This is a genomic window from Micromonospora inyonensis (genome assembly GCF_900091415.1).
In the GTDB taxonomy this organism is placed as follows: domain Bacteria; phylum Actinomycetota; class Actinomycetes; order Mycobacteriales; family Micromonosporaceae; genus Micromonospora; species Micromonospora inyonensis.
Genome location: NZ_FMHU01000002.1, coordinates 2981377 through 3038545, shown reverse-complemented (window position 1 = coordinate 3038545; position 57169 = coordinate 2981377). Strand labels below are relative to the sequence as shown.

Here is a 57169-nt window from a genome sequence, read left to right as displayed (position 1 = left end):
CGGCCGAGGAGCACGTCGAGGCGGTACGCGGGGTGCTGGCGGCGACCGCCAACCCGGAACAGGCCAACGAGATCCAGGTGTCCCGGCCCTCGGACGCGCTCGCCGCCCGGCAGGCCACCGACGAGGCGTTCACTGGTCTGCTGCTGGGCCTGGGGGCGGTGGCCCTGCTGGTGGGCGGCGTCGGGGTGGCCAACACCATGGTCATCTCGGTGCTCGAGCGGCGAGCGGAGATCGGGTTGCGCCGCGCGCTCGGAGCCACCCGGGGGCAGGTCCGCACCCAGTTCCTCGCCGAGTCCCTGCTGCTGTCCGCCCTCGGCGGGCTGGGCGGGGTGCTGCTGGGGGTCCTCGTCACCGCCGGTTACGCCCTCTCGCAGGGCTGGCCGACGGTGGTGCCGCTGTGGGTGATGGCCGGTGGCATCGGCGCGACGATCGTCATCGGTGCGGTGGCCGGGCTCTACCCGGCGATCCGGGCCAGCCGGCTCTCGCCCACCGAGGCCCTGGCGGCGCCCTGACGGTGTACCCCGCGCTGCCGGCCCGCGCTGCCGGCCCGCGCTGCCGGCCCGCGCTGCCGGCCCGCGCTGCCGGTGGTGGTTGCAGGGGCCCCTTCCTACCGCTTTCTGTCGAGGAAGGGTCCCCTGCAACCACCCAGGCCCGACGCCCACCGTCGGATCCACGGGACGCGGGCGGCGCCCGACGGCCGGTGTCCCCACCGGTCGTCGGGCGCCGCGTGGCGTCGGGTCAGCGTCGGGTCAGCTTGTGCAGTTCCCAACCGCCCAGGTGGGTGCTCGGGTCGGTGCGCAGGTTCATCGGGTTCGCCATGCCGATGTACAGCGTGGACCCGTCCGCGACCATGGTCCGTACGCCCTGGTTGAGCGGGTTGCCGAAGCCGGTCTTGTCGACCGCGCGGGCCGGCCGACCCGGCGCGTCGAACGACCACAGGTCCGAGCCGAAGGTGGGCGCGTCGTATCCGGGCTCCGGCTCCGCCGGCATCTCGCCCTCCAGGGCGATGTAGGCGAAGTCCATGGTGCCGATGTACAGCCGCCCGCCGGCCACCATCATCTTCCAGGCGTACAGGTTGTACGGATCACCGAAACCGGATGCGCCGTGCACCGGGGTCACGCCGGTCGGGACGGTCGACCAGGCGCCGACCCCGTTGTTCGCCTTCGGGTCGAACTTGGGGAGCTCGGACTCACCGTAGAGCGTCTCCACCTTCTCGTCGGCACCGCCGAAGTCCTTGCCCCGGAGGACGACGAACGCCCGCTGGGTGTTCTTGATGGTGGCCTGGAGCTGCTCCTGGCTCTTCGGCGGGTAGACCTTGATGTGCAGCGTGGTGGCCTGGAGCGGGACGTGCATGCTGCCCCAGTAGAGGTACCCGCCGTAGGAGGCGAGACCCCCGAGCGCGTACGCCCGCCGGACCACCGGGTCCGGCTCGTATTCGGCCGGCGACCAGACCTGCGTCCAGCCGGCGGCGTCGGCCGGGGTGAGACCCGGCTCCCCGTCGGCCAGCGGCGGGCTCATCCAGATGCTGGCCAGGTCGGCGGTGTTGTTGGTGGCCTCTGGGCCGGTGGCGGAACCTTCCACGACCGCCTTCGGCCAGGTGGAGACATAGAGCCGACCCTTGTGCGCAGCGATGTCGGCGGCCTGGGTCGGCAGGTCGCCCACGACGGCGAAGGCGAACGGGTCGGTCCGGTCACCCGTCCAGCGCAGGACCCGACCGGCGTCACCGCCGTTGGTGCCCATCCCGACACCCGCGTAGAGCGCCCCGTCGGCGACGGTGAAGTGCCGGATGTTCTCGTAGTCGGAGAGGTTGGTCGAGCCGAGGTAGTGGCCGGTGAGGGCGTCGAAGGCGAACAGGTTGATGCCTCCGACGATGCTGGGGCCGCCGAGCATCACCACACCCTGGTGGGCGGCGCCGCTGCGCAGCCCAGCCGTCGAGCGCAGCAGGGCCGCGTCCGCCGCCGACGCGCCGGTGATGTCGGCGGTCCGCTCGCTGAGCCGTTCGTTCGCCAGGTCGTAGGTGTAGACCTCCGGCGGCCGGTGGTCACCGATGTTGGGCGGCAGGTCGGGGTTCTGCCGGGCCGGCTGGCTGCTGGCGTACTCGCAGGTGAAGTCGTCGTTCAGGACCGGATCGCCGGCCTGGTAGCCCTCCGGCTTGAGGCAGAGGACGTTTGCCCCGGTGCCGAACCAGAGCTTGCGTCCGGCCTTGGCCAGACCCCAGACGTACGACTGGTTGACCTTCTCCTGGCCCACCGCGCAGGGCGGTCCGGCCGGGTAGTCGACGCCGATCCCGGCGAAGCACTCGTCGGCGGTGGCCTTGGCCAGCAGCCGTACGCTCTCCGGGGGCCGCGTGCCCCCGGCGTCGACCTCGGCGGCGGCCGGGACGGCCGAGGTGGTCACGAGACCCAGGGCGACGAGGACGGTCAGTAGTCGACCTGGTGGTTGGAGCCGACGCATCTGTCTTCCTTCCGACACGTTCGCAAGCGGCGCGGAAACCGGAACGGGGTCACCGGGATCGCCGCCGGGTGGAGGGGTTGCCGCACGACTCACCGGGTGTGCCCGAAGCGTCGGGTCACCGCCTTCCGGGAGAGGTGCGGGACAGACGTTAACACGCACAGGAATGGCGTCCTATCGATTCTCGCCATTAAATATTTTAGAACGAGGGGTGCTCCGTTGATCGATCGTGGCGCCCGGTCGGAACGGGTGTCGGAAGGGAGGACGCACGCATTGTCGATCAACCGCAAAGCTGGCCAAAGGTGCACAAGGTGCCGGCTGCCCGAGGGCGGCGGCAACCAGGGTGGTCGGGACGTCCAATTGGATCTGCGGGGGCGGCGGGCCGGGTCGGATGCGATGCCGCCGGGGATTCTGGTGTGGCTATTTCCGGCCCTGCGTGAAAATTACCGTTGTTTACTCCGCATAAACCCGCGACATGACCGTTGCCCGAGTTCACCACAAGTTCTCGATCGCCCCTGGAATTTCCAAGGCTCCGCTCTCCTGCTGGGGCTCATCCGATCCCGCGGGGCGACCCGGGGGCGGGAGGCGCACGACCCTGAGTCGTCTCCGGAGCCGGGGGAACCGTCAGCGACCACCGTGCCGGGGACGGCCACTCCGGCTGTCGTCCCGGAGACCGGAAGCGGGACCAGCGACCCCTCGCACCAGGTGGTCTGGGCAGCCAGGTCCGGGGCCGTGTCATCCAGCTCCGCGACGTCGTCATCGGTCTGCCGGTCGGCCGGGGCCTGCTGCGCGTGGCAGGGTGCCACGCCCTCCGTCCCGGGCGAGCTCTCGGGTCAGGAGCCCCGGGTGTCGCCGCGCTTGGCGGTCGCCTTCAGGTAGTCGCGGTTGAGCCGGCCGATGGTGTTCAGCGGGATGCCCTTCGGGCAGACCACCGTGCACTCGCCGGCATTGGTGCAGCCGCCGAAGCCGGCCTCGTCGTGCGCGTCGACCATGCCGACCACCCGGGTGTACCGCTCGGGCTGGCCCTGCGGCAGCAGCGAGAGCTGGGTGACCTTGGCGGCGGTGAAGAGCATCCCCGAGCCGTTCGGGCAGGCGGCCACGCACGCGCCGCAGCCGATGCAGGCCGCCGCCTCGAACGCGGCGTCCGCGTCGGCCTTCGGCACCGGGGTGGCGTGCGCCTCGGGGGCGCTGCCGGTCGGCGCGGTCACGTACCCGCCGGCCGCGATGATCGTGTCGAAGGCGCTCCGGTCGACCACCAGGTCCTTGACCACGGGGAAGGCGCGGGCCCGCCACGGCTCGATGTCGATGGTGTCCCCGTCGGAGAACTGCCGCATGTGCAGCTGGCAGGCGGTGGTGCCGCGCTGCGGCCCGTGTGCGTCGCCGTTGATCATCAGACCGCACATGCCGCAGATGCCCTCGCGGCAGTCGTGGTCGAAGGCGACCGGCTCCTCACCGGCGAGGGTCAGCCGCTCGTTGAGCACGTCGAGCATCTCCAGGAACGACATGTCCGGGGAGACGTCCTCGACCTGGTAGGTCACCATCCGACCCCTGTCCCTCGGGCCGGACTGCCGCCAGATGCGCAGGGTCAGGTTCACTTGTAGCTCCGCTGCGCGGGGTGGACGTATTCGAAGGTCAGGTCTTCCCGGTGCAGCACCGGCGGCTGGTCGCCGCCGGTGAACTCCCAGGCCGCCACGTACGCGAAGCGCTCGTCGTCGCGCTGCGCCTCGCCGTCCGGCGTCTGGTGCTCGGCCCGGAAGTGGCCGCCGCAGGACTCCTCCCGGTGCAGGGCGTCGACGCACATCAGCTCGGCCAGCTCGAAGAAGTCGGCCACCCGGCCGGCCTTCTCCAGCGACTGGTTGAGCCCCTCGCCGTCGCCCGGCACCCGGACCCGCTGCCAGAACTGCTCGCGCAGCGCCCGGATCTCGTCGATCGCCTTGCGCAGCCCGGCCTCGGAGCGCTCCATGCCGCAGTGCTCCCACATGATCTGGCCCAGCTCGCGATGGAACGAGTCGACGGTCCGGTCGCCGTTCACCGCCAGCAGCCGCTGGAGGCGGTCCTCGACGCCCCGCCGCGCCTCGACCGCCGCCGGGTGGCTCGCCGTCACCGGCGCGAACGGGCCGGCGGCGAGGTAGTTGGCGATGGTGTTGGGCAGTACGAAGTACCCGTCGGCGAGGCCCTGCATCAGGGCGGACGCGCCGAGCCGGTTCGCACCGTGGTCGGAGAAGTTCGCCTCACCGATCACGAACAGCCCGGGGATGGTCGACTGGAGGTCGTAGTCGACCCAGAGCCCGCCCATCGTGTAGTGCACCGCCGGGTAGATCCGCATCGGCACCTGGTACGGGTCCTCGCCGGTGATCCGCTCGTACATCTCGAAGAGGTTGCCGTACTTCGCCTCGATGGCCTTGCGGCCGAGCCGGGCGATGGCGTCGGCGAAGTCGAGGTAGACCCCGAGTCCGCCGGGGCCGACCCCCCGCCCCTCGTCACAGACCTTCTTCGCGGCCCGGGAGGCGATGTCCCGGGGGACCAGGTTGCCGAAGGACGGGTAGATCCGCTCGAGGTAGTAGTCCCGCTCGTCCTCGGGGATGTCCCTCGGACTGCGCTGGTCGCCCTCGGCCTTCGGCACCCAGACCCGGCCGTCGTTGCGCAGCGACTCGCTCATCAGGGTCAGCTTCGACTGGTGGTCGCCGGAGACCGGGATGCAGGTCGGGTGGATCTGCGTGTAGCAGGGGTTGGCGAAGTACGCGCCCCTGCGGTGCGCCCGCCAGGTGGCGGTGACGTTGCAGCCCTTGGCGTTGGTCGAGAGGTAGAAGACGTTGCCGTACCCGCCGGAGGCGAGCACCACCGCGTCGGCGAACTCGCACGTGATCTCGCCGGTGACCAGGTCCCGGACCACGATGCCCCGGGCCCGGCCGTCGACGACGATCAGCTCCAGCATCTCGTGCCGGGCGTTCATCTCCACGGTGCCCAGCCCGATCTGCCGCTCCAGGGCCTGGTACGCCCCGAGCAGCAGCTGCTGGCCGGTCTGCCCCCGGGCGTAGAAGGTGCGCTGCACCTGCGCGCCGCCGAAGGACCGGGTGTCGAGCAGACCGCCGTACTCGCGGGCGAAGGGCACGCCCTGGGCGACGCACTGGTCGATGATGTTCACCGACACCTCGGCCAGCCGGTGCACGTTCGACTCGCGGGAGCGGAAGTCGCCGCCCTTGACCGTGTCGTAGAAGAGCCGGTGCACCGAGTCGCCGTCGTTGCGGTAGTTCTTCGCGGCGTTGATGCCGCCCTGGGCGGCGATCGAGTGCGCCCGGCGCGGGCTGTCCTGGTAGCAGTAGCTCTTCACCCGGTAGCCCTGCTCGGCGAGGGTGGCGGCGGCGGACCCGCCGGCCAGCCCGGTGCCGACCACGATCACCGTCATCTTCCGCCGGTTGGCCGGGTTGACCAGCTTGGCTTCGAACCGCCGCCGTTCCCAGCGGCTCTCGACCGGCCCGTCGGGAGCGGTGGTGTCGGCGATCGGGTCACCCGTACGGTACAGATCCATGATCAGTCCACCAATCCGGTGAGCACGGCGAACGGGACCACCAGGTAGCCGGCGCAGAGGGCGACGGAGAAGAGCAGGGCGACCATCCGGGCCCGACGCTCGCCGTGCGGGGTCTGCTGACCGAGGCTGCGCAGCGCGCTGAACAGGCCGTGCCGCAGGTGGAACCCGACGGAGACGACCGCCAGGGTGTAGAAGAGCGTGACGTACCAGCGGGACGGGGCGAAGTCGGCGACCACGTTGGCGTACGGGCGGCTCGGGTCGCCGACCGGGTTCAGCGTCCCGGTGGTCAGGTCGAGCAGGTGGTAGATCACGAAGAGCAGGATGATCACGCCGCCCCAGCGCATCGTCCGGGCAGCGTAGCTGCCCCGCACCTTCTTGCGGTGGGCGTAGCGGACCGGGCGGGCGGCGCGGGCGCGGCGGGCGAGCGTGGTGGCTGCCGCGATGTGCGCCAGCACCGCCACGAGCAGACCGACGCGCAGGATCCAGAGGAACCAGACGCCGGGCAGGACCGGCGTGCCGATCTCGCGGAGCCAGTGGGCGTAGTGGTCGAACGAGGTCTGCCCGGCGAAGACCTTCAGGTTGCCGAGCATGTGCGCGACCAGGAACAGCACCAGGACGATGCCCGTCACCGCCATGACGGCCTTCAGGCCGACGTTGGAGCGGACGGGTGACCGGGTTGACGTGACTACCACCCGATCGACGCTAGGAGGAACTGCGATCAGTCGTCCAATGCATCGAACCCGCACCCTGTATAGCTTTAGGCTATGCAGATGCAGTTCCATCAGCTCCGGTACTTCGTGGCAGTGGCTGAACTACGACATTTCACCCAAGCTGCCGACCTCGTCGGGATCACCCAGCCATCGTTGAGTAAGCAAATTCACGCCCTGGAGACATCGCTCGGAACCCGCCTCTTCGAGCGGATCCGGGGCAACATCGCCCTCACCGCCGCCGGGGAGGTGCTGCTCCCGTCCGCCAAGCGGATCCTCGCCGACGTGGAGACCGCGCAGCGTGAGGTGCAGGAGCTGGTCGGCCTGCGCCGGGGCCGGGTCCGTCTCGGGGCCACGCCCAGCCTGGTCACCTCGCTCGCCCCGCCGGTGCTGCGTCGGTTCCGCGACGCGCATCCCACCGTCGACCTGCGGGTGGAGGAGGGCGGCTCACAGGATCTGGTCCGGGACCTGCTCCGCGGCGACCTCGACCTGGCGCTGATCATCATGCCGGGCCAGGGCCACGAGCCCGGGCTGCGCGCCGAGCCGATCCTGCGGGAGAGCCTGGTGGTCGCCTCGCTGGAACCGCTCCCGGCCGCCACCGGCGGCGAGTTGCGCATCGCCGACCTGCGCGACCAGCCGCTGGTCATGTTCCGGCAGGGCTACGACATCCGCGACGCCACCCTGGACGCCTGCCGGACCGCCGGCTTCGAGCCCTCCTTCGCCGTGGAGGGGGGCGAGATGGACGCGGTGCTCAGCTTCGTCGAGGCCGGCCTCGGGGTGGCCCTGGTGCCGGGCATCGTGGTCGCCCGCCGGCCCCGCATCCGGGTCACCCCGCTCGCCCCGCCCGGCGTGCGCCGGACCATCGTGGTGGCCCGCCGGCGGGACGCGGTGCCCACCCACGCCGGCCGGGAGCTGCGCCGGATCCTGCTCGACCACATCCGGGCCGCCACCGCCCAGGGGAACCTGCCGCCCGGTGTCGAACCGCTGTAGGGCCGCCTCAGCGTCCCTCGGCCGCGTCCATCGCCCGGTAGATCCGTTGCTCCGAGACCGGGTACGGGGTTCCCAGCGCCTGCGCGAAGACGTTCACCCGCAGCTCCTCGATCATCCAGCGGATCTGCCGGACCGACTCCTCGTTCCGCCGGGTCGGGGGCAGGGCGGCGAGCATGTCCTGGTACTCCTTCTGCACCACCGCGATCCGGTCCTGCTGCTGGCGGTCCCGTTGCGGGTTGCCGGGCAACCGGTCCAGCCGCCGCTCGATCGCGGTGAGGTAGCGCAGCAGGTCCGGTAGGCGGGCGTACCCGGCCTCGGTGACGAACCCGGCGTGCACCAGCCCGGCGAGCTGGGCCTTGATGTCGGCCAGCGCGGCCACCAGGGTCAGGTCGGTGGTGCGGGTCAGCCGCTGCTGCACCGCGTGGGCGGCGGCGAGCACCTTCCGGACCCGGTCCATCACCTCGACGACGGTGTCCACCAGGTCGGCGCGGACCTTCTCGCGCAGCGCGGCGAAGCCGTCGGCGTCCCAGGCCGGGCCGCCCGCGTCGGCGACCAGCCGGTCGATCGCCGCCCCGGTCGCGTCGGCGATGAGCGCCTGCACACCGCCGTGCGGGTTGCGGCTCAGCGCCAGCTTCGCCTCGTTGGTCAGCCGTCCCTGGAGGAACTTCGCCGGGTTGGCCACGGTCAGCCGCAGCAGCCGCCGGGTCCCGGCCCACATCGCCGCCACCTGCTCGGCCTCGGAGTCGAAGACCCGCACCCCGACCGTCTCGCCCTCGTCGACCAGTGCCGGGTACGCGGTGACCCGGTACCCGGCCCGGACCTGCTCGATGGTGCGTGGCAGCGTCCCGATGCTCCACTCGCGCAGCCCGGAACGGGCCACGTCCGGCGCGGCGGCGGCGACCACCTGGCGTACCTCGGCCTTGAGCTGGCGTTGCAGGGCCGGCAGGTCCTTGCCCTCGGCGACCGGTTTGTTCTCCTCGTCGAGCACCCGGAAGGTGACCCGCAGGTGCGCCGGCAGCTTGTCCAGGTCCCACGCGTCGCGGGGCACGGTCACCCCGGTCATCCGGCGCAGCACCCGGGTCAGCGCGTCCAGCAACGGCTCCTCGCCCGGGGTGATCGCCGCCAGGGCGGCGCGCGCGAAGTCCGGCACCGGTACGAAGTTGCGCCGGATCACCTTGGGCAGCGAGCGGATCAGCGCGACCACCAGTTCCTCGCGCAGCCCCGGCACCTGCCAGTCGAAGGTCTCCGCTGGCACCTGGTTGAGCAGCGGCAGCGGGATGTCCACGGTCACCCCGTCGGTCGGGGTGCCCGGCTCGAACCGGTAGGTCAGCGGCAGCGTGACCCCGTCGGAGTGCCACTCGTCGGGGTAGTCCGCCTCGTCCACCCCGCCCCGGCCGGCGTTGACCAGCAGCTCGCGGGTGAAGGTGAGCAGGTCGGGCTGCTCCCGTCGAACCTTCTTCCACCACGCGTCGAAGTGCCGCCCGGAGACCACGTCGGCGGGGATCCGCTGGTCGTAGAAGGCGAAGATGGTCTCGTCGTCGACCAGGATGTCCCGGCGCCGGGCCCGGTGCTCCAGCTCCTCGATGTCGGTGAGCAGCCGCTGGTTCTCCGCGTAGAACCGGTGGTGGGTGGACCAGTCGCCCTCGACCAGCGCGTGCCGGATGAACAGCTCCCGGCTCAGCGCCGGATCGATCCGGCCGAAGTTGACCTTCCGGCCGGTGACCAGGGGGATGCCGTACAGGGTCACCTTTTCGTAGGCGAGCACCGCCGCCTGCTTCTTCTCCCAGTGCGGCTCGCTGTAGCTGCGCTTGACCAGGTGCTGGGCGAGGGGCTCGACCCACTCCGGCTCGACCCGGCCGGCGACCCGGCCCCAGAGCCGGGAGGTCTCCACCAACTCGGCGGCCATCACCCAGCGCGGCGGCTTACGGAACAGCGCCGATCCGGGGAAGAGGGCGAACTTCGCGCCCCGCGCGCCGAGGTACTCGTGCTTCTGCGAGTCCTTCAGCCCGATGTGGGAGAGCAGCCCGACCAGCAGGGACTGGTGCACCTTCGGGGTGTCGATCTCCTCCGGCAGGTCCGCGCCCCGGTCCCGCCGTCCGCCGCCGGTCTCCGCCGCCTCGCGCCGGCCGCCGTCCGCCGCGTCCGCCGCCGGCCCGCGCCGGCCGCGTCCGCCCGCACCCGGTTCCGGGGTACGCAACACCTGGCGCAGCTGGCTGACGATGTCCTGCCACTCGCGTACCCGCAGGTAGTTGAGGTACTCCGCCTTGCACATCCGGCGGAACGCGCTGGAGGAGAGCGCCCGCTGCTGCTCCCGCAGGTAGCGCCAGAGATTCAGGAAGGTGACGAAGTCGGACTCCTTGTCGGTGAAGCGGGCGTGCGCCTGGTCGGCCTGGGCCTGCTTCTCCGCCGGCCGTTCGCGCGGGTCCTGGATGGAGAGCGCAGCGGCGATCACGACGACCTCGGTGGCGCAGCCGTTGCGTTCGCCCTCCACCACCATCCGGGCCAGCCGGGGGTCCACCGGGAGCTGGGCCAACCGCCGCCCGAGCGGGGTGAGCCGCTTCGCCGGGTCGGTCTGGGTCAGGTCGAGCGCGCCCAGCTCGTGCAGCAGGTTCACGCCGTCGGTGACGTTGCGCCGGTCCGGCGGGTCGATGAACGGGAACGCGGCGATGTCCCCGAGCCCGATCGCGGTCATCTGGAGGATGACCGAGGCCAGGTTGGTGCGGAGGATCTCCGGGTCGGTGAACTCCGGACGGGAGAGGAAGTCCTGCTCGTCGTAGAGGCGGATGCAGATGCCGTCGGAGGTCCGCCCGCACCGCCCCTTGCGCTGGTTGGCCGACGCCTGGGAGACCGGCTCGATCGGCAGCCGTTGCACCTTGAGCCGGCTGGAGTAGCGGGAGATCCGCGCGGTGCCCGGGTCCACCACGTACTTGATGCCGGGAACGGTCAGCGAGGTCTCCGCGACGTTGGTGGCGAGCACCACCCGACGTCCGGTGTGCGGGGCGAAGACCCGGTGCTGCTCGGCGGAGGAGAGCCGGGCGTACAGCGGCAGGATCTCGGTGCCGAGCAGCGACCGTTTCCTCTCCACCAGTTTGCCCAGCGCCTCGGCGGTGTCCCGGATCTCCCGCTCGCCGCTGAGGAAGACCAGGATGTCGCCCGGCCCCTCGGCGGCCAGTTCCTCGACCGCGTCGCCGATCGCCTGGATCTGGTCGCGGACGTTCTCCTCGTCGCCCTCGTCCTCCTCGGCCTCGGTGACCTCGACCAGCGGCCGGTAGCGCACCTCCACCGGGTACGTCCGCCCGGAGACCTCCACCACCGGCGCGGGTTTCCCCTCGGTCTCGCCCTCGGCCGGCGGCGCGGCGAAGTGCCGGGCGAACCGGTCGGTCTCGATGGTCGCCGAGGTGATGATCACCTTCAGGTCGGGCCGGCGGGGGAGGAGCTGCCGCAGGTACCCGAGGATGAAGTCGATGTTCAGGCTGCGCTCGTGCGCCTCGTCGATGATCAACGTGTCGTACTGGCGCAGCATCCGGTCGTTCTGGAGTTCGGCGAGCAGGATGCCGTCGGTCATCAACTTGACCAGGGAACGGTCGCTGACCTGGTCGGTGAAGCGCACCTTGTAGCCGACCACGTCGCCCAGCTCGGTGCCCAGCTCCTCGGCGATGCGGTCGGCGACCGTACGGGCGGCCAGCCGCCGGGGCTGGGTGTGCCCGATCAGCCCCTGCACGCCCCGCCCCAGCTCCAGGCAGATCTTCGGCAGCTGGGTGGTCTTGCCCGACCCGGTCTCGCCGGCCACGATCACCACCTGGTGGTCGCGGATCGCGGCGGCGATGTCGTCCTTGCGCTCGCTGACCGGCAGGCCCACCGGATAGGTGATCCTCGGGACGGCGGCCCGGCGGGCGGCCAGCCGCGTCTCGGCACCGGCCACGTCGGCGGTGATCCCGGCCAGCGCGGCGTCCCGGCGGGCTGGGTCACGCAGCCGGCGTGCCCCGTCCAACCGGCGTTGGACGCGGCGCTGGTCGCGGAACATCAGCTCGGCGACCCGGCGGTGCAGCTCGCGGTGGGCGGCGGCGGGCTCGCGGACACTGTCGGGCGCGGCGGAGGCGGGAGGATTCTGCATGTCGTCGCCAAGGATAGGCAGCTTGCCGCCCGACCGCTTCCGGGTTACCGCCGGCCGGCTGCTGCGGGCCCCAACCGCCCGGTCGGGCCGGGCACCTGGGCGCAGTGGCCAGGCCGGGTGCCGTCCCACCCGTCGGGCAACCGGTACGACCACCCCGGCCGCCAGTCGAAGGGCGCGTCGACCAGCTCGGCCAAGGCCCGGCCGTGCAGCAGGTGGTCCGACGCCCGCCGGCTCGCGGAGTGGGCGACGATCAGCACCCGTCGCCCGTCCCATCCGGCGGCGAGGTCCCGCAGGAAGTCCGCGGCGCGGGCCACCACCGCCTGGTCTCCATCGTGGGAGCGGGAGGGGGCCCTCGACCGCCGTGGGTCCGGTCTACAGTTGATCGCCGATCGAGCACGGGGGGACGCGATGACGTTGCGGGACACCGACCGGGCGTTGGTGCAGGCCGCCGGCGCGGTCGCCCGGCTGCGTTGCCGCAGTGCCCGACACACCGTGGCCGCTGCGGCGAGGACGCCCCAGGGGCGGGTCCTCACCGGGGTGAACCTGCTCCACGACATCGGCGACACCTGCGCCGAGCTGGTCACCGTCGGCGTGGCCGTCACCCAGGCCGCCGGGGAACTCGAGACGATCGTGGCAGTGGGGGACCGGGGACGGGAGATCCTGCCGCCCTGCGAGCGGTGCCGGCGGGTGCTGCTCGACTACTTCCCGGCGATCCGGGTGGTCGTCGGGCCGATGGAGGATCCGCGAGTGCTGCCCCTCGCCGACCTGCCGGCAGCGGCGTCGGCTTGATCCGGGATTCGCCGGTCGGTACGGTCGTGGGCGCAATGCCCGGTTCGTTCATCATCGTCCGGGTGTGGCGGCTGGCGGCGGGCCGGCCGCCGGGAATCGGGTGGGGGTCGGTGGCGTTGGACCCGGCTCACCCCCGAGCACCACCGCTTCGCCCCCGGGGCCGGGCCCACCGCATCCGGAATGCGGACCGGACCGGTGGCGTTGTACATGGCTCACCCCCGAGCACCACCAACCCACCCCGGGTCGGGCCCCCTCCGTCCGGAATGCGGGCCGGGCCGGTGGTGTTGTACATGGCTGACGCACCCGCAAGGGCCGAGCCCCGGGTCGCCTCCCGTATGCCCTGCGCGTGACACCCCCGTGCCACGCGACGGAACCCCCCCCACCCGACGCGGTGCCGCGCGGTGAACACCTCCCGCGCGGTGAACCTCCCCGGAACACTCGAACCTCCCCCGCGTGGGTGCCTCCTGGGCGCCCGCACGCGGTCGGATCTTCCCCTCTCGCCGTGGCGCCCCCGCGCCGCGCATCCCCCGAACGGAAAGGCAGGACACCCCCATGACCACGCTGATCCGTAAGGCCGCCCTGACCATCGCCGGCGCCACCCTGACCGCGGGCGCCCTCGCCGGCCCCGCCACCGTCTTCGCCGATCCCGCCTCGGCGGCCACACCCACCTCGGCCGTCTCCGTCACCGCCGACCGCGACAACGACCGCGGCAACCGCGACGACGACCGCCGCGACGAGCGCAACGACCGCCGCGACGAGCGTCGTGACGACCGTCGTGACGACCGCCGTGACGAGCGTCGTGACGAGCGTGGCGACCGTGGGAACGGCCGTAGCGAGCGGGAACTGCGCGTGCGCTACGAGGCGCAGCCGAACTTCTACTACTGCGGCCCCGCCGCCGCCCGGAACGCCCTGTCCACCATGGACCGGAACCTCTCCCAGGACGACCTGGCCAAGGAGATGGGCACCACCGAGAACGGCACCGACTCCGCCCACCTGATCACCAAGGCCCTCAACGCCAAGACCAGCAGCGGCACCTACCGCACCATCGAACTGCCCACCCCGACCGCCGACGACAAGCAGACCGACCAGATGCGCCGGGACATCGTCACCGCCATCGACAACGGCCGCGCCATCGTCGCCAACATCGCCGGCACCGCCACCGACACCGACGGCACCCCCCACTCCTTCGAGGGCGGCCACTACATCAGCGTCGTCGGCTACCGCGACAACGGCGACACCGTCAAGATCGCCGACTCCGCCAACCCCGCCCAGGCCTCCTACTGGATCACCACCGAGGCCCTCGCCGACTGGACCGCCACCCGCGGCTACTCCGCCTGACCCACACCGAACACCCACCCACACCACGACGGGCCGGCCCCCACACCAGGGGACCGGCCCGTCGTCGTGTGACCAGTCGTCGCCAGGTCTGCTGCCAGGTGAGCCGGGCCGCCGGTCAGCAGCCATGGCCCCGGTCGCAGCCCCCGCGTGACCTCGGGCGGTGTCTGCCCGAGCCGACCCGGGGTCGGTCAGGCCGCGGTGGACCAGATGGCCCGGAAGGCGGCGGCCTCGCCGGCAAGCCACTGCTCGATCTGTTCGGGCTTGACCCCCTCGGGCATTCGGTGCGCCTCGCCCCGGCGGACGTCCACCAGGACCGGCTCGGCATGCGGCAGGACGGCGTCCATGTGCCGGCGCATCAGGTGCAGAGTGGCGAGGGCGGCCTCCGGGCTCGGCGCGGCCTCGTCGAAGTGCAGCCGGACCGCCTCGGCGCGGCCGTCGGCGTACCGTACGCCGAAGTGCGGGTTGATCTTGACCGGCAGGTCGCCGAGCATCGCGAGCGCGTCGCGGGTCTGGGCCAGGTCGACCTGGCCCGGCTCGCCGAGGGAGTGCAGCCAGCGCGTCGCTCCCGGCGTCAGTGCCTGGTAGAGCGGGCGCCAGCGGGGCTTGACCACCCCGGCCACCCCGGCCAGGTGGGTGCCGCCGGTGTGGAAGGCGATGTCGGCCTTGAGTGCCTTGACGAACTGACCGTGCGGGTTGAACCCGGATCGGCTCGCCCGTTGCCTGCGCAGCCCGCCGACGAAGGTGGCCTTGGTCGGGCCGGTGCGGTCGACGTAGCGGGTGAAGCCGAGCAGGGTGGCGTACGGCGGAAGCGCGGTGGTGAGGGGTGCGGACACGGGGCGTCCTCCCAGGTCAGTGCCGAGATTAGTACATACATTCTAATCGACGGGTACGACATCGCCCAGGGTTTCGGACACGGAAAGATGATCGACCGACCACACTGGGCGACGCCTCGTGAAGGCCCCGGGACGCGTCCCGGCCACTGCCGTCGCCGGCCGTCGCCGGCCGTCGCCGGCCGTCGCCGGCCGTCGCCTGCCGTCGCCTGGGGTGGTTGCAGGGGCCCCCTGCTCGTCAGAAAACGGTAGGAAGGGGCCCCTGCAACTCCGGCACGGCGGTGGCCGTGGCGGGCGCGGCGGCCACCACGCCCGGGTACCTCGTGCCCGTCCTCGGCCCGCCAGTTCAGCCCCGGCGACCCGGACGCGCTCGTGGTTCGCCCTCGCGATCACGGCGGTCGCCGGGGTGCCCGGACTGCGGCTACAAACTGCCGTCGCGGGCCCGTGTGTCCGGCCGTCGGCACCGCTGTGGGCGGTGACGGTCGGCCCGGTCGTGGCCGCCGAGTGGGTGGTGCCGCACACACCTTCACGGCGATCATGTATGCGGTCGGCGCGGCCGAGGTGGCGCTCGCGCTTACCGTGCTCACGACCCGCCGGAGCCGCTCCCGGTGCCAACCGGGACGGCCGTCCGCTCCCCAGCGAACCGACCACCGGCCCGACGACGGGAGGACCATGAACCAGGCGAGTCGACGCGCCCGCGACCTCCGGATCGTGGTGGGGGCCCTGCCCACCGGGCGGCACAACGCGATCACCGACGTCCCCGGGGTCCGGGTCGGACACACCACCCTCGACGACGGCGCGGACGTGCACACCGGCGTCACCGCGGTCGTACCGGCTGAACTCGGTCCCGGGCGCTGGACCCTGCCGGCCGCCGTCTACTGCGGCAACGGCTACGGCAAGCTCGTCGGCTCCACCCAGGTCGACGAACTCGGCGTGCTGGAGTCACCGACCGTCCTGACCGCCACACTGTCGGTGTTCCGGGTCGCGGACGCGCTGCTGGGGCACCTGCTGGACGCGGTCGAGGAAGCGCTGCTCAACTCGTTGCTGACCGCCGTCACCACCACCGGCGTGGGCGGCCGGACCAGTCACGCCGTACCGCACGACCTGCTGGTCCGGCGGCTGTCGGCGGTCGGCCGACTGACCGGCGACGGTTCGCCCGGTGGCGGTCGGTCCGGCGGCGGGCCGGCCGGCACGGCCGATCCGCCGGTCAACGGCCGGTCGGGTCACCCGGCGACCGGATGACCCGACCGCCCTCCGTCAGAGCTGTCCGACGTCGGTGACCCGCACGACGGCCGCGCCGACCTCGTCCGAGGCGGCCAGGTCGATCTCGGCGCTGATACCCCAGTCGTGGTCGCCCTCCGGGTCGTCCAGGATCTGCCGCACCGTCCACCGCTGCGCCGACGTCTGGTCGATCAGCAGCAGCGCCGGACCACGGGCGTCCGGCCCGGTGCCGATGGCGTCGTACGTCGCGAAGTACGGCTCCAGCGCGTCGGCCCAGGCGTCGGCGTTCCAGCCGTCCGCCGCGTCGAGTTCGCCGAGTAGGTCCCACCGGCGCAGCGCGGCCAGTTCCACCCGGCGGAACAGCGCGTTGCGCACCAGCACCCGGAACGCGCGCGCGTTGCGGGTCACCGCCGGCACCCGGTCGTCCAGCGCCTCGGCGGCCTCGGCCGCGTCCGTTGGGTTGCGCAGCCGCTCCCACTCGTCGATCAGGCTGGAGTCGACCTGGCGGACCAGTTCGCCCAGCCACTCGATCAGGTCGACCAGCTCCTCGGTCTTGGCGTCCTCGGGCACCGTCTGCCGCAGCGTCTTGTACGCGTCCGCGAGGTAGCGCAGCACCAGCCCCTCGGAGCGGGACAGGCCGTAGAACTGCACGTACTCGGTGAAGGTCATCGCCCGCTCGTACATGTCCCGGACGACAAACTTCGGCGAGAGCTGGTGGTCGGCGACCCACGGGTGCCCCCGCCGGTACATCTCGTACGCGGCGTCCAGCAGTTCGGCGAGGGGCTTGGGCCAGGTCACCTCGTCGAGCAGTTCGAGGCGGGCCTCGTACTCGATGCCCTCGGCCTTCATCGAGGCGACCGCCTCGCCGCGCGCCTTGAACTGCTGCGCGGAGAGCACCTGGCGCGGGTCGTCCAGGATCGACTCGACCACGCTCAGCACGTCCAGGGCGTACGACGGCGACTCGGCGTCGAGCAGTTCGATGGTGGCCAGGGCCAGCGGGGAGAGCGGCTGGTTGAGCGCGAAGTCGAGCTGGAGGTCCACGGTGAGCCGGACCCGCCGGCCGGTCTCGTCGGGCTCGTCGAGCTGCTCGACCACCCCGCCGGCCAGCAGCGCGCGGTAGATCGCGATCGCCCGACGGATGTGCCGGCGCTGGGCGGCGGCGTCCTCGTGGTTGTCGGTGAGCAGGTGACGCATCGCGGCGAACGCGTCCCCGGGGCGGCCGATGACGTTGAGCAGCATCGAGTGGCTGACCTGGAAGCTGGACGTCAACGGCTCCGGCTCCGACTCGACCAGCCGCTGGAAGGTCGGCTCGCCCCAGCCGATCGAGCCCTCCGGTGGCTTCTTCTTCACCACCTTGCGCCGCTTCTTCGGGTCGTCACCGGCCTTGGCGAGGGCCTTCTCGTTCTCGATGACGTGCTCGGGGGCCTGCACCACCACCCGCCCGATCGTGTCGAACCCGGCCCGTCCGGCCCGGCCGGCGATCTGGTGGAACTCACGTGCCTTGAGCAGCCGGGTCCGCACCCCGTCGTACTTGCTCAGGCCGGTGAAGAGCACGGTGCGGATGGGCACGTTGATGCCGACGCCGAGGGTGTCGGTGCCGCAGATGACCTTGAGCAGCCCGGCCTGGGCGAGGGTCTCCACCAGCCGGCGGTACTTGGGCAGCATGCCGGCGTGGTGCACGCCGATGCCGTGCCGGACCAGCCGGGACAGGGTCTTGCCGAAGCCGGAGGTGAACCGGAACCGGCCGATGGCCTCGGCGATCATGTCCTTCTCGGCCCGGGTGGACACGTTGACACTCATCAGCGCCTGGGCGCGCTCCAGCGCGGCGGCCTGGGTGAAGTGCACGACGTACACCGGGGCCTGCTTCGTGGTGAGCAGTTCCTCCAGGGTCTCGTGCATCGGCGTGGTCACGTACGAGAACAGCAGCGGAACCGGCCGTTCGGCCGAGCGCACGACGGCGGTCGGTCGCCCGGTACGGCGCGTCAGGTCGTCGACGAAGCGGGTGGTGTCGCCGAGGGTGGCCGACATCAGCACGAACTGCGCCTGGGGCAGCTCGATCAGCGGCACCTGCCAGGCCCAGCCCCGGTCGGGCTCGGAGTAGAAGTGGAACTCGTCCATGACCACCTGGCCGACGTCGGCCCTCGTGCCCTCGCGCAGGGCGAGGTTGGCCAGGATCTCGGCGGTGCAGCAGATGATCGGGGCGTCCGCGTTGACGCTCGCGTCGCCGGTGAGCATGCCGACGTTGTCGGCGCCGAAGACCTCGCAGAGCGCGAAGAACTTCTCCGAAACCAGGGCCTTGATCGGCGCGGTGTAGAAGGTCGTCCGGTCGTCGGCCAGGGCGGCGAAGTGCGCCGCGATCGCGACCAGGCTCTTGCCCGACCCGGTCGGCGTATTCATGATCACGTTTGCGCCGGAGACGATCTCGATGACCGCCTCTTCCTGGTGGGGGTAGAGGTCGAGGCCGCGCTCCTTCGCCCAACCGGCGAACGCGTCGTACAGGGCATCGGGGTCGGCGCTGTTCGGCAGCGCGGCGGTGAGCGTCATAACCGGTCCATCCTGCCCGCCTCGACCGCCTTGGTGGTAGCAGGGGCCCCCTGCACGACAAAAACGAGTAACAGGGGACCCCTGCTACCACCTCGGCGCCCTGCCACCACCACCTCAGTGCGCGCGGCGGTAGACCAGGTCGGTGACCGGACGGCCGGCGAGCAGGGCACGGCGCTCGAACTTGGTGACCGGGCGATGTGCCGGGCGGGTGGTGTCACCCGGTCGGGTGTCGACCAGTTCCGGGTCGGCGTCGAGGGTCTCGCGCATCGCGGCGGCGTACTCGGCCCAGTCGGTGGCGCAGTGCAGCGTGCCGCCGGGAACGAGCCGGGAGCGCAGCAGCGCCACGTGGGCGGGCTGGACCAACCGGCGCTTGTGGTGCCGCGCCTTCGGCCAGGGGTCGGGGAAGTAGGCGTGCACCGCGTCCAGCGTCCCCTCCGGCAGCCGCCGGGCCAGCTCCAGCGCGTCGCCCTCGGCGACCCGCACGTTGCCCAGCCCGTGTCGCTCCACCAGCGCGAGGAGGTTGGCGATTCCCGGGGTGTGGACCTCGACCGCGAGATAGTCTCGACCCGGGTCGGCGGCGGCCATCGCGGCGGTCGCGTCGCCCATCCCGGAACCGATCTCCAGCACCACCGGGGCCCGGCGGCCGAACAGGTCGGCGAGGTCGACCGGGGGTCCGGCCCCGTCCGGCACCGCGAGCCCGTACGTCGGCCAGAGACGGTCCAACGCGTCGAGGTGGCGGCTGCTGAGGCGACCCCGGCGCGGGTGGAAGGTGCGGACGGTGGCGGGTACCCGCAACGGTGCCGGGGCGGCCGGGTCGTGGTCGATGGAGGTCACAGCGACCCGAGCCTACGCCAGCGCCACCGACCGGCCGGACGCGGCGTACCGCCGGGGCAGGACGAGTCATCTCATACGGCAGGCCGGGTGCTCCGTGTCCGGCCCGGGCCACGGGGCCGGGAGGGGTCATGGTGTCAGTCACGCGCCGGGGCGCGGTGGTGCTGATGGGGCTGCTCCTCGCCGCCGCCGGCGTGCTGGTGGCCACCGCGCCGGCCCGCGCCGCCGACGTCTACGTGCAGCTCACACCGAGCCGGGCGGGCCCCGGCGAGCTGGTCGGCATCCGGGCGAGCTGCCGGTCCACCCGGGATCCGGCCAGCGTCGAGTCGGACGCGTTCGGCATCGTCACCGTCCACCCCCAGCACGGGTACCTGGCCGGTACGGTGACCCTCCCCGCGCACACCCGGCCGGGCACGTACCGGGTCAAGCTGCTCTGCACCGAGGGCCCGAACGCCTCGACCATGCTGACCGTCACCGTCGGCGGCCAGCCGCCACCACCTCCGGACGACGGACGCCCACAGCCGCACCCCAGCCGGGGGCCGGCGACCGGGTTCGGCGGCGCGGCCGGCGGCCCCGACCTCGGTGCGCTGATCCTGCCCGGCGGAATGGGCATCACCGTCGCCGGACTGGTGCTGGCGATGCTGGCCACCCGCCGACGGGGACCGCGGACCCACCGCTGATCGCCGTGTCCACCGTCCGCGCCACGCCCCGACCCACCGTCGCCGTCCGGGAGCTGCCGTCCCGGCGGGGGGACGGCCGTCGCTGGCGCGTCCCGCTGGCCGTGGTGCTCGTTCTGCTCGGGGTCTTCGTCACCGGGGTCGGGCTCGGCCGGTCGGCAGGGCGACCGTGGAGCGTCCTGGCCGCCGACGCCGGGCCGGGTCGGGCCGCGACCGACCCGTTGCCGGCGAGCCGGCCGGTGAGCCTGAGCGTGCCCGCGATCCGGGTGACCGCGCCGGTGGCCCCGGTCGGTCTCGCCCCGGACGGCACCATCGCGGTGCCCCCGCTGGAACGGCACCGGGAGACCGGCTGGTACGACGGCGGTCCCACGCCGGGGGAGACCGGCCCGGCGATCATCGTCGGGCACGCGGACACCACGTCCGGCCCGTCGGTCTTTTACGAGCTGCGCCGGCTCCGGCCGGGGGACCGGATCGAGGTGACCCGGGACGACCGGTCGGTGGCCGTCTTCGAGGTCACCTCGGTGGAGCGCTTCGACAAGAACTCCCTCCCCGGTGACCGGGTGTACGGCGATCACCGGAGCCCCGTCCTGCGGCTGATCACCTGCGGTGGCCGGTTCGTCGGCGGCAGTGTCGGCTACGCCGACAACGTCATCGCCTTCGCCACCCTGGTCGGCTTCCGCGACTCCTGACCCGGTGGCCGGGCGAATGGTCGTCGCCCACGTGGCCGTGGCGCCTGACCCGGCCCCGCTCCCACCGTGTCCAGCGGCCACCTCATCCCATGCGGTCGCGCAGGATCGGGACGCCGGCACCGGAGAGTTCGTCGCAGTACGTGCCACGCCCGGTCATGGCCATCGTCAACGCGAGGGTGGTGCCCGACGCCAGCGGGCCGGTGCCGCTGACGAACGGGCCGCGTCTCGGCCGGGTCCGCGCCCAACTGCTCGTTGAGGCGCATCGTCACCTGCTTGTCGAAGTCGAACCGGCAGCGGACGACGCCGGCGAACCACTGCCAGCCGTTGAGGCTGGCGGCGGCGGTGAGGTGGGCGAGCACCTCGCGTACGGTCAGCCCGGCGCACAGCGACGGCGTCGCGAACCGCTGAGCAGGCAGGCCGGTGAGGTCGGTCGCCAGGGCGGCGCGTTCGGCGTGGATACGCGCCCAGGTGTCGTTCCTGCGGTCGGCGTGGGTGCTCCTGCGCTGCTGGTCGGTCATGTCGAGCGATCTCCCGGTCAGTGCGTACCGGACCGGTGCTGGTCCGGTTGTCACGAGTGGAGACTGTCGCTCGGTGCGGCAATCGTCGCGGATCCGGAAACCCGATGGCGAGGACCCGCGACGGGGCCTGCCGGCGGCCGGAAGGTGGCACCGGCAGGCCGGCGGCTCACGGGGTCCCGGGGACCTCCTGCACCACCTCGAACTCCAGCAGGTTCGCCCCGGTGGCGACCGGCCGGCGCTGTTCGCCACCCTCGCCACCGCTGTGCGCGGCCCGTGCCGGCCCGGACGCCCACGCCTGGTATGCCTCCTCCGACTCCCACCTCGTGTAGACGAAGTAGCGGGTCTCGCCGGCCACCGGGCGGAGCAGCTCGAACCCGAGGAAACCCGGGGAGTTCTCGACCGCCCGGGCCCGGGCGGCGAACCGGCGCTCCAGCTCCTCGCCGGCACCCGGCGGGACGTCGATAGCGTTGATCTTCACGACTGCCATGCCGTCCACCCTACGGCCGGCGTGGGTCAGAGGGGTTCGACGGCGGGGACCAGGTCGGCGTCGACCACGATCGGGGCGTGGTCGGAGGGGCCCTTGCCCTTGCGGGCCTCCCGGTCGACGTACGCCGTCCGGACCGCGTGGGCGAACTGCGCGGAGGCGTACACCAGGTCGATCCGCATGCCCTTGTTCTGATGGAACATGCCGGCCCGGTAGTCCCAGTAGGTGAACGGGTGTGGGCCCTTCATCGGGGTGGGCACCACGTCGGTCAGCCCGAGGTCGCGCAGGGCGGCCAGGGCCGCCCGCTCGGCCGGCGTCACGTGGGTCGAGTGCGCGAAGACGGTGGGATCCCAGACGTCGTCGTCGGTGGGGGCGACGTTGAAGTCCCCGCAGACCGCCACCGGCACCCCACCGTGCAGTTCGGCGGCGAGCGCGTCCCGTAGCGCGGCGAACCAGGCCAGCTTGTAGGCGTAGTGCGGGTCGTCCGGGGTGCGCCCGTTCGGTACGTAGACCGACCAGACCCGCAGCCCGGCGCAGGTGGCCGAGATCGCCCGCGCCTCCGGCTGGGGGAAGCCCGGCTCGCCGGGGAAGCCGACGGTGACGTCGGTCAGACCCACCCGGGAGAGGATGGCCACCCCGTTCCACCGACCGTCGCTGTGGCTGGCCACGGTGTAGCCCAACTCGCCCACCTCCGGCACCGGGAACGCGCCGTCAGGGCACTTGGTCTCCTGGAGGCAGACCACATCCGGTGCGGTGTCGGCGAGCCAGTCGAGCAGCCGGGGCAGCCGGGCCTTCACCGAGTTCACGTTCCACGTCGCCAGGCGCATGGCTCCAGCCTGCCCGATCGCGGGCCCGTCCGCCCGCCGGCCCGCCGTCACCACCGGACGCCGGCCGGGGTGCTCCGCGCGGGCGTCCCGACCACCGCCCCGGCGGTCCCGTGCCCGGCGGGCGTGGACCGGTCAGCTGCCCGACGTGTCGCCCGGCCGGCTCTGCTCGGCCAGGAAGCGCTCCAGCTCGGCGCCGAGTTCGTCGGCGGTGGGCAGCGGGCCGGTCTCCGACGCGAGGAGGTTCTTCCCGCCGCGTCCCCGGGCGAACGCGTCGTACTGCTCCTCCAGAGCCTGGACCAGGGTGGCGGCGTCCTCGGTCTGGGCGACCTGCCGGTCGATCTCCACCCGGACCACCTCGGCTGCCGAGCGGAGCCCGTCGCTGGGCAGGAGCAGGCCGGTGCTGCGGGACACCGAGGAGAGCAGCACCTCGGCGGCCGCCGGATACTCGGTCTGCGCGACGTAGTGCGGCACGTGTGCGGCGAAGCCGAGCGCGCCCCGCCCGCGCTGGCCGAGCCGGTACTCCAGCAGGTGTCCGACGCTGCCGGGCACCTGTACCCGCTGCAACCACGGCTCGTAGCCGGCGATCAGCTCAGGCCGGGTGGCGTGCGCGGTCACCCCGGTCGGTCGGGTGTGCGGTACGGCCATCGGGATCGCGTTGAGCCCCACGGTGAGCCGGACGTCCAGCCGGGCGGCGAGGTCGCCGACGGCGGCCACGAAGCGTTCCCACTGTAGGTCCGGCTCGGGGCCGGTGAGCAGGAGGAAGGGAGTCTCGTCGTCGTCGTGGAGCAGGTGCAGCTCCAGCTTGGGCTCGTCGTAGTGCTCCCAGTGGTCCTCGACGAAGGTCATCACCGGGCGGCGGGAGCGGTAGTCGAAGAGCTGGTCCACGTCGAAGGTCGCGAGCGGCTGGGCGTCGAGGCTGGAGAGCAGCTGTTCCCGGGCCAGTCGGGTGGCGTTGCCGGCGTCGACGAAGCCGGTCAGCGCCTGGATGAGCACCGGCTGACCGAGGTCGGGCAGATCGTCGGTGAGCTGGTACAGCTCGTGTGGGTCGAGCACCGGTCTGGACCTCCCTGGGTGTTGCGGACGGGCGGCCGTGGGGCAACGGCACCCGGTACGGGAAACGTATTCGCCATCTTCGTGCATTCCGTCGTGGCGCGGTGGAGGGGGCGGGTGCCCTCCCATTCCCGGTCGACCCGCCGGCAAGGGGGTCCGCCGTCGCGCAGGCGTTCGACTCTTCGGATGAGGTGCTGTCAACCGGACGGCGGATCAGCCGTCGGGGCTACCGGCCGACCTCCGGGTGGGGAGGTTCCCGCCCGTCGGGGACCGCTCCGAGTCACTCGAGGGAAATGACCGGCTCGCCGGGTTTTGAAATGATCGACGTAGCAAATGATGGTCTAGTAGGTTTGACGGGGAAAAATGTGGGCAGGACCACAGATCACTCCGTGTGAATAAGCCTCGTTCTCTGCCTAGCCTCGGCGGATGCGTGACGATGACAAGATCCACTATCGACCCGCTTCCACCAGCGTAGATAACCGAAAGGGTGATGGCGTATCCCCTGGCGGGTTGGTCGCGCGGAGTGAGCGTCCCGGCGTCCGGGGGCGGCTGCGGCGGGCCCTGACCCTCCGCCCCGGTTCGGCGCGACCCGGGCGGACGACCATCGCCCTCGCCTCCGCTGTCGCCTGCTGCCTCGGCCTGGTCGCCGTCGTCGCACTCCGGACGCCGGACGAGGGATCCGCCGCCACCGACAGCTCCGCGGCCAGCACCGAACTGCTCCGGCGGACCGAGCAGGAACACGCCTCGCGTGGACTCGCCCGGACCCCGTCCGCCACCCCGTCGACCGCTCCCGCCCCCACGCCCACCGCGGAGAAGGCCGCCTCCACGAAGACCACCCCGACGAAGAAGCCCACGCCGCGCAAGCCGGTCGAGCCCGCCCCGGTGGCCGGCCTGACCGTCGCCCAGATGAACAACGCCAAGAAGATCGTGCGGACCGGCCGGGCCATGGGCGTACCGCGGCGTGCGCTGGTCATCGCGGTGGCCACCGCGATGCAGGAGAGCAACCTCTACAACCTCGCCAGCGGCGCGCTGCCCGAGTCGCAGAACCACCCCAACCAGGGGCTCGGCTGGGACCACGACTCCGTCGGACTGTTCCAGCAGCGGGCCAGCATGGGCTGGGGGACGGTCGCGCAGCTGATGGACCCGGCCTACGCGACCCGCAAGTTCCTCACCACGCTGCTGGCCGTGCCCGGCTGGCAGCAGATGCGGCTGACCGAGGCGGCCCAGGCCGTTCAGGTGTCCGGCTTCCCCGAGGCGTACGCGCAGCACGAGTCCCGGGCGACGGTGATCGTCGCCGCGATCGTGGCCCCGGCGACGTAGCGGGCATGGCGGTTGCCCGGGCGGGGTACACATGAGTGGCACGTCCACGACAGGAGGACACCATGTCAGCACTCATGCAGAAGATCAAGCGATTCCTTCGGTCCCCGCAGGGACAGCAGCTGGTCGACCGTGGTCGCCGGGAACTGGCCAAGCCCGCCACCCAGCAGAAGCTGCGGGGCCTGGCGACCAAGTTCGGCAAGCGGCGCTGAACCCCCCGTCGTACCTCCCCCTGACCCCCGGAGCCATCCCGTGACCGACTCGACCCCCGTCGACGGCCAGTCCGTGCCCGCACCCCGTCCGCCCGTGACCCCGCCCGCGGCCTCCGTCGCGCCCACCGAGCCCCCGGAGGCCACCGAGGCGCCCCCGGCACGGCTCTGGGACCGGATGCGGGACGACCCGCAGTACGCCCCGGAACACCTCGCCCTGGAGGCGGTCCGCCGGCTCGGCCCGGAGGCGGCCCGCTGGGCCGAGCGGGCCCGGGCGGCGCAGCCCGGTGTCTCCGCCGAGGCCCTCGCCGACCAGGCGGTACGCCGCTTCGTCAACCAGGCCCGCCTCTCCGGTGCGGTCTCCGGGGCCGCCGGCCTGCCCGGCGCGGTGATCGACGTGGGCGTGCTCGCCTGGACCCAGGCACGGATGGTGCTGCACATCGCGGCGGCCCACGGGATCGACCCGCGGCACACCGACCGCGCGACCGACCTGCTGGTCCTCCAGAAGGTGCACAAGGTGGCCGAGACAGCCCGGCTCGCCCTCGGCGTCGCCGCCGGGCGGGAGCGGGCCGGAGCGCTCTTCGGGGGCGGCTCCCAGACCGCCCTCGGTCGGGTGATGCTCAAGCTGGGGGTGCGGCTGGCCCAGATGGCCGGGGTGCGTGCGGCCAAGCGGATGTTCGCGAAGGTGGTGCCGGGCGCGGCGATCGTCCTCGGCACCTGGGCCAACTCCTCGGCCACCAAGGATCTCGCCAACCGATCCCGGGCGCTCTACGCCCAGGGCGGCACCGGTGTGGTCCCACCCCCGCGCCAGCCCTGACCGACGGCAGCCGGCCCGCTGCCGGTCGACGGGTCAGTCGGCGAAGCCGGCGGCGGACCAGGTCACCTTGGCGAGCTGCTCCTGGCCGTCGTTGTTCGGGTGGAAGTGGTCGACGGTGTTGACGTCGTCGAGGGTGAACCGCACCCGGTGCGCGGCCCCACGGTCGTGCCGGCAGCGCGACCCGTACGCCCGGCAGGCGGCGGCCAGTTCGTCGTTGTAGGCGTCGATCCGCTCCCGGAAGACCCGGCGGCGCTCCCGGTCGGCCGCAGCCGTCGAGGTCGGGTTCGCGAGCAGGGCGGGGCAGACGCCGCGCTGCCAGGACCGTACGGCCTGCTCGTCGGTGTGCCCGACCTCCCAGAGCCGGTACAGGTCCGGGATGCTCACCACGAGCACCCGGGCCTTCGGCCGTCCCTCGCGCAGCGTGCGCAGCGCCCGGTCGACCTGCTGGCGGAAGGTCTTCACCGGGGTCATCGCGTCGGTGTCGGCGCGACAGGCGTCGTTCGCGCCGATCAGTACGGTGACGTAGTCAGCCCGGTCGCGTACCGCCCGGGTGGCCTGATCGGCCAGGGCCGACGCGCGGGCCCCCGCCTTGGCGTGGTTGTACGCCCTACTGCGGATCGCCGGATTCAGCTCGACCAGCCGTCGGTAGTGGCTCTCCACCCGCCGGCCGTCCCCGGTGGACCAGGAGTTCCGCTCGCAGGACGCCAGCACCACGCAGGTGCCGAAGCCGGTGGTGACCGAGTCGCCGAGCGCGGCCATCGCCGTCGGCATGCCGGGGCGGGGGGTGCCCTGAGGCGGAGGGGGCGTGGCGTCGCCGCCTCCGCTCCCACCCTCACAGGCCAGCGCCACCAGCGCGGACAGACTGGCCACGGCGGCGACCCAACGTCGAGGCATGAGCTTCCCGTCCCGGAGCGTGGTGCGACAGCGTGGTCACCTTACGCGTCCACTGCCGGTCGGGGACCGTCCGGTGTCGGTCATCCGGCACAACGGCCCGCTGTCAGGACCGGCATGGTAGGCCGCTCGACGCCGGGAACGTCCGACCGGACGGCGGTTGCGGTCAGGTTAGCCCGGCAGGGCACCGGGTAGGTGGCCAGGATGACGCGATCGCAGCCCCGAGGTGCCCGGGGCACTGTCGGGCACGCCTACAGCGCGTTGAACCTGCGCCTGGCCCTGGCCTCCTTCGGGCTGGTCACCATGGTGCTCTTCGCCGTCCTGGCCGCCCGCGCCGACCTGCCCTGGCTCGCCGTCGCCTGCGGTGTCCTCGCCGTCGTGGCCGTGGTCGACCTGGTCGTCATCCAGCGCCGTCGGGCCGCCCGCCGTCGGGAGGAGCCGGGCGCGCGGCACTCGCTCTTCGAGTGACAGGAGTACGGGATGCCCATCGCCACCACCGACCCCGCCACCGGTGAGGTGCGCAGGACGTACGACGAGATGTCGCCGGACCGGGTCGACGCCGCCATCGCCGCCGCGGACCGGGCATTCGCGGAGCTGCGCGGCACCCCGGTCGCGCAGCGGGCCCGGTGGATGGCCGTGGCGGCCGACCTGCTCGACGCCGAGCGCGACGACATCGCCCGGGTGATGACCACGGAGATGGGCAAGACGTACGCGGCGGCGAAGGCCGAAGCGGCCAAGTGCGCCACCGCCTGCCGGTTCTACGCCGACAACGCGGAGCGCTTCCTCGCCGACGAACCGGCCGACGCGGCGGCGGTGGGCGCGAGGCGGGCCTTCGTCCGCTACCAGCCGATCGGGCCGGTGCTCGCGGTGATGCCGTGGAACTTCCCGCTCTGGCAGGTGATCCGGTTCGCCGCGCCGGCCCTGATGGCCGGCAACACCGGCCTGCTCAAGCACGCCTCGAACGTGCCGCAGACCGCGCTCTGGCTGGGGGAGCTGTTCGGCCGTGCCGGGTTCCCCGAAGGGGCGTTCGGCACGTTGCTGGTCGGCTCGTCCGCCGTCGAGCGGATCCTCACCGATCCCCGGGTCCGCGCGGCGACCCTGACCGGCAGCGAACCGGCCGGCCGGTCCATCGCCGCGATCGCCGGCCGCGAGCTGAAGAAGACCGTGCTCGAACTCGGCGGCAGTGACCCGTTCGTGGTGATGCCCTCGGCCGACCTGGACCGGGCCGCGGAGGTCGCCACCACCGCGCGCTGCCAGAACAACGGCCAGTCCTGCATCGCCGCGAAGCGGTTCGTCGTGCACGCCGACGTCTTCGACGCGTTCAGCGAGCGGTTCGTCGACCGGATGGCGGCGCTGCGCGTCGGCGACCCGATGGACGAGGGGACCGACGTCGGGCCGCTGGCCACCGAGCGGGGCCGGGACGAGGTGGCCGCCCAGGTCCGCGACGCGGTCGAGCGGGGCGCCCGGCTGCTCTGTGGCGGCGAGGTGCCCGACCGGCCCGGCTGGTGGTACCCGCCGACCGTGGTCACCGACCTGGCCCCGCGGATGCGGATGTGGGGCGAGGAGGTCTTCGGCCCGGTCGCCGGCCTCTACCGGGTGTCGTCGTACGACGAGGCGGTCGAGGTGGCCAACGGCACCAGCTTCGGCCTCGGCGCGAACGCCTGGACGCGGGACCCGGAGGAGCAGGAGGGCTTCGCCGCCGACCTGGACGCCGGCAGCGTCTTCGTCAACGGGATGACCACGTCCTTCCCCGAACTGCCCTTCGGTGGCGTGCGGAACTCCGGCTACGGACGGGAGTTGTCGGCGCTGGGCATGCGCGAGTTCTGCAACGTCAAGACGGTCTGGGTCGGCGAGGGCGGGCCCTCGGCGGGGGTGGGCTCGCACGCCGAGTGAACTCCTCCGCCCGGGTGTGCTGCTCCGCCGGGATGCTGCTCCGCCGGGTGTGCTGCTCCGCCGGGATGCTGCGCCGGGGTGAGGTGGTAGCAGGGGTCCCCTGCAGTTGCTTTTTGCGCTGCAGGGGACCCCTGCTACCGCCAAGGGCGGTGCCGATTGCCGGGCGGCGGTTCTGGGTAGGGGTCCCTGGCATGACGGTGTTCGGCGTGCACGCCTCCCACGAGCAGATCCACCCCGCCGCGCTGCTGGAGTCGGTGGTCCACGCCGAGCGGGCCGGCTTCGACGCGGCCATGTGCTCGGACCACTTCGCCCCGTGGAGCGAGCGCCAGGGGCAGTCCGCCTTCGCCTGGTCCTGGCTCGGGGCTGCCCTCCAGGCCACGACGCTGCCGTGCGGCGTGGTCAACGCTCCGGGCCAGCGCTACCACCCGGCGATCATCGCGCAGGCGATCGGCACCCTCGGGGCGATGTACCCGGGCCGGTTCTGGGCGGCGCTCGGCACCGGCGAGGCGGCCAACGAGCACATCACCGGCGACCCCTGGCCGCGCAAGGACGTCCGCAATGCGCGGCTGCGGGAGTGCGTGGACGTGATCCGTGCGCTGCTGGCCGGCGAGGAGGTCAGTCACGACGGCCTGATCCGGGTCGACCGGGCGAAGCTGTGGAGCAGACCGGCCGAGCCCCCGGCCCTGGTCGGCGCGGCGGTCAGCGTGGCCACCGCCCGCTGGTGCGCCGAGTGGGCCGACGGCCTGATCACCGTCAACGCCCCGGTGCCGCACCTGCGGGCGATGATCGACGCCTACCGGGACGCCGGTGGCCGGGGACCGCTGAGCCTCCAGGTGCATCTGAGCTGGGCGACGGACCAGGCGGAGGCCGAGCGGATCGCGTACGACCAGTGGCGCAGCAACGTCTTCGCCCCACCGGTCTGCTGGGACCTGGAGACAGTGGAGCACTTCGACGTGATCTCCACGCAGGTGCCGATGGAGCGGCTGCGCCAGGTGGTGAACATCTCCGCCGACCTCGGCCGGCACACCGGCTGGCTGGAGGAGTACCTCGACCTCGGCTTCGACCGGATCTTCCTGCACCACGTCGGGCAGGAGCTGGGCCCGTTCGTTGACGTGTTCGGCACCGAGGTGCTGCCGAAGCTGCGGACCCGTTGACAGAGATCGGCCGGTCCGGCCGGTGAGGATCAGGGCGGGGTGGGCGTCGAGGGCGCGCAGCGGCGGTCCAGCCGTCGGGCGAGCACCTGGCCGGGCCAGGGCTCCCGGCCGGGCCGGTCGACGGTGAACGCTTCGGTCGGGGTGAAGCCCTGCCGCTCGTAGAAGCGCACCAGGGCCCGGTCGTCCCCGGCGTAGCAGTCCACCCGGAGCAGGGCCACCCCGGCGTCGCGGGCCAGTTCCGCGGCGTACGCCAGCAGTCGCCCCCCGATCCCCCTGCCCGCGTACGCGCGGTCGGTGACCAGCAGGTTGACGTACAGCTCGGGCTCGTCGGCCGGTGGGATCTCCTTGGTGGCCCGCCCGACGGCGAGTGCGCCGACCGCTTGCCCGTCGAGCATGGCGAGCCACAGTCCACCGCTGCCCGCGTACGCCCGGGCCTGCGCGATCCGGTGCGGGTCGGTCGAGGCCGGTGCGCTGCCCCACTGGCCGGTGCAGCCCCGGGCGGTCAGCCAGGCGGTGGCGGTGTCGAGCAGACGTAGGACGGCCGCGGCGTCCGCCGCGGTGCCCGGTCTGATGGTGAGCGGGTCGCGATCGGTCATGTCCGCATGGTGGGTGATCTGCGCGGCTCGATGTCGACCGGGACCGGCGGAACGTATGACCCAATCACGATGTGTGTCCATGTTGCGACGAGCCGTAAAATCGACGTGACTCAATGTCGGCGGCGCTGCCGCCGTGGCACACAGGGAGTGGTCGATGTTCATACGGAAACTGTCCCGGGCGGCGGGCGCCACGCTCGCGCTCGCCCTGTCCCTCGTCGGCGTGCAGGCCGCAACCGGCACGCCGGCCGGCGCGGACGTGGGCGCCACCGTCCGGACCGTCTACTACGACGCGAGCCGGGCCGGTGAGTTCAAGACCAACTTCGACCAGGCCGCCGCGATCTGGAACAGCCGGGTCACCAACGTCCGGCTCCAGGCGGGCAGCCCGGCCACCGTCACCATCCGGGTGGACACCGGCTGGCCCCGCGCGTACGTGACCGGGCTCGGACGGGGCACGATCTACATGGGCTGGCAGGCGGTCAACGAGGGGTACGACCGGACCCGGATCGCCGCCCACGAGTTCGGCCACATCCTCGGCCTGCCCGATCGACGCACCGGCCTCTGCTCCGACCTGATGTCCGGCAGCAGCGCCCCGATCTCCTGCACCAACGCCTACCCGAACTCCACCGAAGCCGCCCAGGTCAACTCGCTGTTCGCCGGTAGCCTCGCGATCAGCTCGGCCGCCCTCGGCGCCCACGTGTGGAACGAGGAGGGCGAGGGCGACATCTCGCCGTTGGTCGTCAACGGCCAGCCGGCCACTGAGAACTACCCGTGGATGGTCTACACCTCCGGCTGCACCGGCACGCTGATCAAGTCGAACTGGGTGGTCACCGCGAAGCACTGCTCCACGCCGTCCTCGGTTCGGGTGGGCAGCGTCAACCGCACCAGCGGCGGCACCGTCGTCGGCGTGAGCCGGGCGGTCAACCACCCGACGATCGACGTGAAGCTCTTCCAGCTCTCCAGCTCGGTCAGCTACGCCCCGGCACCCATCCCGACCACCTCCGGCGCGGTCGGCACCGCCACCCGGATCATCGGTTGGGGCCAGACCTGCCCGACCCGGGGCTGCGGTTCCGCCCCGACCATCGCGCACGAGCTGGACACCTCGATCGTGTCCGACAGCCGCTGCCTCGGCATCAACGGCCCGTACGAGATCTGCACCAACAACACCAACGGCAACGCGGGCGCTTGCTACGGCGACTCGGGCGGCCCGCAGGTGCGCAAGATCAACGGTGTGTGGAACCTGATCGGCGCCACCAGCCGCGCCGGCAACGGCAGCTCGACCTGCGCCACCGGTCCGTCCATCTACGGCGACCTGCCCTCGATCCGCACCTGGATCAACACCCAGGTCGGCGGCCTGCCGGTCTGAGGTGGTAGGAGGGGTCCCCTGTTACCGCTTTTTGTCGAGCATGGGGCCCCTGCAACCAGCACGACGCCGCGACAACCCGTGCCGCGACCGGGTTGCCGCGTCGGCGTAGGGGACAGGGGCCTCCCGGATGCGGGAGGCCCCTGTCGTCGGGTGGGGACGGGTGGTGTCAGGAGAGGGAGCAGGCCACCCCGTTGACCGTGACCAGACCCGGTGCCGGGTTGGTCCCGCCGACGGTGAGTGCGTTGAACCCGAAGGTCACCGTCCCGCCGGGAGCGATCTTCGCGTTGTACGACTCGTTCTTCGCGTGACCGTCGCCCCGGACTGGGTCACCGTCGCCAGCCAACCCTCGCGAACCTTCTGGTCGCCGGTGATCGCGAAGCGGGTGGTCCAGCCGTCGATATTCTTCGGGCTGGTGTTGCGGATCGTCACCTGGCCGGTGAAGCCACCGGGCCAGGAGCCGTGGTTGACGTACTGGACCGCACAGCCCGACGGGGGGATCGCCCCGGCCTCACCCTGGTCGGCCAGGAAGGACGAGATCCAGGCCAGCGCCGAGTTCCAGTTGACCGCCACCTCGTTGGTGGAGTACGAGTTGATGTCGTCGACGAAGCAGAACATCGGCTTGCAGCCGGCGAGGAGCTGCTCGGCGAAGGGGTCCTGGAGGGCGGCGTTCGGTCCGCCCGCGATCGACCCGGCGGGCGGCTTGGGGAGGTCCGGGTCCAACTGGTTGGCGAAGATCCGGCTGTGCTGGTTCTCCGCCGCGTGCTCGCCCCACCCGGTCACGTACGAGATGTTCAGCGCGTTGCGGCCGAGGATGTAGTCCATCGCCTGCACCGCCCCGTCCCGGTACCTCACGTCGCCGGTCAGGTCGAAGGCCGTGGCCAGCACGACCGCGTTGTTGATGAGGTTGCCGTTGCCGCCCCAGAAGTAGCTGCCCGCGTCGCCGGGCATCGGCAGCCCGTAGGCCTGCCGGGCGATCTCGGCCAGGTGGGCGTCGGCGGCGGCGGTCACCGAGGCGCGGATCCGGGTGCGTTCGGCGGCCGGCAGGCCGCTCGGCACGGTGGCCAGGTCGAGGCGGCCCAGCGCGGCCTCCCTGCCAGCTGAAGCCACGCGGCTCGAACACGTCGGCGGTTTGGTGCGGCGAGGCGGGCAGGTCAGCGGGTCGGTGGCCTCGGTGACCACGGTGGCGTTCTTTGGTCCGGCGGTCAGGTAACCGACCTGGTTGACCCGGACTCTCGGGCCGGTGTCCGGCTCGTACGGCGGGACCGGCTCGCCGCCGCGCAGCGAGACGTCGTCCAGGCAGAAGGTCTGGTCGGCCGGGCTTCCCCCGACCTGGAAGATGATCTGCGCCCGGGAGTCGTCGGCCGGGGCGGTGAAGGTGTGCTCGGTGCGCTGCGGGGTCGTGCCCGCCGTGGCGTCCACGCTGGCGTACGTGGTGTACGGGGCGCTGCCGAGCTGGAGTACCGCCTTGAGGCTGGCCCCGGGGGTGGCGGTGGCGTCGAAGGCGAGGGTGTACGACGCGCCGGCCGCCAGCGGGATGCCGTCCTGCCCGATGCCGGCGTCCCACGGGTTGGCCAGCCCGCCGGTGACCGTGGTGCACAACCGCCCGTCGGGGTTGGTCAGGTCGCCGGTGCCGTAGGAGAACCAGGGGGAGGTGCCGGTGCTGAAGTCGCCGTTGCGGATCTGCTCCGGGGGCTCCTCGTCGGGGGCGGCCTGGGCGGCGGCGGGGGAGAGGGTGCCGGTCAGGGCGAGGGAGGTCGCCGCGGCGAGTAGCGCGAGGCGGCGTCGACGGTGTGGGGGTGACGTCACGACGGTTCCTTCCGGGGACGATCGAGAAATTGGGAGCGCTCCCAGGTGGTGCTCGATGTTTCCAGGGTGTGACCGGCCTGTCAATCGACAGTTCTGGATAGGGTCTTGACCCGGGCGCGGAGAGTGAGATTCGCCGCGCCACGCCCCGCCAACGGTGATCTACTAGAGACAACCCGCCCTCCTCCTGGCAGGCTGCGTCCCATGACCCTGAAGCTGCGTTCCACGGGGGCGACCGACCGTGGCCTGATCCGGAGCGGCAATCAGGACGCCTTCCACGCCGGCACCTGGCTCGTCGCCGTCGCCGACGGCATGGGCGGGATGGCGGCCGGCGACCTCGCCAGCTCCATAGCCATGCAGACCATCGTGCCGCTGGACGCGGAGACACCGGAGGACGCGCTGGTGGCGGCGTTGCGCGGTGGCATCGACCTGGCCAGCGGACGGATCCGCCAGGCCGTCGAGGAGGACCCGGAGCGGCAGGGCATGGGCACCACGCTGACCGCGCTGCTGTTCGCCCGGACCGGAAGCTGCCTGGCCCTGGCCCACGTCGGTGACTCTCGCGCCTATCTGTTCCGCGAGGGAGTGCTCAAGCAGATCACCCGGGACGACACCTTCGTGCAGATGCTCGTCGACCAGGGGCTGATCACACCGGAGCAGGCCAGCAGCCACCCGCGCCGGGCGGTGGTGACCCAGGCCCTCCAGGGCGGCGAGGTCTCCCCGGCCTACGCCACCATGGTGCCCTGGGCCGGGGACCGCTGGCTGCTGTGCAGCGACGGACTGTCCAACGTGGTCCGCCCGGACACACTCGCGGAGGTGCTCGCCGGCTACTCCGACCGGGAGGAGTGCGCCCGCCGGTTGATCGACCTGGCCCTGCGCGCGGGCGGGCCGGACAACGTCACCGTGGTGGTCGCCGACGTGCTGGCCGAGGGCTGACCGCCGGTCGACCCACGCCGGCCACACCACGAGCCGGTCACCGACGGCGGCTCGTGGTGTGCCGGGTCGGCGGGGCGGTGGTGGGATCCTCCGGCCACGAGTGGCGCGGATAGCGCCCGCGCAGCTCCGCGCGCACCTGCGGGTAGCCGACACGCCAGAACGAGGCGAGGTCGGCGGTGACCGCCACCGGCCGGCCGGCGGGGGAGAGCAGGTGCAGCAGCACCGGCACCCGCCCGTCGGCGATCCGGGGGACCTGCTGCCAGCCGAAGGTCTCCTGGAGCTTCACGGCGAGCACCGGGGCGGTCGGGTCGGCGTACCCGACGCGGGCCCGGGTGCCGCTCGGCACGGCGATCCGCTCGGGAGCCAGCTCGTCCAGGCGGGCGGCCTGCGGCCAGGGAAGCAGCCGGCGCAGCGCGCCGGACACGTCGATCCTGGCCAGGTCGGCGCGGCGGCGCGCCCGGGCGAGCTCCGGCCCGAGCCACTCCGGGGCGGTGCTGAGCAGGGCGTCGTCGTCGACCGCGGGCCAGACGTCGCCGAGCGCGTGCCGGCAGAACGCCAGCCGGTCCCGCAGCGACCGGGCCGCCGGGGTCCAGTCGAGCAGGGCGAGCCCGTCCCGGCGCAGGCCGGACAGGAGCGCCTCGCCCACCGCGTCCGGGTCCGGCCGGGACAGCGGCCGCTCGACCAGCTCGATCGCGCCAAGCCGGGTCAGCTCCCGGGCCAGCACGTCCCCGCCCGACCAGGCGACCTGGCGCTCCGCACACAGCAGCGCCGCGCCCGCCTCCCGGGCGGTCGCCTCGTCGAGCGCGGCGGCGGCGCGGATCCGGGCGGCCGGGGCGCCGGGGGAGCGGTCGGCCACCGCCACGGCGAGCCAGTCGCAGCCGGCCAGCGCCGACCCGGGCGTCAGCTCCGCGGCGGTCCCGCCGGCCATCAGGTACGCCGGGCCGCCCGGCCGCCGGACCCGGGCCAGCCGCTCGGGATGGGCGAGTCCGACCACCAGCCCGACCGCCAGGTCGTCGGGAACCGAGCCGGGTGTACCCGCCGGTGCGTCGTCCGGGTCCCGGGACAGGGCCGCGCGGAGCCGGCGTACCTCGGTCCGCCAGCGCGCGGTGGCGGCGGGGTCGGTGCCGGCGCGCAGCCGGCGCCAGGTCGCCGCCAAGTCGTCGCCCGGGCCGAACTCCTCGCTGAGCAGGGCCACCACCTCGGCGGCGCGGTCCGTGCCGACCCGTACCGCCCCGTCGAGCAGCGCCCGGCCCAGCCGGGGATGGACACCGGTCGCCGCGATCGCCCGGCCCCGTCCGGTGATCCGGCCCTCGGCGTCGACCGCGCCGAGCGTGCCGAGGGTCTGTCGGGCCACCGTCATCGCCGCCGCCGGAGGCGGGTCGGGCAGTGCGAGGCCGGAGCCGTCCGGCCGTCCCCACGCCGCCAGTTCCAGGGCGAATCCGGTCAGGTCGGTGGTGGCGATCTCCGGCTCCGGCTGGGCGGCGAGCCGCTCGTGGGTGGCCGGGGACCAGCAGCGGTAGACGTGTCCCGGGGCCTCCCGACCGGCCCGGCCGGCCCGCTGGGTCGCGGCGGCGCGGGAGACCGGCACGGTGACCAGCGCGCCCAGCCCTCGGGCCAGGTCGGTCCGGGCGACCCGGCTCAGCCCGGCGTCGACCACCACCCGGACACCGGGCACGGTGAGGCTGCTCTCCGCCACGGTGGTGGCCAGCACGACCCGTCGCCGGTCGGCCGGGCGCAGCGCGGCGTCCTGCTCGGTGCCGCGCTGCCGGCCGTGCAGCGGGACCAGGGCGACCCGGTCGCGCAGGTCCGCCAGGCGGGCGCCGACCCCGGTGATCTCCCCGGTGCCGGGCAGGAAGACCAGGACGTCGCCGTCCTGTTCGGCCAGTGCCCGGCGGACCGTCGCCGCCACGTGGTCGAGCAGCGCGGGATCGACGCGGTTGCCCCGGTAACCGACGACCGGCCGGGGTGGGGGCGCCCAGATACGGGTGACCGGGTGCAGCGCCGCCTCGGCCCGGACGACCGGTGCGGGCGTCGCTCCACCGAGCAGGTCGGCGAACCGGTCCGCCTCGGCGGTGGCCGACATGGCCAGCAGCCACAGGTCGGGGCGGAGCGCGGACCGGGCCTCCACGGCGAAGGCGAGGGCCAGGTCGGCGTCGAGGTGCCGCTCGTGGCACTCGTCCAGCAGCACCGCCGATACGCCCGGCAGCTCCGGGTCGTGGTGCAGGCGGCGGACCAGCAGTCCGGTGGTGACCACTTCGATCCGGGTGGCCGGGCCGGTGCGCCGGTCGCCCCGGACGGCGTACCCGACGCGGTCGCCGACCCGCTCACCGAGCAGTGCCGCGATCCGGTGCGCGGCGGCCCGGGCGGCGACCCGGCGTGGTTGGGCGATCAGCACCCGACCGTCGAGCTCGTCGGCCACCGCCAGCGGTGTCAGGGTGGTCTTCCCGGTACCGGGCGGTGCGACCAGGACGGCGGTGCCCGCGCCGCGCAGGGCCGTGGTCAGCGCGGGCAGGACCGGCCGGACCGGCAGTTCGAGGGGTACGTCGCGGAGCACGCCCCAGTCTTGCACCGTCGCCCGGCCGTGCCGGTCGTCGTGTCGTCCGCTCCCGCGCCACCACGGCGGCGACCGGCCCGGGATCCGGCGGGCGGGGCCGGGTGGACGTTCCGGGTCCGGGGTCAGCCCAGCGCGTCGATGCCGGCGACGAAGTGCCGCCACGACGCGCGCGGGAAGAGCAGCACCGGGCCGGACCGGTCCTTGCTGTCCCGGACGGCCATCCGACCGTCGACGCCGGCGACCTCCACGCAGTTGCCGTTGCCGCTGCTGCGCGTGCTGGTGTGCCACTCCGCACGGGTCAGGTCGAGCACGGTCATGGTGGTGTACCCCTCGTTCGCACAGGAGCGCGTGCCTTGATCACTCAAAGTAACGAGAAGCGTCCTCAAGTCGGGTCAGGGAGTCCGCTGGAGAAAGCGCCATCCGGCACAGCTTCTCGTGCACCAGGGTATACCCCCGCACGTGTTCGGCGCCTTCCAGAGCGAGTCCCATCGTGAGGTTGTCCAGGTAAACCACGGCGTCGTCGGCGGCGTCGGCGAAGTGCAGGACGACGTACGGCGTGCTCATGGCGGGATGTCCGCCAGCCGTGAATGGAAGTATCTGAATGGCGACGTTGGGTAGTTGGGCCACTCGGCCGATGTGGGCCAACTGGGCGGTCATCACCGCCGGGGCGCCCACCGGGCGTAAGAGCACCGCCTCGTTGAGCACCACCGACATCTGCACCGGCGCTTCCCGGCGCAGGACACTCTGCCGTTGCAGCCGGGCGGCGACCTTACGCTCCAGCGCCTCCTCGCCGGCGGTCAGCCGGTAGATCTCCCGGGCGTACGCCTCGGTCTGGAGCAGGCCGGGCACCGCCTCGGCCTCGTACGTCCGCAGCGTCGCCGCCTCCGCCTCCAGCCCGACGTAGAACTCGAACCACTCCGGCAGCACATCGCTGTAGTTCTGCCACCAGCCGCGCTGCTGCGCCCCACGGGCGATCTCGACCAGCGCCTCGGCGTCCGCTCCGGTCACCTGGTACAACGCCAGGGCGGCGCGTACGTCGCGGGGCTTGATGCCGATCTGGGCGTTCTCGATCCGGGAGAGATTGCTCTTGGACATGTCGAGTTGTCGCGCGGCGACGTCGAGGGTCATCCCGGCACGCTCCCGCAACTGCCGGAGTTCCCGGGCGATGCGACGACGACGGACGGTGGGGCTGGCGGTCACCGGCCGAGTGTGCCACGGGCCCTATCCGCAGGTGGGACCCCTGGAATTGCAACAGCCCGAATCCGGGAGTTGCATTGGATCGTTCAAGCGGGCATCCTTTCACCGGTTCCGATCACAGTGGACGACCGGGGAGGGTTTGTTGCTCATCGCGGACGAGTTCTTCCTCATCGCCCATGGCGACAGCCGTGGCCGGGCGCGGCTGAACCCGACAGCCACCGGCCTCGGCCTCGCTGCCGCACTCCTCGGCGAACTGGTCCTCAGCGGACGGATCACCGTGGACAAGGGTCGGCTGTCGATCCTGGACGGTCCCCCTCCGGCCGACGCGCTGGCCGGCGGCGTCCTCGCCCACCTGCTCGGACTGCGGCAGCACCGGACCGTCCGCACCTGGCTGGGCCTGCTCGCCGGGACCGCCGCGGACGCGGTGGGGGCGCGGCTGAGCCGGTCGGGGGTGGTACGCCGGCAGGAGAAGCGCGGCTTGCTGCGCACCACGGTCGACTACGTGGCCACCGACCTCAACGCGCTCGCCTGGCCGGCCACCCGGTTGCTGGCGCTGCTGGACCGCCCGCATCCGCCGGCCGTCCCGGACGCCCTGCTGTGCGGCCTGGTCTCGGCGACCGGGCTCACCCGCGACGTGCTCTGGCACGCCGACCCGCGCGCCCAGCACCGCTTCGGTGTGCTCAGGCCCGCCCTGCCGCTGCCGCTGCGGGAACTGGTCGCCCACACCGAGGCCGCGGTCGGCGCGGCCGTGCTCCGTGGCTGACCCGCTCCGCTGCCCCTGCGACCGGAAGTGGCCATGCCCGCCTCGCCGACACCGCCGCCCGTGACTCCGGGCCACCCCGGTCATCTCCCGGTGGCGCTGACCCGGGGCGGACGCGGGGTGCCCGGGGTGCTGGTCTTCACGCTCTCCGCGGCGGCACCCCTGACCGTGGTGGCCGGAGTGGTCCCCATCGCGTACGCGGTGACCGGGGCGGACGCCCTCGGCGCGGCCGTCCTCGCGATCGCGGTGGTGCTCGGCCTCTTCTCGGTGGGTTACCTGGCGATGTCCCGCCGGATGACCCACGTCGGCGCGTTCCACGCGTACGTCGCCCGGGGCCTCGGCCGCCCGGCCGGGGCCGGTGCCGCCTGGGCCGCCCTGATCGTGCGCAACCTCCTGCAGATCGGGCTCTACGGACTGGTCGGTGCGGCCACCGCCCCGGTGCTCGGTCGGTGGTTCGGCGGCCCGCCGGCCTGGTGGTTGATGGCCCTGGCCGCCTGGGCGCTGGTCGCCGTGCTGGGCGTGACCGGGGTGACCGTCGACCGGACCGTCCTGGCCGTCCTGCTGCTGGCCGAGGTCGCGGTACTGGTCGTGTTCGACCTCGGGCACCTGCGGCACGCCGCCGGCACTGTCGACCTGGCCACTTTCTCCCCGGCCCACCTGGCGACCCCCGGGGGCGGGGCGCTGCTCGTCGTCGCCGCCGTCGGCTTCGTCGGTTTCGAGTCCGCCGTGCTGCTGAGGGAGGAGAGCCGTGGGACCGGTACGGTGCCCGTCGCCACGTACCTCGCGGTCGGGCTCGTCGGTGCGCTCCTGGCGTTCTCCGCCTGGACGCTGACCGTGGCCACCGGGCCGGACCGGGTCGCGGCGGTCGCCGGGGAGCGCGGTGTCGACCTGCTGTTCACCCTGGCCGGCGACCACCTCGGGGAGGGCGCGGTGGGAATCGGTCGGATGCTGCTGGTCGCCTCCGCGCTGGCCGCCCTGGTGTCGCTGCACCACAGCACCGCCCGGTACGCCTTCGCCCTGGGGCGGGAGCGGTTGCTCCCCGCGCCGTTCGGCGAGGCCTCGCCCCGGACCGGGTCGCCACGGTGGGCGTCGGTCGCGCAGAGCGTCCTCGCGTTCCTGGTGATCGCCGGGTGCGCGTCGGCAGGGGTGGAGCCGGTGCGCCACTTCTTCTACGGGGCCACCGTGACCGGCGCCCTGGGAACGCTGCTGCTGACCACGGCGACCTCGTGCGCGGTGCTTGCCTTCTTCGCCCGGGGGGTCACCGAGGAGCACCTCTGGCGGCGGACGGTCGCCCCCGGCCTGGCCACTGTCGCCCTGGTGACGGTCGTCGTGCTGGCGCTGGCCGACGTAGCCGTGCTCCTCGGGGTCGAGCCGGGCTCTCCGCTGCGCTGGGCGGTGCCGGCGGTCTTTCCGTCGGCGGCGGTGGCGGGCACCCTCTGGGCGGTGCTGCTGCGCTCGCGCCGGTCCCGGGCCTACGCGCGGATCGGCCTCGGCCCGGAGAGCGCCGCCGCCGACCTGCCGCCGGCTGGCGGATAGGAGAGCGCGGCGGGACGACGCGAACACGGCCGGTTCGGTCCGGTCACGGCGGCCGACGCGAACACGGCGGAGGCCGGACCCCCCAAGGGGTCCGGCCTCCGCCGTCCGTGCTCGGCGCTGCCGGGGAACTGCCCGGTCAGTAGGTGCCGTCCAGCTGGCCGCGCAGCTTGGTCAGCGCTCGGGCCAGCAGCCGGGAGACGTGCATCTGCGACACACCGATCTGGTCGGCGATCTGCGACTGGGTGAGGTTGCCGTAGAACCGGAGGGTGAGGATCTTCTGCTCACGCTCGTCCAGCGTGGCCAGCGCCGGGCCGAGAGCGACCCGCAGCTCGGCCAGCTCGAACTCGTTGTCCTCGCCGCCGAGCATGTCACCCAGCTCGGTGGCGCGGTCGCCGTCGCCGGTCGGGGTGGACAGCGACACCGCGTTGTAGGCGCGGGCACCCTCCAGGCCCTCCAGCACCTCTTCCTCGGTGAGCTTGAGGTGGGCGGCGATGTCGGCGACCGTCGGCGAGCGCCCCAGCGTCTGCAGGAGCGAGCTGTTGGCGTCGGAGATGGCCAGACGCAGCTCCTGGAGGCGACGCGGCACCCGGATGTCCCAGGTGCGGTCGCGGAAGTGCCGCTTCAGCTCACCGATGATGGTCGGGATGGCGTAGCCGGCGAAGTCGACGCCCCGGCTCGGGTCGAACTTGTCGATCGCCTTGATCAGGCCGACGGCGGCGGTCTGCGCCAGGTCGTCGGTGGGCTCGCCGCGACCGCTGTAGCGGTGGGCGAGGTGGTTGGCGAGCGGGAGCCAGGCCTCGATGGCCCGGTCGCGCAGGGCGGCCCGCGACGGGTGGTCGGCGGGCAACGCGGCCATGGCGTTCAGGAGTTCGGCGGCGCTGTCGGTGAGGGCGCGCGGGTCGAGCTTCTCGGTGGCGGCGGGTGTGGTCGCCGACTTCGTGATCGTTGGCGCGGTCATGGGTGGTCCTCCCTGCACCTCGTCCGCAGATAAAGACGTAAGGCTTTTTGGTTTAGCTTCAGTTGGGCCGTTCGGGATTTACCTTAGCCTGATCGTGCTGGCGAAAGCTAGCCGAAAGTACGATGTACTTAAGCCTCATATTTGCAGTAGCCCCCGCAAACCGCCTAGCCGGTGAGCGTTGGGCCGTCGGGAGTGCTACGGGTGTCACCACTCGTCACCCTGCGCCGCGCACGACGGGGCGAACCGTTGCGCAGAGGTCGGCGGTCGTGACGCTCGGTGAGCTGCGGAGGGTCGGGTGACGCGCCTAGGGCGACATGTCGCGCCGGGCGTGTCGTAGACCACTTCTGGTGCCGAGCCACGGGCCACGAACCGCGTGGGCGGCTCCGTTCGAGAGGGACGGGCGGGCTTACCAGGTTCCGGCGATGCGGGCTCGCAGCGGACGGCCGTCCGGGTCGTAGACCAGTCGGTACGCCGGCAGCGCCCAGAGCCGGGTGTACCAGGGCAGCCGCTCCGGCCGGTGCGGCCGGAGCCGTCCCGGCGGCCGGGGGCCGACCCGGCCCGAGGCGTACCACCGCTGGAGCGCGTCGGCGGCGGCGTTGACCGCGACCACCGTGTCCGCCGGGTCCAACAGGTCGGTGTCGCCGCTGCCGTCCTCGGGCCGGTCCAGGTGCTCGCGCAGCAGACGCAGCCGCAGTTCCCGGGCGAAGTGGCGGGCCCCGTCGCCGAGGCCGGCCGGGTCGGCCGGGGCACGTTCGTCCCGGGTCCCGTCCAGCACGGCACAGGAGAGTTCGCTGTCGTGGGTCCAGGAACGGCGGTTGAAGTTGTCGCTGCCCACGCTGGCCCACACGTCGTCGACCACGCACACCTTGGCGTGCACGTAGACCGGGCTGCCCTCGTGGTTCTCCACGTCGAAGACGTGCACCCGGTCGGCGGCGGCCTCCTCGCAGAGCGACAGCGCCTGTTCCCGCCCGACCGTGTTGGGTGGCAGCGCCAGTCGTCCGTCCACGTCCGGGTAGCGGGGAACCACGGCGATCAGGTGCAGGTCGGGGTTGGCCCGCAGCGCTTCCGCGAACAGCTCGGCGATCTCCCTCGACCAGAGGTACTGGTCCTCCAGGTAGATCAGTCGGCGAGCCCGGCGTATCGCCTTGGTGTAGCCGCGGGCCACCGTGCGTTCGCCGTCGGGGGCGAAGGAGTAACGGGGGCGTACCGCGGGATAGGTGCGCAGCACCTGCACGTGGTGCGGACCGCAGGGGGCCGGGTCCGGGGGCTGGGCGGGCAGCGGATCCGGGCGCAGGTCGGCCCGGCGCAGCCGGTCCCGCAGATAGGCCAGCGGGTTCTCCGAGTCCAGCGGCATCGGGTCGGTCCAGCGTTCGCGGAAGACGGTGTCCAGCGCGCCGACCACCGGCCCCCGCACCGCCAGCTGCACGTCGTGCCAGGGCGGACGCGGACCGTAGCGGGCCGACATCTGGACCCCCTGCGGGTCGCCGCGGTGCGCGGCGTCGTCCCGGCGGCTGTGGCAGAGGTCGATCCCCCCGACGAACGCCACGTCGCGCTCCGGTCGACCCGGGTGACGCAGCACCACCAGTTTCTGGTGGTGCGACCCGCCCCGGCGGACCCGCTGGTCGAGGAGCACCTCACCCCCGGCGGCGGAGATCGCCTCGCTGAGGCTGCGGTTCTCCTTCTCGCTGTAGGCCAGCACGTCGAGGTGGGAGCGCCAGACGAGGCCCTTGACCACCACGCCCCGCTGTGCGGCCTGGGCGAAGAGCTGGGCCACCGTGGGGCCGTCCGGCCGCATCCGCTCGTCCGGATCGCCCCGCCAGTCCGTGAAGAAGAGGTGGTCGCCGGTCCCGAGCGCCTCGACCTCCTCGACCAGCCGATCGAAGTACGCCGCACCGTGAATCAACGGCTCGGCAAGGTTTCCGTCGGTCCAGACGGGTAACCCTGAGACCTGGTTGGCGCGTTCCCCCGTGGTCAGGAACCACTCCCGCACGGTCACGTTCCAGCCTCCCGGGGTCGACGTTGCCCTCACGGTAGGACGAGCACCGTTGGCCCGCACGGCGTGGGCGATCCTCGCCCGCCGCCGGCCACGCCCACGCGCATTCGGACATCGAGGAGGACACGCACCATGCCGGTCGAGACGCCGAACGCCCAGCCCGAACAGCACCCCCAGGCGGTGGAGAGTGAGCGGGGGGCGCTGGTCGCGGTGCTGCTGATGGTGATCCTCGGGGTCGCCGGGATCTTCGCTGTCTCCTGACGGCGGACGGGAGAACGGTACGGGCGCCACCGGCCGCGACCGGTAGCGCCCGTCGTCGGGTCAGGGCCGCATCAGGGCCGCGACCCGTCGGTGTGCGGCAGCCGCTCGGTGGGAATCACCCCGAGCCGGCCGGCCTGGAAGTCCTCGACCGCCTGGATGAGCTCGTCGCGGGTGTTCATCACGAACGGACCGTACTGCGCCACCGGTTCCCGGATCGGCTGCCCACCCATGATGTACAGGTCCATCGCCGGGGTCCGGCTCTCCTGCTGGGCGTCGGCGGCGAAACGCAACGCGTCGCCCGGCCCGTGCACCGCGAGTCATGGCACCAAATGTAGCCACCGCCGGGGCGGGTCACCCCTTTCACCGGTGTGAGGTGCGATTCACCTGCTGACGGGGTCGCGGGATGGTGCCGACACCCGTCCCGCGGCACCTTTCTGTGGTGGGCGTCGACACAGACTCCAGTGACTCGCGATTCCTATCCCTCTCACCTTCTGTCATGATCTGGTGACGCAAGGTGCGGTGGATGAGGAGTGCGCCGATGAAGCGACGCAGGACCGGCCGAATGGGGGCGGAACTCGTGTTCCCCTGCAGCCGTGCCATGCGCTCCGCCGCAGGGTGCTTCCCGTGGCCCGGGGAGGACGCGGGGGCGGTCGACGGGCACCTTCCGGCCGCGATCGTCCAGGAAGGCGGACTCCACCTGCCGCCGACCGGGATCGACCGGTTGCTCGGCGGCCTGCCGGACGGCTACCCCGGCCCCCGCAGTCCGGAGGCCGTCGCCCGGCGGCTGCGCCACCAGTTCGACGGCCGTCTCCACCTGCCCGGCGCGGTCGGTTACGACGCCGGTCGGTTGGCCTGGCGGCGGGACCTCGACCAGCAGCCGCTCCTGGTCGCCGAGGTGGCCGACGCTGCCGACGTGGCGCGGGCCGTCATCACCGCGCGCGAGTTCGACGTACCGGTCGGCGTGCAGGCCACCGGACACGGCACGGTGCGCCCCACCGACGACGGCGTGCTGCTCAACCTGTCCCGGATGACGTACGTCGACATCGACCCGGTCCGGGCCACCGCCCGGGTCGGCGGCGGTGCCCGGTGGGGGGACGTGGTGGCTGCCGCCGCCCGGTTCGGACTGGCCCCCATCTCCGGCTCCTCGTCCGCGCTGGGGGTCGCCGGCTACACCCTGGGCGGCGGGGTCGGCTGGCTGTCCCGCCGGCACGGGTTCGCCGCCGACAGCCTGCTCCGCGCCGAGGTGGTGACCGCCGCCGGCACCCGACTGGTCGCCGGCCCGGACGACGACGTCGACCTGTGGTGGGCGTTGCGCGGCGGTGGCGGCAACTTCGGCGTCGTCACCGAACTCCTGCTCCGCCTCTACCCGGTCGGTGAGGTCTTCGGTGGGGTGGCGTACTTCCCGGGGGAACGGGCCGGCGCGATCCTCGCCTGCCACCGGGACCACGCCGCCGACCTGCCCGACGAGCTGACCACCGCGCTCACCCTGCTGCGGCTGCCGGACGGGCCGGCTGTTCCGGGGCCACTGCGCGGACGAACGGTGGTGGCGCTGCGTGTCTGCCACACCGGTCCGGTGGCCCGGGGGCGGCGGGCACTGGCCCCCCTGCTGGCCGTGGCTGGCCCACCCCTGCTCGGCGGGTACGGACCGATGACCTGGCCGCAGACCTCCGCCCTGGACGACCCGCAACCCGGACCGCAGATCGTCCGGGAACACACCGACCTGTTCCGGGCGATGAGTGACGAACTGATCGACGTGCTGCTCGCCGAGATCGGCGGTTCGGGGGCGAGCCGCTCTCCGATCTCGGTCATCGAGCTGCGGCACGTGGGCGGGGCGTTGGCCCGGCCGTCGGCCGAGGGCGGACCGTCCGGCCACCGGGACGCGACGTACGCGCTGATCGCGGTCGCACCTCGGCTGCACGCCGCCCAACTGTCCGTCGCGCGGGGGCACATGGCGGCCTTCGCCCGCCGGCTGCGTCCGTACGCCACCCGCGGGGTACTGCTCAACTTCCTCAGCGACCCGAGCCGGACCATGGCGGCGTACCGACCGGCCGACCTGGGGCGGCTGGCCGCCCTCAAGCGGATCTACGACCCGGAGAACATCTTCCACCGCAACCACAACATCCCGCCGGGCCCCTGACCCCGGCCGCGACCCGGCGCGGACCACCCGGCCGGTACGCCGACGACCGGCGCCGGCCCCGGTGAGGGAGCCGGCGCCCGGGCGCTCGCCGTGCCGGTGGGGTCAGCCGTGTCCCCGGTGTCCACCGCCGTGCCCGCCACCGTGGTCACCGCCCGGCGTACCGGCCTTCTGCCCCGGCTCGACCACCACGAACTGCCCCATCATCCCCTCGTCCTCGTGGTACAGGATGTGGCAGTGGTACATGTACGGCATGTCCGGGTCGGCGTGGTCGGCGAACCGGGCGATGAGCCGGACCGGTGTGTTCGGGCGCAGGTACACCGTGTCCTTCCAGCCGCTCAGGTGCGGCGGTGGCGGGGCCCCGTCGACGTCGATCACCTGGAACTGGACGTCGTGGATGTGGAAGTTGTGCTGGAGCGCCTCTTGGCTCGTCACCTCCCACACCTCGGTCGTGCCCTTGGTGACCGTGAGGTCGATCCGGTCCATGTCCATCCGGTCGCCGTTGATCCGGGTGCCGCTCAGGGTGAACTGCCGGGTCTCGGCGGCCTCCCGGGGGTCGAGCCGAGGCGTGTCGACCAGCCGGGACGGCAGCTCCGGACGCTCCTCGAGCCGGTCCGCGGCGCGTAGCTGAAGGACGTCGAAGGTGTCCTCGCCGCCGTTCAACCGCTCGGTCCAGGTGTCCGCCCCGAGGTCGGGCGGGAAGCTGCGCAGGACCGTCCGCTCGCCCGGACGGACGTCGACCACGATCTCCGCACGCTCGCCGGGGGAGAGCATGACCCGCTTCATCCGGTACGGCTGACCGAGCAGGCCGCCGTCCGTGCCGACCAGGGCGAACTCGCGGTCGTCGGCGAACCCGAAATCGAAGACCCGCGCGTTGGAGGCGTTGAGCACCCGGAGCCGGACCCGTTCTGTGGTGACGTCCAGGTACGGCGCGGTCGCTCCGTTGACCACGATCGTGTCGCCGAGCAGGCCGACGCTGCTGAACAGTGGACCGCTTTCCCGGAGGTTTCCGTTCCCGGAGAACCGCTTGTCCTGCACGATGACCGGCACGTCGTCCACGCCGTACCGGTTGGGCAGCTGCGCGACCGAGGTCGCCGGGTCGTCGACGATGAACATTCCGGCGAGTCCCCGGTAGACGTGCCGGGCGGTCTCGCCGTGCGGGTGCGGGTGGTACCAGAGCGTCGCGGCCGGCTGGTCGACCGTCCAGGTGGGATGCCAGCTCGTGCCGGCCGGCACCATCTGGTGCGGGCCACCGTCCATTCGGGCCGGTAGGTGCATTCCGTGCCAGTGCACGGTCGTCTCTTCGTCGAGTTCGTTGTGGACGTTCACCAGGACCTGTTCTCCGCGGGAGGCGCGCAGGGTCGGACCCAGGTACGCCCCGTTGAAGCCCCAGGTGTCGGCGGTGCGGTCGCCGAAGTCGTGCCGACCGGCCCGCGCCCGCAGCTCGAAGACCCGCCGGCCCTCGCCATCCACGGTGGACGGCGCCAGCGGCGGCACCGGCAGCGCGTGGACGAACTCGACACTGCCAGCAGTGGAGACGGTCCTGGAGTTGAACGTCCAGACCACGCCCGCCACGCCGGCCGCGCAGAGGAGCACGACGGCGACCGTGGCGGCGATCAGCACTCGCCGGAGCGGGCGCATGGCAATCACCTCTGGGGTCTCAAGGGGTTGGTACATCCGTAGCGTGGCTGGGTATCCGCGCGGGCGTCCACCTGTCCCTGACAAGTCCAGGGGGAACGCAGGGTTCACCCTGATCCGGGGTGGGGGCGGCCGGACGCGCCAGGTCAGGGCAGGGCACCGGGAACGGTGATTCGGCCCAGGTGAGGGTCGGAAGCGGTCGGAAGCCGGTGACCCTGAGGCGTGCGATTCCTGCGTCCGGGTCGCCCCGGGTTTCGAGCCTGGGATGGCTGAAATGTGGCACCTGGCACGACCGGAGCCATAGTACGGCTACCGGTCCCGCTGTTAAGGTGGCGTATCTACAAGTAGACAAGCTATCTATCTGAGCCGTGAGTCTCAGGAGGTCGAGCACAGATGACCAGATCAACCGCCGCGGTCACGCCGACACGGCGCCCGAGTGTCTTCGAACGGCTGGGCGGCTGGGCGTACCGGCGTCGCTGGATCGCTGTGGCGCTCTGGGTGCTCGTGCTGGCCGGCGTCACCGTCGCCGCCCAGGCCGTCGGCAGTGACTACCGCAACGACTTCTCCCTGCCGGGCACCGATTCCCAGAAGTCCCTCGACCTGCTCGAGGAGCGGGCCCCGGTGCAGTCCGGGGAGTCGATCCAGATCGTCCTGGAGCGCGAGGCCGGCCTGCGTGACCCGGCCACCCAGGGGCGGGTGGAGGGGATGCTCGCCAAGGTCAAGACCCTGCCCCACGTCGCCGGCGTACAGAGCCCGTACGAGGGATTCGGCATCTCGGAGCAGGGCACCATCGGTTACGCCACCGTCGCGCTGGACGGCCAGTCCGCCGAGGTGCCGGCCGACGACGTCCGAAAGATCATTGACACCGCCGACGCAGCCGAGGGCGAAGGGCTCCGGGTCGAACTCGGTGGGGCGCCGGTCCGCGCGGCACAGGAGGGCGGCGGTGGCGGTGCCGAGTTCGCCGGCATGCTCGCCGCGCTCGTCATCATGGTGATCCTGTTCGGCTCGATCGTGGCGGCCAGCCTTCCGCTGGTCATCGCCATCTTCGCCGTGGGTTCCGCGATCGGCCTGATCGGGCTGGCCTCGCACGTCGCGACCATCGCCGACTTCACCGCGCCGCTGATGATGCTGGTCGGCCTGGGCGTCGGTATCGACTACGCGCTGCTGATCTTCTCCCGGTACCGCTCGGAGCTGCTCAAGGGTGTTCCGCGGCGGCAGGCCGCGATCAACGCCCAGGACACCGCCGGCCGGACGGTCTTCTTCGCCGGCTGCACGGTCATCCTGGCCCTGATCGGCCTGATGGTGCTCGGTCTCGGCTCCCTCCAGGGTGTCGCGGTGGCCGTCGCGATGACCGTCCTGGTCACCATGCTCTCCTCGCTCACCCTGCTCCCCGCACTGCTGTCCATCGTGGGTGGCCGGATCGAGAAGGGCGTGCAGAAGCGGCTGGCCAAGGGCAAGGCGACCGAGGGCACGCAGTGGCGTCGCTGGGTGACCTGGGTGCAGAAGTACCGCTGGTTGAACGCGCTGGTGCCGCTGGGCATCCTGGTGGCCCTCGCCGTTCCGGTGATCAACATGAACCTGGGCTTCGCCGACGCGGGCAACGACCCGGAGTCGACCCACAGCCGCCAGGCGTACGACCTGCTGGCCGAGGGCTTCGGGCCGGGCTTCAACGGGCCGCTGATCGTCCTGGCCGACGGCAGCCCGGAGGACGCGACCCGGGCCCAGGCCGCCATCGCCGCGACCGAGGGCGTGGCCACCGCCGTCCCGCCGAACACGATCGGCGAGAACCTGTCGCTGATCATCGTGCTGCCCGACTCGAAGCCGCAGGACCAGGAGACCATGGACCTGGTCGACCGGCTGCGGGAGACCGTCCTGCCGCCGGTGGCGGAGGAGACCGGTGCCACGTACCTGATCGGTGGCAGCACGGCCGCCACGGTCGACTTCTCCGAGGCGGTGGCCGCGAAGATGCCGATCTTCGTGCTGGTCGTGGTCGGTCTCTCCACGCTCCTGCTCATCCTGGTCTTCCGGTCGCTGCTGATCCCGCTCGTCGCCGCGGTGCTCAACGTCCTCAGCGTGGGCGTGGCGCTGGGCATCATGACCCTGGTCTTCCAGGACGGGCGGCTCGGCGTCGAGCAGGGTCCGATCGAGGCGTACGTGCCGGTCATGATCTTCGCGGTGGCGTTCGGTCTCTCCATGGACTACCAGGTCTTCCTCCTCTCCCGCATGCACGAGGAGTGGGAGCGGAGCAAGGACCCGACGGAGGCGGTCCGCGAGGGTATCGCGACCACCGGGAAGGTGGTGACCGCAGCCGGCGCGATCATGGTGGTGGTCTTCGCCGCCTTCATGCTCAGCCCGACCCGCATGCTCCAGCAGTTCGGGCTCGGACTGGCAGTCGCGATCCTCGCCGACGCGCTGCTCATCGGCTGTCTGATCCTGCCCGCCGTGATGCAGATCTTCGGCCGGAAGGCATGGTGGCTGCCCCGCTTCCTGCAGCGGGTGCTGCCCCGGGTCGCCCTCGAGCACAGCGGTGCCGCCCACCAGGAGGTCCGTGAGGAGGTCCGTGAGGAGGAACGGGAGGACGTCAGGGTCTGACGACGACGACCGCCGTGGGCCCTCCGGGGCCCACGGCGGAGCCGGCGGCCGGTCGCCGTCGGGCCGGCCGTGACCTGCGGGTCACGGCCGGAGGGCTTCACAGCACATGGTCGGTCAGTCGCACGCGGTTCACCGGATGATCCGCGTCGCAGGCGGTCCAGCCGGTGACGGTTGGACCGCTCACGGGGTCTGCAGGCGGGCGCGGTGCGGAGCCGCGGGAAGTACGAGAGGGAGGGGATGCTCATGGCACCGCCCAAGAAGTATCCGGACGAGCTGCGGATCCGCGCGGTGGAGCGGTGGCGGGGCTCCGATCCGCGGCCCCCCATCGTGCAGCTCGCCTGGGACCTCGACGTTCACCCCGAGGCGCTGCGGACCTGGATTCGTCAGGACGAGATCGAACGCGGTGAGCGGCCCGACCCCCGCGCCGAGCGTCTGTCGGAGACCGAGGCGGAGGAGCTGCAACGACTCCGGGCAGAGAACGCCGAACTCCGCCGGGTGAACGAGATACTGACGGCGGCCAGTGCCTTCTTCGCCTCACAACTGGACCAGCAGCGCCGGCTCCTGTGACCACCGCGCTGCCGACCGTGGCCGCCGTCGCGTTCGGACAATTCAATTCAGACGACAAATCCGCCGCGCCGCGTGACGGTCGGCGGCGGTGGCGCATCGTTGTGTCCGGGATCGGCTCCAGGTTGGACGGCCGGTGCCGAGCCGGCCGTTGCGCTCTTCCCACTCTCCGTCCGGATCCGTGTTCGACCGCTGACGTTCCGCTGACCCCCGCTCATCCAGAAAGCGCCCAGGGGGCTTCCAGGAATGCCCATTTCTGGAGTGAGCGCTCCGGCATGTCTGTTCCTGCTTTCAGGCAGATGGTGGTTCCCCGGTCGGCTGACCCGGCCCGGGGCCGACGGTGCGTCCCACCGGCCCGGCGGGCCCCGGGTGCCACTCGTCCGCCGGGGTGACGGGAGCGGAAAGGAGGAGGCTGGGTCGGTCAACCGGAGCGGCCCCGCCTTCTCCGCCTCGTATGTTCTTGGATGCACGTTTTGGGTGGTCCGACCCGGCTACTGCTGGTTCTTTCCAGGTTCCCGGAAGGCCGTAGCCGAGGTTACCGGGCGGTATGCCGGTGCGGGTGGCGGGTTTCCGGGGGAGTGGAGTGCTGTCCAGTGTCAGCCAGCTGACAGCTTTACCTTCCCGATACATGGCCTGTGGGCCCTGACCGTCAGGATCGAACGCTACCGATCGTATACGCCCAGGATCGGACCGGTCGCTCGTCGCCGGTGGAGCGGGTGGCCCGCCCCGGGGTGCCGGGCCCCTCCGGTGCGACTCCCGGCGTGCCGTCATGATCAGCGCAAACGCCCCCTCGGTGAGGGATTCGTGATGGCTTCGCCGCCCCGCCGACATGTGTAATTGAGGTTGCTGCGGCCCGGGTGGCGGCGCACAATTTCACTACATCCTGTGAAGCCAGCCCCAACAATGCACGGGTGCCTCGAAGCCGGCTCGAAAGCTTCTTGGTTTCTGTGCCTGCTTGTGCGGCAACCTGCAATGGGGCATAGTGATGAACAGAGGCATGCATCGATTAGTCGATCAGGGGGACCGGTGTTGCCGCACTGGTAAATATTTGATCCGACAATCGATGATTCAGTCATTGGTTGACCGTCGGAGCTGGGGGGCTGCTTAGTGTCACCTTGAGTTACCTCCATGTCTCATTGAGTAATGATGGTAAGGCGCGGCAGCTGGGGGGCGCCCCGTCGCTGCGAATTCCACTGTGCGTATCGGTGCCCTGCGTTACGGCTAGTAACGCACGATCCACTTATTGTCATGCTCATCAATCCGTCATTCCTGTGTGGCAACTGGATTCTCCTGGCGGAAAAGTGATCCTGAATGCGTTCAGGAATTGCGCTGACATTATCTGGGTCGGGGCCCAAGGGCGTAGAGAAGGATGTGACAGCATTGCAGATCAACGTGCTCGGTCCCTTGTCGGTTCATGTCGGTCAGATGGATATGACGCCAACGGCGCCAAAACCGCGTCGGGTGCTTGCGCTTCTCGCTATTTGTGCCAATCGCGTCGTCCGTAACGAACAGATCATCGAAGAGCTGTGGGAGAACAGTCCGCCCACCAGCGTCACCACCACGCTCCAGACGTACGTCTACCAACTCCGCAAACACCTGCAGCGGGCGCTCACCCCCCCAGCCCGGCGGCACCGGGCCGGACTCCGCGCCCACGTCCGAGTTGCGGACGTTCGCCGGTGGTTACATGCTCTCGCTCGCGCCGGAGGCACTCGACTCGCTGCGCTTCGAACAACTGGTGGCGCAGGGGCGCGCCGCACTGGAATCTGGTCGTACGGAGGCCGCGGCCCGGATCCTCCGGGACGCTCTGGCGCTCTGGCGGGGACCAGCGCTGGTGGACGTCACGCCGGGGCCCATCCTCCAGGTGGAGGTGCTGCGGCTGGAGGAGATGAGCAAGAGCGCCCTGGAACTGCGCATCGAGGCGGACCTGCTGCTGGGGCGTCACCACGAACTCCTCAGCGAGTTGGTCGGACTCTCCGCGCGGCAGCCCACCCACGAGGGCTTCCAGGCCAAGCTGATGCTCGCGCTCTACCGTGCCGGGCGCCGCTCCGAGGCGCTCGGTGTCTACCAGGGGGCCCGCAAGGCTCTGGTGGCCGAGCTGGGGGTGGACCCCTCGGGTGACCTGCAACGCCTGCACCGGGCCATCCTCGAAGGCGACCCGAGCCTCAGCGAGGCCGGTCCGCCGCCCATCGGGCTGGAGTGCCTGGCGATGTCCATCCCCCGGCAGCGGCGGCTGGAGCACCGGCAGGTCGGCGCGGTGCAGTAGGACGTCTCGGCAGTGACCGCGCCCCCACCCGGGGCCGGTCGACCGGGACCGGCCGGTGGGCGGTGACCCACCCCGGGACCGAGCTGCCATGGGGCCCTCGGGCTCGCGATGTCGGACCGCCCGGGTGCCCGGTGCCGCGCGCTGTGCGCGGCACCGGGCACCCGGGCGGTCTCTTCGTGTCAGCGGTGCGCCGGGACCGGGTGTCCGACCGTCGGCCGTGCGGGCACGACACCGGCGGGGTCGCCCTGCCGCACCGGGCGGCGGGTGCCGGCGCTGCCGGGGCGGCGGCACCGCCGGCGGACCGGACGTCATCGTCCGGCCCGGCGCGGCGGTGCCGCCGTCACCGGCTTACGCCTTCCCCGCCGCCAGCACCTGGTCGAGCAGGACCTCCGCCAGCTCGCCCACCCGGGGGTACTCGAAGACCACCCCGGCGCTCAGCCGGAGGCCGGTGGCGGTCCGGAGCCGGTTGCGCAGCTCCACCGAGGCGAGCGAATCGAAGCCGAGGTCGCGGAACGTCTGCCCGTGGTCGATCCCGCCGTTGCGGCCCAGCACCGAGGCGACCTCGGTGCTCAGCAGCCGGACCAGGGCGTCGTGCCGGCGCTCCTGCGGCAGTTGGGCGAGCTGGTCGGCCCAGGAGGAGGCCGACCCGGTGCCCCGCGTCACCCGCTCGACGACCCGCCGTCCGGGCGGCGGGACGAGGTCACGGAACATCCCGGGCACGGTGTCCCGGTCCGTCCGGCCGCGCAGCGCGGCCCGGTCCAGCCGGACCGGCACCAGATGGGCCTGGTCGCGGGCGACGGCCAGGTCGAACAGGGCGAGACCCTCCTCGTTGGAGAGGCCGGCGACGCCGGCGCGGCTCATCCGGGCCAGGTCGGCCTCGGCGAGGTGCCCCGTCATCCCGCTGGACTCGGCCCACAGGCCCCAGGCCAGCGAGGTGGCGGTGCGGCCGGTGGACCGGCGTAGCGCCGCCAGCCCGTCGAGGAACGCGTTCGCGGCGGCGTAGTTGCCCTGACCGGCCAGCCCGATCGTCCCGGCGACCGAGGAGAAGAGTACGAACGCGTCCAGCGGCCGGTCCCGGGTCAGGTCGTGCAGGTGCCAGGAACCATCCACCTTGGGGCGCAGGACCCGGGCCACCTGATCCGGTGCGAGTGCCTCGACCGTGGCGTCGTCGAGCAGGCCGGCGGTGTGCACGACCGCCGTGAGCGGGTGCGCCGCCGGCACGGCGTCCAGCACCCGGGCCAGGGCCTCCCGGTCGGCGACGTCACAGGCCGCGACGGTCACCTCCGCACCCAGCTCGGCCAGCTCCTTCTCCAGCTCGGCCACCCCGTCCGCGTCCCGGCCGCGTCGGCCGGTCAACAGCAGGTGCCGGACGGAGTGCCGGGTGACCAGGTGCCGGGCCAGCAGCCGGCCCAGCGTGCCGGTGCCGCCGGTGATCAGGACGGTCCCCTCGGGGTCGAGCGCGCCGGGCAGGGTCAGCACCAGCTTGCCGACGTGCCGGGCCTGCTGGAGATGGCGGAAGGCCGCCGGGGCCCGGTCGATCGGCCAGGTGGTGATCGGGCTCGGCTCCAGCACGCCCGCGTCGAAGAGGTCCATCAGCGCGGCGAACATCCCCCGGATCCGGTCCGGATCCACGGTCAGCAGGTCGAAGAACCGGTACGTCACGTCGGGGTGGTCGGCGGCGACCCGCTCGGCGGGACGGATGTCGGTCTTGCCCATCTCGACGAAGCGCCCGCCCCGGCGCAGCAGCCGCAGCGAGGCGTCGGTGAACTCGCCGGCCAGCGAGTTGAGCACCACGTCCACGCCCTCCTGCCCGGTGGCGTCGGCGAACCACTGCTCGAAGTCCAGGGTGCGGGAGTTGGCGATGTGCGCGTCGTCGAAACCCGCCTCCACCAGCGTGTCCCATTTCGGCGGGCTGGCCGTGGCGAAGACCTCGGCGCCCAGGTGCCGGGCGACCTGCACCGCCGCCATCCCCACCCCGCCGGTGGCGGCGTGGATCAGCACCCGTTCGCCGGAGCGCAGGTCGGCCAGGTCGACCAGGCCGTACCAGGCGGTCAGGAAGACCGTCGGCCCGCTGGCGGCGAGCGCGAAGGTCCAGCCCGCCGGGATGCGGGTGAGCAGCCGGTGGTCGGCCACCGCGACCGGGCCGAAGGCCCCCCCGGGGAAAAGGCCCATCACCCGGTCGCCGGGGGCCAGGTCCGTCACACCGGCGCCGACCTCGACGACCACCCCGGCCGCCTCGCAGCCCATCGTCGCCGCGCCCGGGTACATGTCGAGGGAGATCAGCACGTCCCGGAAGTTGAGGCCGGCGGCCCGGACGGCGACCCGGACCTCCCCGTCGGCCAACGGGCGGTCCGTCCCCGCGGGTCCGACCAGGGCCAGGTTGTCGATGGTGCCGCGCGGTTCAGCCACCAGCCGCCAGTCGGTCGTCTCCGGCACCGCCAGGGTCTGCCCGGTGCCGGCGTGGGCCAGCCGGGGTACGCGCAGCGCGTCCCCACGGACCGCCACCTGGGGCTCGCCGGTGGCGACCGCGGCGGGCACCCGCAGGTGTGACGGGGTGTCCAGGTCGACCAGGACGAACCGGCCGGGGTGCTCGGTCTGCGCGGTGCGCAGCAGCCCCCACACCGCCGTGGTCGCCGGGTCCCGGACCGGCTCGCCCGGGTCGGCGGCGACCGCCCGGAACGTGGTCAGCACCAGGCGCGAGGCGTCCAGCCGGTCGCTGGCCAGCCACTGCTGGAGCAGGTCCAGCGCGGCGGTGACCGCCGAGTGGGTCGCCGGCACCATCTCCGGTTCCGGTGCCCCGGCGGTGGCCACCACGACGTCCGGCACCCGTGCCCCGGCCTCGACCGCGGCGAGCAGTGCGGCGAGGTCCGGATAGACCGTCGCGCCGACCGCGTCCAGGTCGCTCTCGCCGAGCACGGCCAGCCGGATGGTGCCGGTGGTCGGTGGCGCGGTCACCTCGGTCCAGGCCACCTCCAGCAGCGAGTCGCGGTGCGCCTCGGCAGCGGAGAGTTGGGCGGGGGCGGCGGGTTGCAGGGTCAGGGACTCCACCTCGGCCACCGGCGCCCCGGACCCGTCGGTCAGGGTCAGCGCCGCGCTCAGTTCGCCGGTGCGCCGGACGTGCACCCGCAGCGCGGTCGCCTCCACGGCGTGCACCCGGACGCCGCTCCAGGCGAACGGCAGGGCGATGCCACCCCGGGTGTCCCCGTCCAGCAGGCTCAACACGAGCGGGTGCAGCGCGGCGTCGAGCAGTGCCGGGTGCATGTGGAAGCCGGTGACGGTGTGGTCGTCGGCGAGCCGTACCTCGGCGTACAGGTCGTCGCCGTCCCGCCAGGCCCGGTGCAGGCCACGGAAGGTCGGCCCGTACCGGTAGCCGGCGTCGGCCAGCCGCGGGTAGGCGTCGGTCAGGTCCCACGGCGTCGCCCGAGCCGGGGGCCACTCGTCCAGGCGCGGCCCGTCGCCCGGCTCCGCCCCGGCCAGCGTGCCGGTGGCGTTGCGGACCCAGGTCCGGTCGGTCCCGGTGCCGTCGGCGGCGGGTCGGGAGTGGACGGCCAGCGTCCGCCGCTCCGGGTCGTCCCCGGGGGAGACGCTCACCTGGATCTCCACCCCGCCGGTGACCGGCAGCACCAGTGGCGCCTCCAGGACCAGGTCGTCGACCACGCCACAGCCGGCCCGGTCGGCGGCGTACGACGCCAGGTCGACCAGGGCGGTGCCGGGGAGCAGCACGGTGTCGCGTACCGCGTGGTCGGCCAGCCAGGGATGCGTACGCCGGGACAGCCGCCCGGAGAGCAGCACCCCGGCGTCGCCGGCCAGGTCGATCTCGGCCTCGAGGAACCGGTGCCCGGCGTCCCGGGCCGGAGTCGCCCCGCTCGGCGCGGCGAGCCAGTGCCGGTGCGGCTGGAACGGGTACGTGGGCAGGTCGACCGTGCCGCGCGGCACGTACGCCGGGTCGGCGACCAGCCGGGGCCGGTGCCCGGTGTGGGTGTGCACGTGGGCCAGCGAGAGCAGCAGCCGGGCGGCGGTGCCCTCGCCGCGCTTCAGCGTCCCGGTGGTGGTACCGGGGTGGTCGGCGGCGTCCAGGGTGTCCTGGATGCCGATGGTGAGCACCGGGTGCGGGCTGGTCTCGACGAAGTGGGTGTGCCCGGCGGCGGCCAGCC

The 57169-nt window shown here is 72.5% G+C and carries 43 protein-coding genes and 4 pseudogenes (2 of these 47 running past the window's edge); 23 read left to right on the top strand and 24 right to left on the bottom strand.

The window, feature by feature from the left end; genetic code table 11:
• On the top strand, window positions 1-512 hold the 3' end of the coding sequence (locus GA0074694_RS27860; protein WP_091464155.1) for an ABC transporter permease. It extends 664 nt beyond the left edge of the window; the window shows 512 of its 1176 coding nt (coding positions 665-1176); the start codon falls outside the window, past its left edge; the stop codon is at window positions 510-512.
• Window positions 513-738: 226 nt separating this feature from the next.
• Here GA0074694_RS27860 and GA0074694_RS27855 read toward each other — a convergent pair whose 3' ends face one another.
• The 4 genes from GA0074694_RS27855 to GA0074694_RS27840 form a co-directional block, all read right to left on the bottom strand.
• Window positions 739-2454, bottom strand: coding sequence for a hypothetical protein (locus GA0074694_RS27855; protein ID WP_091462918.1), 1716 nt, complete (start codon window positions 2452-2454; stop codon window positions 739-741).
• An 830-nt stretch (window positions 2455-3284) separates the two neighbouring features.
• Window positions 3285-4046 carry a succinate dehydrogenase/fumarate reductase iron-sulfur subunit gene (locus GA0074694_RS27850; protein ID WP_091462917.1) on the bottom strand — a complete coding sequence of 254 codons (762 nt, stop codon included), beginning with the start codon at window positions 4044-4046 and terminating at the stop codon, window positions 3285-3287.
• Window positions 4043-5980 (bottom strand): fumarate reductase/succinate dehydrogenase flavoprotein subunit, encoded by a 1938-nt coding sequence (locus GA0074694_RS27845; RefSeq protein ID WP_091462916.1) that lies wholly within the window; start codon window positions 5978-5980, stop codon window positions 4043-4045. Before GA0074694_RS27845 ends, GA0074694_RS27850 begins: the two co-directional genes overlap by 4 nt.
• A gap of 2 nt (window positions 5981-5982) precedes the next feature.
• Window positions 5983-6672 (bottom strand): succinate dehydrogenase cytochrome b subunit, encoded by a 690-nt coding sequence (locus GA0074694_RS27840; RefSeq protein WP_281190357.1) that lies wholly within the window; start codon window positions 6670-6672, stop codon window positions 5983-5985.
• Between the two features lie 72 nt (window positions 6673-6744).
• Here GA0074694_RS27840 and GA0074694_RS27835 point away from each other — a divergent pair, with 72 nt between their 5' ends.
• Window positions 6745-7677, top strand: coding sequence for a LysR family transcriptional regulator (locus GA0074694_RS27835; protein ID WP_091462914.1), 933 nt, complete (start codon window positions 6745-6747; stop codon window positions 7675-7677).
• A gap of 7 nt (window positions 7678-7684) precedes the next feature.
• On the opposite strand, the gene hrpA is transcribed toward GA0074694_RS27835, so the two are convergent.
• Both hrpA and GA0074694_RS27825 read right to left on the bottom strand, forming a co-directional pair.
• The gene (hrpA, locus tag GA0074694_RS27830) at window positions 7685-11791 is read right to left on the bottom strand and encodes an ATP-dependent RNA helicase HrpA (RefSeq protein WP_091462913.1); all 4107 of its coding nucleotides are present in this window, start codon (window positions 11789-11791) and stop codon (window positions 7685-7687) included.
• A gap of 44 nt (window positions 11792-11835) precedes the next feature.
• Window positions 11836-12108 carry a hypothetical protein gene (locus GA0074694_RS27825; protein WP_091462912.1) on the bottom strand — a complete coding sequence of 91 codons (273 nt, stop codon included), beginning with the start codon at window positions 12106-12108 and terminating at the stop codon, window positions 11836-11838.
• A 91-nt stretch (window positions 12109-12199) separates the two neighbouring features.
• On the opposite strand from GA0074694_RS27825, the gene GA0074694_RS27820 reads away from it, so the two are divergent.
• Together GA0074694_RS27820 and GA0074694_RS27815 are read left to right on the top strand one after the other, a co-directional pair.
• Window positions 12200-12580 carry a cytidine/deoxycytidylate deaminase family protein gene (locus GA0074694_RS27820; protein ID WP_091462911.1) on the top strand — a complete coding sequence of 127 codons (381 nt, stop codon included), beginning with the start codon at window positions 12200-12202 and terminating at the stop codon, window positions 12578-12580.
• Between the two features lie 643 nt (window positions 12581-13223).
• Window positions 13224-13918: pseudogene (locus GA0074694_RS27815) on the top strand (C39 family peptidase).
• A gap of 188 nt (window positions 13919-14106) precedes the next feature.
• Here GA0074694_RS27815 and GA0074694_RS27810 read toward each other — a convergent pair.
• Window positions 14107-14751 (bottom strand): hypothetical protein, encoded by a 645-nt coding sequence (locus GA0074694_RS27810; protein ID WP_091462909.1) that lies wholly within the window; start codon window positions 14749-14751, stop codon window positions 14107-14109.
• A 669-nt stretch (window positions 14752-15420) separates the two neighbouring features.
• Here GA0074694_RS27810 and GA0074694_RS33430 point away from each other — a divergent pair.
• Complete coding sequence (locus GA0074694_RS33430; RefSeq protein WP_245714944.1) at window positions 15421-15990, top strand: P1 family peptidase; 570 nt, start codon at window positions 15421-15423, stop codon at window positions 15988-15990.
• A gap of 15 nt (window positions 15991-16005) precedes the next feature.
• Here the strand turns inward: GA0074694_RS33430 and GA0074694_RS27800 are convergent, their stop codons facing one another.
• Both GA0074694_RS27800 and trmB read right to left on the bottom strand, forming a co-directional pair.
• On the bottom strand, window positions 16006-18513 hold the full coding sequence (locus GA0074694_RS27800; protein WP_091462908.1) for a DEAD/DEAH box helicase: 2508 nt from the start codon (window positions 18511-18513) through the stop codon (window positions 16006-16008).
• A 114-nt stretch (window positions 18514-18627) separates the two neighbouring features.
• Complete coding sequence (gene trmB, locus GA0074694_RS27795; RefSeq protein WP_425413645.1) at window positions 18628-19347, bottom strand: tRNA (guanosine(46)-N7)-methyltransferase TrmB; 720 nt, start codon at window positions 19345-19347, stop codon at window positions 18628-18630.
• 128 nt (window positions 19348-19475) lie between these two features.
• On the opposite strand from trmB, the gene GA0074694_RS33425 reads away from it, so the two are divergent.
• Together GA0074694_RS33425 and GA0074694_RS33420 are read left to right on the top strand one after the other, a co-directional pair.
• A complete protein-coding gene (locus GA0074694_RS33425; RefSeq protein WP_245714943.1) occupies window positions 19476-20024 on the top strand; it encodes a hypothetical protein in 549 nt (182 codons plus the stop codon).
• Between the two features lie 5 nt (window positions 20025-20029).
• Entirely contained in the window at window positions 20030-20710 is a 681-nt protein-coding gene (locus GA0074694_RS33420; RefSeq protein ID WP_425413644.1) for a class F sortase, read from the top strand.
• Here GA0074694_RS33420 and GA0074694_RS27785 read toward each other — a convergent pair.
• The 4 genes from GA0074694_RS27785 to GA0074694_RS27770 all read right to left on the bottom strand — a co-directional run bounded on the left by GA0074694_RS27785 (window position 20656) and on the right by GA0074694_RS27770 (window position 23592).
• Window positions 20656-21228, bottom strand: a complete 573-nt coding sequence (locus GA0074694_RS27785; RefSeq protein ID WP_141714289.1) for a maleylpyruvate isomerase N-terminal domain-containing protein — start codon at window positions 21226-21228, stop codon at window positions 20656-20658. The two genes, GA0074694_RS33420 and GA0074694_RS27785, sit on opposite strands and share 55 nt — an antisense overlap.
• A 166-nt stretch (window positions 21229-21394) precedes the next feature.
• Entirely contained in the window at window positions 21395-21715 is a 321-nt protein-coding gene (locus tag GA0074694_RS27780; protein ID WP_091462905.1) for an antibiotic biosynthesis monooxygenase family protein, read from the bottom strand.
• Between the two features lie 26 nt (window positions 21716-21741).
• The gene (locus tag GA0074694_RS27775; protein ID WP_091464152.1) at window positions 21742-22539 is read right to left on the bottom strand and encodes an exodeoxyribonuclease III; all 798 of its coding nucleotides are present in this window, start codon (window positions 22537-22539) and stop codon (window positions 21742-21744) included.
• A 132-nt stretch (window positions 22540-22671) separates the two neighbouring features.
• A complete protein-coding gene (locus GA0074694_RS27770; protein WP_091462904.1) occupies window positions 22672-23592 on the bottom strand; it encodes a proteasome assembly chaperone family protein in 921 nt (306 codons plus the stop codon).
• A 507-nt stretch (window positions 23593-24099) separates the two neighbouring features.
• Between GA0074694_RS27770 and GA0074694_RS32035 the strand changes: the two genes are divergently transcribed.
• From GA0074694_RS32035 to GA0074694_RS27760, 3 genes are all read left to right on the top strand, one after another.
• Window positions 24100-24909 carry an alpha-amylase family protein gene (locus GA0074694_RS32035; RefSeq protein WP_091462903.1) on the top strand — a complete coding sequence of 270 codons (810 nt, stop codon included), beginning with the start codon at window positions 24100-24102 and terminating at the stop codon, window positions 24907-24909.
• Between the two features lie 62 nt (window positions 24910-24971).
• Complete coding sequence (locus tag GA0074694_RS32030) at window positions 24972-25118, top strand: hypothetical protein (RefSeq protein ID WP_176737956.1); 147 nt, start codon at window positions 24972-24974, stop codon at window positions 25116-25118.
• Window positions 25119-25158: 40 nt separating this feature from the next.
• Window positions 25159-25932, top strand: a complete 774-nt coding sequence (locus tag GA0074694_RS27760) for an EcsC family protein (protein ID WP_425413643.1) — start codon at window positions 25159-25161, stop codon at window positions 25930-25932.
• A 33-nt stretch (window positions 25933-25965) separates the two neighbouring features.
• Here GA0074694_RS27760 and GA0074694_RS27755 read toward each other — a convergent pair whose 3' ends face one another.
• On the bottom strand, window positions 25966-26826 hold the full coding sequence (locus GA0074694_RS27755) for a GDSL-type esterase/lipase family protein (protein ID WP_091462902.1): 861 nt from the start codon (window positions 26824-26826) through the stop codon (window positions 25966-25968).
• Between the two features lie 201 nt (window positions 26827-27027).
• Here GA0074694_RS27755 and GA0074694_RS27750 point away from each other — a divergent pair, with 201 nt between their 5' ends.
• From GA0074694_RS27750 to GA0074694_RS27740, 3 genes are all read left to right on the top strand, one after another.
• Complete coding sequence (locus GA0074694_RS27750; RefSeq protein WP_091462901.1) at window positions 27028-27291, top strand: DUF6343 family protein; 264 nt, start codon at window positions 27028-27030, stop codon at window positions 27289-27291.
• 12 nt (window positions 27292-27303) lie between these two features.
• A complete protein-coding gene (locus GA0074694_RS27745; RefSeq protein ID WP_091462900.1) occupies window positions 27304-28716 on the top strand; it encodes an NADP-dependent succinic semialdehyde dehydrogenase in 1413 nt (470 codons plus the stop codon).
• A 191-nt stretch (window positions 28717-28907) separates the two neighbouring features.
• Window positions 28908-29870 (top strand): TIGR03885 family FMN-dependent LLM class oxidoreductase, encoded by a 963-nt coding sequence (locus GA0074694_RS27740; protein ID WP_091462899.1) that lies wholly within the window; start codon window positions 28908-28910, stop codon window positions 29868-29870.
• A 29-nt stretch (window positions 29871-29899) separates the two neighbouring features.
• Here the strand turns inward: GA0074694_RS27740 and GA0074694_RS27735 are convergent, their stop codons facing one another.
• The gene (locus GA0074694_RS27735; RefSeq protein ID WP_091462898.1) at window positions 29900-30466 is read right to left on the bottom strand and encodes a GNAT family N-acetyltransferase; all 567 of its coding nucleotides are present in this window, start codon (window positions 30464-30466) and stop codon (window positions 29900-29902) included.
• 154 nt (window positions 30467-30620) lie between these two features.
• Between GA0074694_RS27735 and GA0074694_RS27730 the strand changes: the two genes are divergently transcribed.
• Window positions 30621-31829 carry a snapalysin family zinc-dependent metalloprotease gene (locus GA0074694_RS27730; protein ID WP_091462897.1) on the top strand — a complete coding sequence of 403 codons (1209 nt, stop codon included), beginning with the start codon at window positions 30621-30623 and terminating at the stop codon, window positions 31827-31829.
• 166 nt (window positions 31830-31995) lie between these two features.
• Here GA0074694_RS27730 and GA0074694_RS27725 read toward each other — a convergent pair.
• Window positions 31996-33635, bottom strand: a pseudogene (locus GA0074694_RS27725) (glycoside hydrolase family 9 protein).
• Between the two features lie 201 nt (window positions 33636-33836).
• On the opposite strand from GA0074694_RS27725, the gene GA0074694_RS27720 reads away from it, so the two are divergent.
• Window positions 33837-34565: a PP2C family protein-serine/threonine phosphatase gene (locus GA0074694_RS27720; protein ID WP_091462896.1), complete on the top strand. Its 729-nt coding sequence runs from the start codon at window positions 33837-33839 to the stop codon at window positions 34563-34565.
• 37 nt (window positions 34566-34602) lie between these two features.
• On the opposite strand, the gene hrpB is transcribed toward GA0074694_RS27720, so the two are convergent.
• From hrpB to GA0074694_RS27705, 3 genes are all read right to left on the bottom strand, one after another.
• Window positions 34603-37119 carry an ATP-dependent helicase HrpB gene (gene hrpB, locus GA0074694_RS27715; protein WP_091462895.1) on the bottom strand — a complete coding sequence of 839 codons (2517 nt, stop codon included), beginning with the start codon at window positions 37117-37119 and terminating at the stop codon, window positions 34603-34605.
• A 122-nt stretch (window positions 37120-37241) separates the two neighbouring features.
• On the bottom strand, window positions 37242-37436 hold the full coding sequence (locus GA0074694_RS27710; protein WP_091462894.1) for a DUF397 domain-containing protein: 195 nt from the start codon (window positions 37434-37436) through the stop codon (window positions 37242-37244).
• A 40-nt stretch (window positions 37437-37476) separates the two neighbouring features.
• Entirely contained in the window at window positions 37477-38319 is an 843-nt protein-coding gene (locus GA0074694_RS27705) for a helix-turn-helix domain-containing protein (RefSeq protein WP_091462893.1), read from the bottom strand.
• Between the two features lie 139 nt (window positions 38320-38458).
• Between GA0074694_RS27705 and GA0074694_RS27700 the strand changes: the two genes are divergently transcribed.
• Window positions 38459-39079 (top strand): GOLPH3/VPS74 family protein, encoded by a 621-nt coding sequence (locus GA0074694_RS27700; protein WP_245714942.1) that lies wholly within the window; start codon window positions 38459-38461, stop codon window positions 39077-39079.
• 33 nt (window positions 39080-39112) lie between these two features.
• Window positions 39113-40612, top strand: coding sequence for an APC family permease (locus GA0074694_RS27695; protein WP_425413642.1), 1500 nt, complete (start codon window positions 39113-39115; stop codon window positions 40610-40612).
• A gap of 136 nt (window positions 40613-40748) precedes the next feature.
• On the opposite strand, the gene GA0074694_RS27690 is transcribed toward GA0074694_RS27695, so the two are convergent.
• Window positions 40749-41570 (bottom strand): SigB/SigF/SigG family RNA polymerase sigma factor, encoded by an 822-nt coding sequence (locus tag GA0074694_RS27690; RefSeq protein WP_091462891.1) that lies wholly within the window; start codon window positions 41568-41570, stop codon window positions 40749-40751.
• A 406-nt stretch (window positions 41571-41976) separates the two neighbouring features.
• Window positions 41977-43566: a phospholipase D family protein gene (locus GA0074694_RS27685; protein ID WP_091462890.1), complete on the bottom strand. Its 1590-nt coding sequence runs from the start codon at window positions 43564-43566 to the stop codon at window positions 41977-41979.
• 129 nt (window positions 43567-43695) lie between these two features.
• On the opposite strand from GA0074694_RS27685, the gene GA0074694_RS33830 reads away from it, so the two are divergent.
• A complete protein-coding gene (locus tag GA0074694_RS33830; RefSeq protein ID WP_269780459.1) occupies window positions 43696-43824 on the top strand; it encodes a hypothetical protein in 129 nt (42 codons plus the stop codon).
• Between the two features lie 71 nt (window positions 43825-43895).
• Here GA0074694_RS33830 and GA0074694_RS27680 read toward each other — a convergent pair.
• Window positions 43896-44141, bottom strand: a pseudogene (locus GA0074694_RS27680) (pirin-like C-terminal cupin domain-containing protein); the annotation flags it as partial.
• Between the two features lie 221 nt (window positions 44142-44362).
• Between GA0074694_RS27680 and GA0074694_RS27675 the strand changes: the two are divergent.
• On the top strand, window positions 44363-45961 hold the full coding sequence (locus tag GA0074694_RS27675) for an FAD-binding oxidoreductase (RefSeq protein WP_176738143.1): 1599 nt from the start codon (window positions 44363-44365) through the stop codon (window positions 45959-45961).
• 102 nt (window positions 45962-46063) lie between these two features.
• Here the strand turns inward: GA0074694_RS27675 and GA0074694_RS27670 are convergent, their stop codons facing one another.
• The gene (locus GA0074694_RS27670; RefSeq protein WP_091462888.1) at window positions 46064-47599 is read right to left on the bottom strand and encodes a multicopper oxidase family protein; all 1536 of its coding nucleotides are present in this window, start codon (window positions 47597-47599) and stop codon (window positions 46064-46066) included.
• A 390-nt stretch (window positions 47600-47989) separates the two neighbouring features.
• On the opposite strand from GA0074694_RS27670, the gene GA0074694_RS27665 reads away from it, so the two are divergent.
• From GA0074694_RS27665 to GA0074694_RS27655, 4 genes and pseudogenes are all read left to right on the top strand, one after another.
• Window positions 47990-50188 (top strand): MMPL family transporter, encoded by a 2199-nt coding sequence (locus tag GA0074694_RS27665; RefSeq protein WP_176738142.1) that lies wholly within the window; start codon window positions 47990-47992, stop codon window positions 50186-50188.
• Window positions 50189-50431: 243 nt separating this feature from the next.
• Window positions 50432-50755 carry a transposase gene (locus GA0074694_RS27660; RefSeq protein ID WP_176738141.1) on the top strand — a complete coding sequence of 108 codons (324 nt, stop codon included), beginning with the start codon at window positions 50432-50434 and terminating at the stop codon, window positions 50753-50755.
• Window positions 50756-52063: 1308 nt separating this feature from the next.
• Window positions 52064-52345, top strand: a pseudogene (locus tag GA0074694_RS34400) (AfsR/SARP family transcriptional regulator); the annotation flags it as partial.
• 91 nt (window positions 52346-52436) lie between these two features.
• Window positions 52437-53015: an AfsR/SARP family transcriptional regulator gene (locus tag GA0074694_RS27655; RefSeq protein ID WP_218105828.1), complete on the top strand. Its 579-nt coding sequence runs from the start codon at window positions 52437-52439 to the stop codon at window positions 53013-53015.
• Between the two features lie 348 nt (window positions 53016-53363).
• On the opposite strand, the gene GA0074694_RS32455 is transcribed toward GA0074694_RS27655, so the two are convergent.
• On the bottom strand, window positions 53364-57169 hold the 3' portion of the coding sequence (locus tag GA0074694_RS32455; RefSeq protein ID WP_218105827.1) for a type I polyketide synthase. It continues 5593 nt past the right edge of the window; 3806 of the gene's 9399 nt are visible here — the last part of the coding sequence; its start codon lies off the right edge, out of view; the stop codon is at window positions 53364-53366.

What these genes read in the sequence shown, in the direction of transcription:
- GA0074694_RS27780 (WP_091462905.1), bottom strand. Translation starts at nt 21,715, where the DNA reads ATGGCAGTCGTGAAGATCAACGCTATCGACGTCCCGCCGGGTGCCGGC.
- GA0074694_RS33830 (WP_269780459.1), top strand. Translation starts at nt 43,696, where the DNA reads ATGCCGGTCGAGACGCCGAACGCCCAGCCCGAACAGCACCCCCAGGCG.
- GA0074694_RS27835 (WP_091462914.1), top strand. Translation starts at nt 6,745, where the DNA reads ATGCAGATGCAGTTCCATCAGCTCCGGTACTTCGTGGCAGTGGCTGAA.
- GA0074694_RS33430 (WP_245714944.1), top strand. Translation starts at nt 15,421, where the DNA reads ATGAACCAGGCGAGTCGACGCGCCCGCGACCTCCGGATCGTGGTGGGG.
- GA0074694_RS27660 (WP_176738141.1), top strand. Translation starts at nt 50,432, where the DNA reads ATGGCACCGCCCAAGAAGTATCCGGACGAGCTGCGGATCCGCGCGGTG.
- GA0074694_RS27710 (WP_091462894.1), bottom strand. Translation starts at nt 37,436, where the DNA reads ATGACCGTGCTCGACCTGACCCGTGCGGAGTGGCACACCAGCACGCGC.
- GA0074694_RS27670 (WP_091462888.1), bottom strand. Translation starts at nt 47,599, where the DNA reads ATGCGCCCGCTCCGGCGAGTGCTGATCGCCGCCACGGTCGCCGTCGTG.
- GA0074694_RS27735 (WP_091462898.1), bottom strand. Translation starts at nt 30,466, where the DNA reads ATGACCGATCGCGACCCGCTCACCATCAGACCGGGCACCGCGGCGGAC.
- GA0074694_RS27690 (WP_091462891.1), bottom strand. Translation starts at nt 41,570, where the DNA reads ATGACCGCGCCAACGATCACGAAGTCGGCGACCACACCCGCCGCCACC.
- GA0074694_RS27720 (WP_091462896.1), top strand. Translation starts at nt 33,837, where the DNA reads ATGACCCTGAAGCTGCGTTCCACGGGGGCGACCGACCGTGGCCTGATC.
- GA0074694_RS27755 (WP_091462902.1), bottom strand. Translation starts at nt 26,826, where the DNA reads ATGCCTCGACGTTGGGTCGCCGCCGTGGCCAGTCTGTCCGCGCTGGTG.
- GA0074694_RS27655 (WP_218105828.1), top strand. Translation starts at nt 52,437, where the DNA reads ATGCTCTCGCTCGCGCCGGAGGCACTCGACTCGCTGCGCTTCGAACAA.
- GA0074694_RS27695 (WP_425413642.1), top strand. Translation starts at nt 39,113, where the DNA reads ATGCCCGCCTCGCCGACACCGCCGCCCGTGACTCCGGGCCACCCCGGT.
- GA0074694_RS27740 (WP_091462899.1), top strand. Translation starts at nt 28,908, where the DNA reads ATGACGGTGTTCGGCGTGCACGCCTCCCACGAGCAGATCCACCCCGCC.
- GA0074694_RS27800 (WP_091462908.1), bottom strand. Translation starts at nt 18,513, where the DNA reads ATGACGCTCACCGCCGCGCTGCCGAACAGCGCCGACCCCGATGCCCTG.
- GA0074694_RS27775 (WP_091464152.1), bottom strand. Translation starts at nt 22,539, where the DNA reads ATGCGCCTGGCGACGTGGAACGTGAACTCGGTGAAGGCCCGGCTGCCC.
- GA0074694_RS27750 (WP_091462901.1), top strand. Translation starts at nt 27,028, where the DNA reads ATGACGCGATCGCAGCCCCGAGGTGCCCGGGGCACTGTCGGGCACGCC.
- GA0074694_RS27665 (WP_176738142.1), top strand. Translation starts at nt 47,990, where the DNA reads ATGACCAGATCAACCGCCGCGGTCACGCCGACACGGCGCCCGAGTGTC.
- GA0074694_RS27675 (WP_176738143.1), top strand. Translation starts at nt 44,363, where the DNA reads ATGAAGCGACGCAGGACCGGCCGAATGGGGGCGGAACTCGTGTTCCCC.
- GA0074694_RS27745 (WP_091462900.1), top strand. Translation starts at nt 27,304, where the DNA reads ATGCCCATCGCCACCACCGACCCCGCCACCGGTGAGGTGCGCAGGACG.
- hrpA (WP_091462913.1), bottom strand. Translation starts at nt 11,791, where the DNA reads ATGCAGAATCCTCCCGCCTCCGCCGCGCCCGACAGTGTCCGCGAGCCC.
- GA0074694_RS27785 (WP_141714289.1), bottom strand. Translation starts at nt 21,228, where the DNA reads ATGACCGACCAGCAGCGCAGGAGCACCCACGCCGACCGCAGGAACGAC.
- GA0074694_RS27845 (WP_091462916.1), bottom strand. Translation starts at nt 5,980, where the DNA reads ATGGATCTGTACCGTACGGGTGACCCGATCGCCGACACCACCGCTCCC.
- GA0074694_RS27820 (WP_091462911.1), top strand. Translation starts at nt 12,200, where the DNA reads ATGACGTTGCGGGACACCGACCGGGCGTTGGTGCAGGCCGCCGGCGCG.
- GA0074694_RS27730 (WP_091462897.1), top strand. Translation starts at nt 30,621, where the DNA reads ATGTTCATACGGAAACTGTCCCGGGCGGCGGGCGCCACGCTCGCGCTC.
- GA0074694_RS33425 (WP_245714943.1), top strand. Translation starts at nt 19,476, where the DNA reads ATGGTGTCAGTCACGCGCCGGGGCGCGGTGGTGCTGATGGGGCTGCTC.
- GA0074694_RS32030 (WP_176737956.1), top strand. Translation starts at nt 24,972, where the DNA reads ATGTCAGCACTCATGCAGAAGATCAAGCGATTCCTTCGGTCCCCGCAG.
- GA0074694_RS27855 (WP_091462918.1), bottom strand. Translation starts at nt 2,454, where the DNA reads ATGCGTCGGCTCCAACCACCAGGTCGACTACTGACCGTCCTCGTCGCC.